We start from the raw sequence: 57,671 nt of genomic DNA, 5'->3' as shown, positions 1-57,671 counted from the left end.
TCTGCCATTTCAATATAGGTAACCAGTTCTTATCGTTGGCGTCACGGACAGAAGGACCAACTGAAAATGCCCGCACCTTTGCCTGCGCTGCATTAGGCCCGTCATCATCCGTTGTTTGAATGAAGTTATAGCCACCAAGACCAATCACCCAACCATTGTCAAAAGCCCATTCCAGGGCATAATCGGCATGAAACGCCTGACCTGAACGCGTACGGGTCTTACCATTGCGGAAATTAAAGTCGTACATCATTTTGATATCAGCATTGACGCCTTTTTGAGGGATATAGCTGATCGCCCATACCGGTTGTACCACCCAGTAATTTCGCCCCAGGCTGGAAAGATCAAACTGGTTATAGTCGCCTGTTGGCACATACATATCAAAGCTCAAAACATAGTGAAGATCCCGGGTGGGATGAAAGCCCAATGCAGTACCCAGCGTGATATCCCCTAACCCCATTGATTCTATTTATCTGTAGGAAATTTGAAGCAATGATTGTGTGTAATAGTAAAATCAGGACAGGTTTCATAAAAACCTGTCCGTCACGAACTCAAATTACACCAGTTTTGGTAAAATATTCAGTACGTTACCAAACCAGCAAAAGATAACGACAATGCCAAAGATAATCACTACGGCTGGAATAATGCGCCCACCCCATACTGTAAACATCTGATTGGGAAATTTTTTACGTGACTTCAATGCGAGTACCGCAGGAATAATAACAGCCCATATCGTTGCACATAACCCTGCGCCACCTATCCCATAGATAAAACCGTTAGGAAATAGCAGATAAAGCAGTGTTGGTGGCAGGAAGGTAAGAAGGATTGTTTTAAAACGACCAGTATGTGAGTTGTCAAATTTGAATAAATCAGCAAGAAAATCGAATAATCCCAGCGTCACACCAAAGAAAGAACTCGCCACTGCTAAATTAGAGAAAACGAGTAAGCAGAACTCAATCATGCCACTCTGATTTGTCCCAAGAAATGATCCTACCAGAGCATCAACATTTCCACCGGAAGCAATGATACCTTTGAAACTCTCGCGCGGAATATTCCCCATTGTGCAATACAGCCAAAACAAATAGATAACCAACGCCAGAAAAGACCCCAATACAACACTTTTTATTAATTTATCTTTTCTCTTCCCATAACAAATGATAAGACTGGGAATATTACCATGAAAACCAAAGGATGCCAGACATACTGGAACCGCCATAAATATATAGAGGAAGTAGGAATGACTAGTTTCATTTACGCCACTGATACCACTTAAAATTGAGTAATCGACCTGAAAGAAAAGTGAACCAAAAACAATAACGAAGGCAATGATTTTTATACCGAGAAAAAGCGAAGTAATCCGACTCGCAGCTAGCGAACTAAACCATAACACCCCGGCCACGAACAGAGCGGTACAAACACCTATAATTCTGGGGTTAACATGTTCTCCTGAATGCATAGATATCGTTTCACTAATAATAGCTCCGTTTGCTGAAATATATGCATACGTTAATATGTATAAAACAAAGGCAACCGTAGCGCCACTAATGATATTCCATTTGTTACCAATTAGATCTTTAGTAATAGTATTAAAACTGGAACCCACTGGATAGTTTAAGTTTGCTTCCAGTAGTAACAATCCTGAGTGTAACATTGAAAACCAGGAGATTATTAATATAAACGCGCCCCAAAAAAACCAGGCACCTGCAAGATCAACGGGTAAAGCAAACATCCCTCCACCAATTACGGTTCCGGCAATAACCATAACTCCCCAAAAGGATGAATGCTTTGAACTGGAATTTTCTTCCATGCGAGCCTCTTATCTTGAGTTATATATCTTCATTGTCATGTCATTTTTATAGAGCGAGATAGAACATGAATGGCCATTAAATATGGCCATTCATATTCGGTTGCTAATTATCAGATTTCTTTCAGTCGGGCAGTAAAGTGACGCAGAACTTTAGGTTCATAGGTGAATGTTAATCCTTTAATATTATTGGCATTTTCTTTCACATGACCAAACGCCTCAATAATAAAGTCCATATGTGATTGCGTATATGTAGCGCGTGGAATGGTTAAACGGAGCAATTCTGCCGGACAAGGTAATTGAATCCCTGTTTTAGGATCTCTTCCCAATAAGAACGATCCAATTTCAACAGCCCGAATCCCAGCAACTTTGTAAAGCTCACACGCCAGGGCCTGTGCAGGAAACTGTTCGGCAGGGATATGAGGTAACAACTTTCCTGCATCCACGAAAGCGGCATGTCCGCCTGCCTGCTGACAGATGACACCAATGGCTTCAAGGCCATCAACCAGGTACTGGATCTGTGCGATGCGATATGCCAGCCAGTCCTGATTCATACCATCATAAAGACCAACGGCCAGACGCTCCATTGCCCCGCCTTCCAGACCACCATAGGTTGGAAAACCCTCCTGGACCACGCAAAGTGTTCTGCATTCGGTGTAGACATCAAAATAACTGTCATCTTTAATGCATAACAATCCGCCCATTGGCACCATTGCATCTTTCTTCGCCGACATAGCTAACATATCAGCATATTTATATGTTTCGCGGGTTATGTCTTCAATGCTCCAGTCTTTATAAGCGGCTTCTCTTTGTTGGATAAAATATGCGTTTTCAGCGAATCGCGCTGAGTCCATTACTACCGGAATGTCGTACTTTTTCGCTAACTGGTACGTTGCTTTCAAATTTGCCAAAGATACCGGCTGACCGCCTGCGGAGTTGCATGTAATAGTGGCAACAATATAGGGGACATTATTTGGACCTACTTCCTGGATTCCTTTCTCCAGTTTATCAAGGTCAAAGTCTCCTTTAAAATCACAACGAACTGAAGTATCAAATGCTTCTTTGATATAAACATTACGAACGGTACAGCCATTTATTTGACTATGCCCTTGGGTGGTATCGAAGAAATAATTTGAAAAAACAACCATTTTGCTTCTGTCGAGTCCTTTTTCCTGCTCACGTTTACGAATTAATACAGGAATATAAATCTGCTCGGCCCCCCTTCCCTGGTGCGTTGGAATAGTATAATGATATCCAAAAATATTCTTCACTGCCTCAGCAAGTGCATAGTAACTTCGACTTCCGCTGTATGCCTCGTCTCCCCGTAGCATTGCGGCTTGCATATTTTGGGTAACTGCGCCTGTACCACTATCTGTCAGCAAATCGATAAATACATCTTCACTGTCAAGCAGGAACGGGTTCATCCCTGATTTGAGAATGGCATTTTCACGATGATCCCGTATTGTACGTTTTACGGGTTCAATAACACGAATACGGAATGGCTCTGGCAAATGTTTGAAGTTATTCATGGAATAGTCCTATATTAGATAAAAGACATGTCAGCCTGCAGCAACTCATTAAACATGAATTACCGATATAATTTATTTAAAACCCGCAAAATTAGTCCATGGAGATATTATTAGCACACCAAGCATTCCCTTATCGCAGGCCTTTTTCAGGCATACAGACAGAGAAACGTGATTGTGCAGACAATAATTTATGGATTATTCAGGGCATGCAAAACAGACAGATTTTTTAATCTGCTTCTGTCCTTCATTGCATTTATAAAGAGGAAGGGAACTTATGGGCGATGATTGACAATGATGGTATCAATGTTGAACCATTTGGAAGTCGTGTATGTATTAATTAAGCTAATCATTATATGTCAACCCTTATTAAACATGCTGACATCATTATAGTGTGGAGAAAATTTGTCTATTAGCAGATAAACTTAATGTGATAAAAGTCACTATAAATTTATTATACACAATAAGGAATTAATTAACAGATACAGGTTTACAGCTGATTGACATTACCTCAGTAAGACCTGGTCAACATACAGGAATTTGTACATTCGACCCGAAAATTGTCCAGGTTTTAGTTTTGCGTTAACGAGCATTTCACCCAACGGATGCTATTGCAACACTTGTACTGTTATTGCTGAGTTAAGCAACGGGTGAAAGCCACAGTCACCGACCAGTTAGCAGGAAGAAAAATAGAGCTCAACTGACGAACAGAATGCAATAACTGCTTATTTATCAAGGGTAAATTGAGTTCGGTAGATTTCAGGAGAAATGAATTTGGAGCGGGCGAAGGGATTAGAACAAACAACCTATTAAATTGAATTAAAACATTTTTTTAAGTTATAAGTGAATTTATACCCCCACACATACCCCCAAAGCAAGGATGCTTGAAATACAACCTCTTACCCCGTATTGATAAATCAGCAGATAGCGTGATGATAGCAAAATGCTTTCATACTCAAAGGTAGAAATGCAATTGCTCTAGACTAGCTACGGTTAATGATACCAAGATAGCGGCGAGCCTTCATGATATCAACAATCGTAAGGTAAGGCGCTTGCTCCTGCCAGCTAAACCCCCTGCGGTCGATACGGGCCAATTCGCACTTCTCCACCAGAAAATTAACAGCATCGACAAGCGTGATGCCAGCTTCGATATGACCTTTAATAACAGCTTCATCGCTGAACGGCGTATCGTTTAACGTCAGGCCATAGTGTTGCTCAAGTAGTCGAGCAATCAGAATTTGCCAGACAACCACGGGCGATGGGCATGACTGAAGAGCCCGCTGGTTTATTGCAGGTAAAGTATTCATGAGTTGTTCTCGTAAAAGTGAGTTCTAAAGTCAATTAGCGTTGAGTGGGGTAAATGGCGATATAGACGTGGCCACAGGAACCCAGCGTATCAGCTTCGCAGGTCAGCCCCTTTGCATTAAGCGTGACGCAATGCGGGTGTCGGGGATTCAGTTCGCCGCTGGTAAGCATGAACTCTGCCTGCTTCAACAGGACCGGGAATGCCTGGTCAAGATGGAGTAAATCAGCTTCATTGAACTGACCTGTTATGCTGGCACGGTCAGCCAGATAATGCAGGCGGTTACCTTCCTGGACCAGACGTGCACCAAAACAAGGGATGACGTTACGACTCAAGCCCCACCAGGGCTCAGCAGTATCGTCATTCACTGTCAGTGTCTTATTCGACATCTTAAGCTCCTTTTATAAGGTTAATTCAGAGTGACGCTGCGCAGACAAACATAAGGTCCGTTCCGATCCTGGCGTCGCTCGGCAAAGACAGCCAGAACACCATTGATATCCTGAACTTCACGACCGTAGTAATGGCAGACGCTCCCAGACCAGCGATATTTTCCGGTACAGAAGCGAAACAATCGGGATTCAGGATGCAGACGATAAATTGCCATCGCCTGACGCTTACTGATGATTTTCATTAGCTCTTCCTCTTCTTATAACCATCCATGCTCAGCAAACGACAACACTTCACCATCACCAATGATGAAATGATCCAGTAGCCGGACATCGACCAGACCCAGCGCCTCTGTAATCCTGGACGTAATGGCTCTGTCAGCTTTACTGGCATCGGTAATGCCAGATGGGTGGTTATGAGAGATGATCACCGCAGCGGCATTATGACGCAGTGCAGATTTCACAATTTCACGAGGATGGATTTGGGTATGGTTAATCGTGCCGAGGAAGAGCGTTTCATGCTCCAACAGACGATGTTGATTATCGAGATAGATAACAACAAAGACTTCGCGCTCCTGCTTTGCCAAATAGAGCTGTAACCAATTCCTCGCGAAGCTAGCGGCAAGGAACGACTCACCGGGCTGCCGCTGATATTTCTCCAGTAATCTCAGGGCACGACGGATGGTACGTTGCTCATTCATCGGGAAGACCGAAGGCAAATTCAGTTCGGACATGGTAGCTCCTTAAAAGAAAAAACCCCGTAACAACCAGCTACAGGGCTATAAACAAACACGGAGATATCGCTCATGAGGCAAGTTGCAGCATATTTTCAGCCATTACCCACAGCGCACGATTCAGTTTCACATCACCATCGATACCTTTAATTGCACGGGTATGTGTGCGTCCTCCTTTTGCATTGCGACCGTTCAAACCACCTTTGATTAGGTTCTCCTGAATACGCTGATAAGTTGTCCACAGATCCCCGGACTCATCCTGCCAGCGACGAGGGGCTAGCAGCTGTGATTCCGTCACAGGCTGATGCTCCTCGCCAAAGCGATATGTCAGTGCAGCTTTTGCCAGTGCCTCTTGTGCTGGTGGCGGAAGCATAAGTGATTGCATGGCATCCCGCTTTTCTTCCACACGGTCAAAAATCCCCAGAACCTCGTAAGCCCCCTCGATAACCCTCTCCACCACGTTGCCTTTATGCGGTACCCGCACTTCGCCAAACGATTCACCGCAGACCAGACCATTGCTACAGACAGCCCGAAACAATCCCGGCAACATCTGATAAGAACTGGAACCATCATGGCTGTTTAGCAGGATAATTTCCGGCACCTGTTTGCCGGTGATTTGTCCCTCCCGGCGCAGGCGGAGCATGTGTTTTGTATGCTCACGTTTGCTTTCATCGCGAACGCGGGTCTGACAGGCAAAGAATGGGCGAAATCCCTCACGCTGGAGGTTATCCAGCAGAGTAATCGTGGGAATATAGGTGTAACGTTCGCTTCTGGACTCGTGCTTGTCTTCACTAAAGACGCTAGGTACGAATTGCATCAGTTCTTCATGGGTTAACGGGCGATCACGACGGACCTGATTTATGCGGCCAAAGCGGCTGGCTAGTTTCATGGGCAATTCCTTCTAAGCGGTATAAAAACAAAAAGCCATGCGTCCCGAAGGAGGCATGGCCCAAATAAAAGTGGTTGGTTGACTATGTGAAGACGTTAGAGAGAGCTAGCGACCAGCATAGATAATTTCAGCGCCAGCCACACCACCATCGACATTAACCAAAACATGAATACGCTGATAAGCCCCGTTAGCAGGGTCCATCACCGTGTATTCAAGTACATGGAGTTTATTACCGGGTATAACCGGGTCACTGATATCTTTTAACTGTTTCGGTGTCTCCCAGCGGGCATCCGCTGCTGCACCGCTACCCAGCATGGCATCATAGATCTTCTCAGCAATTTCCAGCGCTGACAGCTGATCCTGCTGGTTAAGCGCAGCATGCACTGTTGGTGATATAAAGAGCATCATTGCCAGCGCCATACCTGTAACCATTTTATATTTCATTTATATTCCCCTGTATCCCTACTGTGTTGCCGTCAGGCTGCGTTTATGCCATTGACCATCAGGCCCCTGCTCATAGCCCATCCGTTTCATATCCCGCTTTAATGTCTCCTGCGGATCATTTTCTGCAACCTGTTGTTCGATAATGGAAGCACATGCTTTAGAAAAATCCGCCGTATTTACTGAAAAAGCACCGCCAAAGGTGTTCACAGAAACCGAGTCAGATTTACTGAATGATTTAATGATCGACCGGATGTCTTTGGTCGCCATCGTCGTTTGCACTGTGTAGAACTGCGTCTGGGCATTACACATCACGCTGGAGGGATACACTGTGTCGTTAACACCAAAATTACTGCCGGTCAGTCCAAAAGCACCGCGCCCATTACATTGAGGCTTCATTTCAATCAAACCGACGGTCGAGGGTTTAACCCGGACAATCACACGCCCGTCATCACTGTTCGTCTGACAGAACGTACCGTTTACCGTCCAGGTAGCAGAGGCATTGAAAGCTGCAAGACTGAGTACGCCTGCAAGCAGTATTCTCTTTTTTGAAAAGCATTTACTCATTCGTGTTTCTCCTTAACGTAAGTATTGAACGGAAAGCAGATATGCTTTCCTGGCAGATTTACTGCCGAAAGGTATTGATGACATCGTTAATAAACGGGAAATGCGGTAGTGCGGTGATAAAGCCCTCACCGGAAATCAGGCTGCTGATATCATCCCTTTGAATGAACTTTTCTGAAGCCACTGTGACTGCACCGATAGTAGTCAGCGCAAACACACGGATTTCACTGAACTGGCATGCAACCAGATACCACTCTTCTCCGTAGTAAATGAGTCGATAAGGCTCCAGCGAGAGATACCGATGTCCATCAGCAAGCACTGAGATTTGCTGGCTTTGACAAATTGCCTGAACAAGACGGATGAAAAACTCTGGAAACGTGACATGAGGTTTCAAGGGGGCGTGCCAGATAAGGCAAGGGGACACCCTGCTCTCATCAATCAGCATATTCACCAACTGCTTATCCTGGATGGGGAGTATCCGGGCGATACCTGACGCCCGGATAAATGAAAGCGCACCGGGAGAACGATCGCGCAGCCTGCTCTCACTTAGCCGGTAAATACCATCATCATTGCGTATATCAAGATGTATCAGGCGCTGATGCAGATCCCTGCGAAGAGTGCGCTCAGAGACACCAAACTCCTCTGACAAAGATTTCAGTACCAGCGCCTCACCACTCAACAACCGACTGATAATGACTGAAAGTCTGACTGCCATCCGATCATGACGCGAGTCTGATGTTGGCGATTCCATACAGTCTCCGCTGGTGATAAATAGATTGATATTTCATGAGGTTATTATGCCGGAGGGGTTGGACAGGTTATGTCCAGAAGAAACCGGTGAAGTGAAATAATCTTCCAGGCTTAATTTATTGTTTATAAATGAGTAAGCCTGTTATAGACCAAATGTTCCCCCTGTCGATGACACACCCTGTCCAGGTGAACGCATTCAACCAAAGATCTTGCCCCAAAGCCGCTCAGCGAGACGGACTAATTTCCGACGAAGCCGCCTGAGTAAAACAGCCCAGCCAGAAGAATACGCATCGGGGTTAAATACCGTATCGAATGCAGTCCCGGCAACATCACCAAAAGCCTGACGGACAGCGGCTTCAGCCTCTTCTGTCTTATGTTCTGACTTTAACTGACGATAAACAGCACTACTGGCCTGTCCCGGCAAGGCATGCACCATCAGCTCAACAAGTGCTGGCAGGTTGTAGCCGGTGTGCGATGAAACAGCCATTATCGGAAATGAAGAAGGGAATTGTCCTGCCGTCTGCGAGCTAAGTATCGCCAGTGATAGCACCTGCTCTGGTGAAGGCAATGGCATGCTGGTGGCAGGTGACGGAGGGACACGATCGGCTTGCGTCAAAACAAACAGAAAACGAGATGGCTCAGCGCCATATTCAATCAATGCACGATATGTATCGATATCTGTAGTTCTGGCACGATCGTCGGCACGCAGCACCCAGATAATCAAATCAAGTTCGTTCAGTAAGCTTCGATAGAGGGACTGGTATTCTTCATCATATTCAGGTGTTTCACCTACACCAGGTAAATCAACCAGTGTCATACCACATTCACCCACTTTCAGTATAAGGCGCTGCGGTTCACGAGTGCAGGCGGTTAAGTCATGAGTCAGGCAAACAGGCTGCTGAAACAGCGCATTGCAGAGAGAGCTCTTGCCTGAGCCGGTCTTACCCATAATGCCTATCACGGGCTGGTAGTGAATAGATTTACTAAGGTGAGAGAGGATTCGTTTTGTTGCTTGCGGCGGAAGCTGGCTAAGGCAGGCATACAGGGTATCGTGAGTATCCTGCCAGGACTCGTAATTTTCAGACATCATGTACTCCAGTGAAAATACCCGCCGGGAAACGATTCCCCAGCGATTCACATGAGTAATATAGATGCAAAATTTTCTGGAATATTAATAAGGTGGCTTACAATGATTGTTAATCAGAGTCTCTATGACTTCAGTGATAGTACTGTTTGTTTTCACACAATAGCTTTCCAGCTTCTTCTTCGTCGCACTGTCTACATAACAGTTAATGGGTTTTTTGTCCTTACGAGAGCGTCTGAGACTATACTGACTCCATGAACGGCTCATTTTATTGACAAATAATTCGCGAGCGTCGTCTCCACCCTCCCATAATTCAAACGCGGCTTGAACGGCCAGAACATACTCACCCAAGTCAGATTCATCAGGGCGATAATTACTTGTGAAACTCCCGCCAGTAACGCTTGTCGAAGAATTATCCTCATTTCTTTTTATTGAATATTTCCTTTGATAATCAGAAATATAATTCCATGCCCATTTACATGCGCCTTCATCTTTTGCAACTAACCATGCTGGGGATAACCTGATCCGTCTCTCATTAATAAACTCATTTTTTAGCCTGCCCAGTAGTTCCCCTTTTGTGTACACGTGATCTGAATGAACGATAATCAGACTGTCCAGATAGTCAATGACCCACTTAAGACGCTCAGACTGGCTGGTACATGCCATATCTAATAATTTGTGTTCTTCCTCCTCAGTTAGACTGTTGAGGATACTACCCTCATCTCCCCATCGAAGTTTTGGATCACGGAAAAATATCGCATGTTTTTGCACCTTGAGCCGCCACCATAGATAAAGGGTCGCAACAGGATTTCTGCTAAGCCATGCTATGTCAGCGTCGGTAAGAATATTTTCTTTCACAGCAACCTCCAACTCCTGGAGTTTGTCCTCCAACCTTATGCCCTGAGTCCCTGCAGCAGGTAACGAACTCAGAATCTGATTAATCTGCCGATTCAGAGTTTCGAGGTTGTTTCCGGTTTTACCTGGAAGAGAAAATTTTTCAATTTTACTCAACCAGCTCAATGCAAACTGACACTCTCTTTCGCTCTCAAAACTAACCAGTCTCCGCACTGCAGAATCCATATCCCCCTTCCTTTGTGTTTAAAATTTCACCAGTTCGAGTTCGTTATTGAATAGCCAGTATGATTAATAAATGAAAATTTAAACATAAAATATCGTCTTAAACGTGATGATAAACACATTAAATATTGCATTAAAAAGGTTGATTTAAAGAGTATTTATTGACAGAAAACTGAATGAATGTTGAAGCTAAACAACAAAACAGCATCAATGCAACCATATGAAATAATGAAACATTAAATCAAATAAATGCTTGATAAGCACTAAATAACCAAATTATAAAATCCAACAAACTACATCCCCACAAACTTGCAGACGATTAGAGTTCTATTCAACGTTATTGTTTACGAATTGGGTCCAATCCTCTGGGGACTGTGCTTCATGTAACTGTGCAGTGCTCATACCAAAATTAACAATTCAGGGTCACTTCCGGCTAGATGGTAGTGGATGTGTAAATGCATTACGGCTTCGCAGGGGGAGTTGAGAGCGGCAATCCTGTTTCATTCTCTATGGGTAGGCATGGCCTCAGAACAGAATCTACTTGTTAGCGAATATCTATCACCTTTCTTACGTGGAGCTCTAACCATGCAATATGTAACGACTATAAGTAATGCCGTCAGTAGCAACGGCGAACTGGTAAATACCCGAACGCCAGGCCTGCAGGATGGTGAGTTTTTTCTATGCGCTGCCTGTAGCAGCACCCTAAAGCTCATCACCAACCACAATGGGATCAAGCAATTTGTGCATACCCTTCATGATAACGTAGCCATTATTAAGGCTATCAACTGCCCCTTAAGGCCCCGAGAGCACAAACGACAGATGAAGCAAGCCACTGTGGCTGGAATATGGTTCTGCGTTTTATGCAACCGTCGCTATAAGGGCGACAAACAATGCCCTTTCTGTGAAGACTGGACTTGTTCTCGGTTGATTGAACAGTTACCAGAACATACAAGCAAAAGCGGGTATGAATCTTTCTCCGATACCAGTAAGGAACCTGTCTGGAGTCTTTTTTAACATCGTTCCCTATCCTGTGAAGGAGATGACCGTTCCTCTATACAGAGCAACAGAACTCAACTCCTGACTAATCAACATAACAGGAGAAATGACATGCTAGATAACAAATCTGTACTCCCGGATCTGATGAGTGACATGCTTGTGGACATGGTTTTCCTTACTACTTTGCTTAAAGTGTCAGACAAATGGATTTATCAGCTAGTCAAAAATAAACGCTTCCCTGCTCCCATTAAACTGGGCAGATGCTCCCGATGGCGTAAGAGCGAAGTTGAGGCATGGTTACAAGAGAAAATTGATGCCTCAGGAAGAGGATAATTCCAGAATCATTTTCCGCCACAGATAACGTGAAAGTGGCTTCATTTCGCCCATTGTAGCAAGTAGGTTTAAAGGATTTGATGTCGGTATAGATTTATTAGTATTCAATAAGTTAATTCAATCACTACATTCATATCTCATTCAATCAGTAGTAACTCACACTACTAATCCCCTGATCGTATACGCCTGCTACATTAACCATGGCGGGTACTCTTACGTCTGGCATCGGGGGATTCACTTTACCTGGAGAAGGATTAAAACATGTCTTCCCGATACACATATAACTCTCACTACGAAGAACGTATTCAACAGACCATTGAATCAGCATTACTCAGACACCCCAGATTATCCTGTATTTTCACCATGCTGCATTTTCCCGTCCGAGGAGATTCACGACAGGATTCCGCAGTGATATCCCGATTTTTTGAGGCGCTGAAATATCAAATCAGGTCCTGGATGGTGGGAAAGTCTGCTCTAGGGAAACGAGTCCACCCTACTACGCTCCAATATGTCTGGGTACGCGAATTCGGAGGTATCACGGGTAACAAACACTACCATGTCCTTTTGCTGCTCAATAAAGATACGTTCTACACTTTGGGGGAATACTCCGCTCCACAGGAAGGAGATCTGTCACTAGCGAACCTCATCCAAAGAGCATGGTGTAGTGCCCTAAACCTTCCATGGTATCCACAAAATGCTTCCCTTGTTGCCTTTCCCCCTCGGCTGCCCTGTATGCATATCGACAAGCACACAAACGAACAGGATCAGCATCAGATATTTCAACGAGCTCGCTACATGGCCAAAGAGTCAACTAAGTACTCCGGTGATGGCGAACGCTCCTTCGGATGCAGCCGTCCAGACCCTGTAATGATTACCCCTGACGCCTAACTACACGCTCTTATAAAGTAAAAACTAACCTGATGTTTATGGAGAATTAAATGCAACAATTTCTTAGTCTCAACTCAAAGTATCAGCCATCCTACCCTCCGTATCTGGACAAAATGAGCTCAGTCATCAGACAGGCATTGAAATCTCATTCACGATTGCTGGTGGTCAGAATGGAGTTGTGGTCTGACATTGATACTCTGGTTAACCGACGCCGAGAACTGTCCCGCTGTTTCATCGAATCATTGGGAACATCATTATCGGAAAAGGCATGGGGTGCGAATACACCACCGATAAAACCAGACTTTCTGTGGACAAGCGATGAACTCAGGCCTTTTTATCATGCGGTCGTCTTTCTGGACCAAGACCTAGTCTGGAATAGCCTTCCTATGCATGCAAGGATTCCTGTACTGGACTCCTTACTTCGCGGGGCATGGAGTAAAACGCTTGGATTATCAGACATACCAATAACCGCCCCTGTTTATGAAAGAACACATGACGGAATCTTTCTTCTGGACGAGTCCGATACGTTCATTCAGGAGGAGATCAACAGGCTGACTTGGCATTTGAGTGACATGGTCCGTGACCGGCGTGGCGTAGCGTCCCCTGAAGCGCGAGCGCTGGAAAGTAGCGCCTGGTAGGCCCATTCAGAAAATCAGCAGTATCCTGTGAACGCGAAGCACAAGTTCTCCCCGAACTTTCTCTGCGCTAAAGCGTTATCACTTTAACACCTTGTAATATCAGGCTGATATGCATCAACGGGACTCTCCCGTGTCGGCCTCTGTCCGCCATTATTGCTCTTTTCAGGACAACATCATGGATTTCACCACTGCACAACGAACTCTTCAGGCTGCTATTGACCAGTATCCCAGACTTATTGCACTGAACTTCAGTCTTAGTTCAGATGCCAATGAATTAGAAGCATCCCATTCAAGGTTTCAGGCCGTATTCAGACCACTATTGGAAGCATTCATAAACGAAAGAATTGATGCCGGAAAGACTGCGCCTCCTACACAGCTGCGCTATATATGGCTTACGACCCAATCAACACTTCACGGCGTATTGCTATTGAACCAAAACAGCATCTGGCAAACCGGCAAAGATGGTGAACTCTCAGACACGATTAGCTCAATAGTTTATCTTCTTTCCCAAGTGTGGAAGCTCATAACAGTAAATCAATCTGTGAAGTGGCCAGTATCCTCTTACCTACAGCTGGATCGTACCGACACAGAATCCTTTCAACACAGCTATCGCTTGCTCCAACAACTCATCTCACAAGTGATTAATTAAATAAATCCAGCATTTATGTACTGTGAACCGACCACAAACACCTTCCGGTAAGGCGGGAAAACGTAAACAGGATCGCGCGATAACCATTAACAAACCAACTCTTTAAAATCAATAAAATAGTGTATTTTATATGTCAGCATGATCTGATGAGGAACGTTTTCGGAAGGCAGGTGAATTGACCTGAAGTGAGTAAAAGATGAGTAGTGCAGCAAAAAAGTCTCTAGTGATTAAAGCGACTTAATCTCAGCTTGCGGTAAGAAAACATGAATAGAGTATTCAGAACGGAATCGAGATAAGCAGCTTGTTTAATTGTGATTCCATTGGCAAGTAGAACAACGGGGGCTGAACTGCTGGCCAGTTGTTCCCATATCCAGCGATTGAACGGATAATGAAGTTCAATCGCTGGAATAAAGTTCGCTCGTGATAGCGGAGATTGTTATGGAGGTGTTATTTCAGTAAAGGGTAGTCCGTAAATCCGTGAGCATCCCCCCCCCCAAAAAAATGTCGCTTTATCGGCTTCATTCATCTCGGCTTTCACAGTAACACGATGTACAAAATCCGGATTTGCCAGAACCATAGCGCCATACGACTCCATATCGGCAAGTCCTGTTTCAACATCAGTGCCTATATCGTTGCGAGAACGCCCTGGACGATTAAGAATGAGAGTCTGGTCCCACAGCATTCGTAACTCTTTCAGCAACTCTTCGTTACCCCAGTGCATGACATCAATGAACGCCAGGCCAAGTTTGTTCAATTCAGTGGCGAGAAAACGATACAATGCTGTCGATTCTGCACCTTCATCTAGGTCTCCCAGCGATGCGCCTGGGGAGACTCTGAACCCCGTTCTTGCCGCGCCAATCTCTTCAGCGACAGCTTTTGCCACTTCGAGAGCAAAACGCGTCCGGTTCTCAATCGATCCCCCGTATTAGTCATCACGGGTGTTGGCATTAGGCGCAAAAAATTGCTGGATGAGGTAACCATTAGCGCCGTGAATCTCAACCCCATCAGCACCGGCTTCAATCGCGCAGCGTGCAGCATGACGGAACTCCTGTACTGTCCGCTGAATGTCATCCGTTGTCATTTCCCGTGGCACAGGGACATCCTTCATTCCTGATGCAGTATGAAGTTTTATCTCGGGCGCAATGGCTGACGGCGCGATAGCCTGAAGATGGCCGATGTCGTTATCGATTTGGTTATCAGTCAGGCAGGCCATGACATGATGCTTGCCCAGCTAAGTGAAGGGGTTATCGATCTCTCGATGGGAATTTTTCCGGACGAACAAATAGGGGTTAAAAAATCAGAGTTGTTCCCTGAGCAATTTATTTGTCTGGCGGACCGACAATTTCGGCCTGAAGACAGAGAGTTGACCCTAGAAGAGTGGCTCGATCGACCGCATGTGATGCTCGGACAATTACCGGATGCGATGGACGAAGCTGAAAAAATGCTAATGAGGAAGGGGCTTAAACGGCATATTTGCCTGTCATTACCGCACTGGAGCGCAGCTGTTAGCCTTCTTCCTGGAACGGTTCTCATTTTAACGGTTGCCAGTCGCGCCATCAGTCCGGAGCTGTATCATGAATCATTATGTAGATTCACCCCGCCAATTCCCCTAGCAGATTTTGCCTATGAGATGGCATGTACGGAAATATAATGACCCCGTACTCCAGTGGTTGCGCGGGGGCCATAATAGATGGTTGTGAAACATTCAGAGAGAAAGACACTTTTGCCAGAGCCTCTCTGTAAACCACGAAGCCGCCTGTCTAGCGCAGTGTGGTTTCTTACGCCGGGGTGTAGCGTCCACCTTTCCATATCACGACAGTCATGACGTCTTACTCTCCACGGATATCATCGATTGCAGAATCCTGAAACATTACAGATGCTAAAACTGCTTGCGCTCTTCACCCTAACCTTATCATTCACATCTTATTCAGCCTGATCGCATTTTCAATTTCAGCGACCATACCTTTAAGAGCATCCTCACCTGCGAATTTGATATTTTCTAGCCTTGACTCAATTCCGGCAATACCAAATACAGCCTGAAGAGCGTCCAAGTCGAGGCGCTGGTAGGTACCTAGATTGCTACTACTGACCGGGGAGCGCAAGTTCAGCAGTATCTGCAGAAATGCCCTGTCGCTCAGATGCTCTCCCACGATCCACGTGCAGATTTCTTCCTTACTGACCATATCCTTACAGGCATATAGGAAGCTTGTCAAAAAAGGAATTTCAGCCATGGCTTGTTGGATGCTCTTATCAGCGAATCGGATTTTCATTATCAGACGAAGATTAGACACTTCTTCGCGGCTAACCGGTTCACCGTCCCCTTGTTGAGCCAGAAAGCGTAAATAGGTGGTAGCCCAGGAAAAACTTCTGGCATCGAAAAAAAGTCGGCTAAGGTAAGATGTCGCCAGCACAGGTTGCTTTTGCTGCAGTTGTTTGATGAGTTGTGAAACCAGGGCATTGATATCCAATTCTTCCGGCCGGAAAAATAAATTCCGTTCACGATAGATGGGAAAGATTGCATCACTGCAGTGGAAGAAAAACCGCAGAAGATTTTTTTGAGCGCGATAGCCCGCACTCAGCGTCATGGCTGGCGTCAGCCTGGCCAGTATATGTTCAAACCAAGTTCTGGAGGACACACCGTTAGCTGTCACGCTGTTAAGTAGCCGTTTCTCGAGAGCTGCGTAGTCGAAACTTGCGAGAGAAAGTATTTCCCGAATTTCCGCATCAGACATAACGTTCTGCGGAGCTGAAAAGGAAAAATAGTATCGCCAGTACACCGGGCTGGACAACCGGCGCAGTGAGTCAGACTGCTCCTGGCTGTTTTCCGGTGCAGGAACAAAAAGTCTGAGTGTTTTCTCATCGATACCGTCAATGCCTGGTAGCCAGTCATGCAATTCCCAGACGGAGCGCGCCGGGATAGCACCAAACTGGTTGATAGCCTGTATCAGTTTTTCCGTCAGGAGCAATCGTTCTCCGTCACTGACATGCCCATCATGCATAACCACAATCGACCAGTCCGTCAGGTAATGCTCGACCCAACTGGCAAGTGCCGGATTGACGGTGACAAGAAGCTGAATGAGGCACAAATCCGGGAAATATACGTAATCCCGCAGGCCGGGATATCGAAAACGGACGGCATTCAGAACCTGGTTTACTTCGCGGGGGCTGGACAAGGCTTCGCCGTAGATACCTGTATACTGAGCTAGCACGCGGATAAGTTTATCATCCGGCTCACTTCCATTGATTTCCCGCCATAGAGCCAGTGCCCCCTGACGGAATTCGCGGCGTAGATCAAAACTTTCAGGTCTTGGCAGGCTGAATGACAGCGGGATAACTTTCTGAAGATAGAGTGCGCCTTCCTGTACTCCGAGGCCTCTCTCCACGGCGTGGGCCAAGACATCCCGGTCGTAGCACATGACGTAGCGAAAGCGTGAGAAATCTGCGACAGACCGCACCATTCGTAGTATTTCCACCGCTTGGTCCGGCTCAAGTCTGTCCAGATCGTCAATGATCACAATGAAGCTGACACCGAGCGCTGAAATTTTACTCTCAATAATTTCACGTAGTTCTGACGTCGTCTTCTCCCGCCGCTGCAGGTCGATGCTTGCAATGGCATCCATACCATCAGCAATAAGCCCCACTCCCGGCATAAAGTTACCGGCAAAACGTGTTAATGGTGATAGTCTGCGGGATGTCTGTTGCGCGTAAGTGAGAATGTTTTCTGCCAGTGGTGAGAGACGCGTTGGGCAAACTTTTGCGGTGTTGTCCCATTTATCGAGTCTGGCAGCAATTGTCATCAATAAAGACGATACGGGACTTTCATCAGGTGAATTCAGCCATGGTGAAAAAGGAATAAGCTGTGTTGTTTTTGGTACACGGGCTCTTAGCTGAGTCGACAGGAGGTGCATCAGACTGGATTTTCCTGATCCCCACCGGCCCTCAATTCCTATCACCGTACTGATATTCTCGTCCAAGGCACAGATGCTACGGGCCAGTCCGTCAGCAATTGCCGTGAATCCGTAACGGTCATCTTCTGTTTTCAATACCGGGCCTTCAAATCCAGCCCGGGAAAGTTCATTACTTACAGTCACTTATAATTCTCCACACAGGCCGTTCAGGGCGTCGGCCAGTACGCCGTCATTGGAGCGCGTAACCAGCGCGCGAACCAGCGTCTCAAAGTCGTCTACCGGCAGGAAGATGCACAGGCCATCGAGGCCAAAAAAGCCGTCTTTTGAGGAGTTCCCAGGCGGGGAGAACATCACGTGCTCACCGTGGTGACCGTGCGCCAGTGCGTCCGGGTGTCTCACGTACAGAGTGAACAGGCCCAGCAGCTCCGAGAAATGGGACCAGCCATCCGTGATGACACATTGCGCAAAATGATACCTTAACTTAAATGCAAGCCAGATCCAGAGCGTTCGGGTGAATCGCCACGGCTAATCTATACACTTTCTAGCCGTTGATAATACTGTTTTCATATAAGCCGAGGATAGCTCTTACACTAGGCCATCAACTTCCGCTTCTGGCACGAAGCGGACAAGTTACCTGAGCTGAAGGTCCGCTGTGAGCGAGAAGCTGAAACTTTTATATGACTTTTAGGAAACTTGATTCAACCAGTACTAATTCCGACATTTATTGTAATAATACAGTTAACAACTAACTATATGATTTTTTTACAGCCGATCCCCATTGGTTTTACTTCATTACATCGCTAAGTTTAGTGATGTAATGCCATTGGTCTGAAACTTGATGCATCAAACCAAAACTCTTAAATTATTGAGCACGTTGTCTGCGTAATTTTTTTTCAACCTCTCTAATTTTACCAGCCATCTGTTGTACTGGGTAAAATCCTTTACCAAATAAAATTTCGTTTTTTCTATTAATCACGTTGCTGTAATCTTTAATTCTATAGTAAAGCGTTTCAAACTTGTTATAAAATGACACGCGGCCAGTATTTTCGTTTAAAATAACCAACCTTAAATTATCACAATCGGTAACCTTTAAACGTCCATCTTTAACCGCTCTTACAATGGATTTTATTATAGCCGAATCCAGAGTTAGTTTACCTTTCACATTAAATTGAGAGTTCATATCAGGTTTATAACTAATGACATAGCATTTAAGATAATGACCAGAGAAAAACTCATTAAAAATATCGTTGTAGTCTCTTTTATCAATTCTATCTATAAATATATTTACCAACGTTCTTGGAGTGTTGTTGAACCAATTTATCACGAGGTTTTGAAGCGGGTTTTTATAGATGTATGCAACAATGACAGGTACGCACACCTCAGGTTTGTATTCTATAATGGAATTATAATTCCCGTCACTTAAATATTCATGAAAGCATAATCTGAAAGAATCTTCCAAACCTCGAAATGGTTCTTTTAATTCGTTTTTTTTATTAATATCATTTTGGTGATAAATGGTAAAAAAATCCGCGTGTTCAAAAAAATCAAACCGTTGAAGAAGATATTGAAACTTGTAATATTGATTGCATGCACCTTTATTGCGAATGTAAATAGAATTTACTGCAATCAAAAACAACACATCATTACTTATAAGTGATCTGATAAGCGATGTATACTTTTTTCTCCCTACTATATCATCTTTTGAGCCAAAGAAATCTTCCTCTATAAATTTAAGAGTGTGGTACAAAATCCGCATATAAGGGCTGAGAGTAATGTGCCCACTCATCGCATCAAACGCTTCGTAATGTTTTTTAGAGTCAAATAACTTTTTTATAAAACTCCATCCTGAATCAGTACGAACATAGGTATTTACTTTTTCAAGATAAGTGTTGTGTTGCGTTAGAAGCAAGGAAAAACGCTGATTGAAGGCATCCATGCGATAGTTAGCTCGGGTTTCCTCTAATGCATTTTCTGATGTTTTAACAGCACGAAGGGCTGCCTTAGCACTTTTCCTACCTTCATGAGCAGACCACGCTGTTGCAAAAAAAGCAAGCGCTGTAGCAAGCCCTCCTATTATTGCCACATTAGTTTGGAACCAACTCCAAAAAACACCGATTAATATAAAAATGACAACGAATAGTAAAATCATATAAACCCTATGGAAAATTGCCCCATGATTAATGAATTTATAATCTAAAAAGAGCACAGATCATACTAAAAATAAGGCATAAAAGCCATAAAAATTGGATAGTTAGCGTTTTTATGAATTGAAAAAACATCTCACCAATTAATACTTCAATCCTACATTTTGAGCTGACCTGCTCCCTATAAATTTACATATCTCAATGTTTTCAATGTCCGCTTGTGGCACTCAGCAGACCTTCTGACTGAACTGAAGGTCTGCTTTGAGCTGTGAGTTCAATGGGTCGATGCAACGCTATCCTTAATCAAGGGGGGTGGTTGCCGACCAACCTTACGCCTCCAGGAACAAAAGAAGAACTCCATTTTTCTATATCAGCTTGAACTAAACTAATGCCTTCACATCTACATAAAGACTCCTAAGGTGAGCCGAACCCATATCAAGTATGGGTTCATACATAAACGAGTTGAGATGGATATTCTCTGGTGTGATGAGGTTCACTTGCTCTAACTTCGCAATCTCCTCTGCACTGCCTAGCGCAGCACGTTTGTACTCTTTAAGAAGCTCTACCGTCTGATTCCTGGTTATCGCATCCACAAAAGCCTGGTTATTTATTCGCTTGATCATGTGACGTTCTGCAAGCAAGCGAATCGCAATGGAAATAACGATTTTCTTTTCTAACTCTATGTGATCATCGATTCCCGCAGCAATTGCCTCTGCCTCCTGAGTAAGGACATCTATCACTGTGCGATGGGTAGGCGTAAGTGCTAGCGCCGCCTTATCAACCAAGATGCGCTTGTAGATCACACATAGATCATCTAGCGTAATTGTGTCCGTGTTTGCTTTAACATGAAGAAGCGCAGTTAGTGTCGAGTAGTCAGCTTTATGACCACAGTACTCAGCAAGGTTTCTGACAAAAGGAATCGCTGAAATGCAATAAGCGGGCCCTGTAAGGTTGTCTCTCCAATACAAAAATGGATTATTCTGATATAGCTCTTTACTGAGAGTAAGCTTGCGCCCACTTTTTGAAGCCATTAGTTTAAAATCACGTTTTAAATTAAGTCTTCCGCTTATGCTTCGATAAAAGTCAAAGTTATGCGAAAGGAAGATGCAATAGAAACTTCCTGAATGGCTTATGTCATTTAAGTACTCAATGATGGCATACTTATTTTTGTAGTCAAACGAGTCTGCGATGTCGTCCACAACAAGAATGGTCACACCACCTTGCTTTTGCCTGGATTGAATTTCAAAAAGAATATTTAGTATGTAAAGCGCCCTTTTCTCGCCTTGACTGAGGACCTTAAGCAATGAGTCACGCGGTACTTCGCCCTCACGCTCGCCGTCTGAGAATTTGAAGGCAATAGAGGGTTTCATTCCTTTCAAAATCACATCATCTTGATTGGCGACAGACATCTTGAATGGAACAAAGAATCGCTTGTTAAACGTCTCTACGACTTTCTCCCAATCTGTTCTTTCTTCTTTGGCTTGTCTTACTGCATCTTCAATCGTTACCTTTCCCGCCTTGAATTCAGCTAGAAAATCGTCATAAAGAGTCTTTTGACTAACTAGATACGAGATCCAAATATCTTTCTGAAGCTGCTTATAATTTTTTAGTTCTGGCAGAATTTCTTGATTGTCAAATAGATAATCCCTAAACTTCCTAAGCTCAGTGTTCTGAATTTTCTTGTCAATCGCATCGAACTTTGTAGCAAGTTCTTTATCCGCGAAAATTTTTTTCCGTTCGTCTTCAATTTTCTGCGTCAGCTCCTCAGCGGAAGTGATCTCTGTCTTTCCATCTTTGGTATGAAGATTAATGGTGTGTTTTGCAGCAAAGAATCCGTTGGCGGAAAGTTCTTTATTAACAGCTCCTGCACTGTAATGATTGAACTGCTTACTCAATACATCCGACTTGGATACCAAGTCGTTATACCGTTTGATATATTCCTCAATTTGATCTTTGATCGTCCCTGACTCAAGTAGGGCAATGGTCTTGTCATTAAAAATTTCACCATAGACAAGATTAGCAAGTTTGCGCGGTTGAGTTTGTCCAACAGTTTCCTCCAATGAATCAAGGAGATCAGCTAAACCTTTAGAGCCAAACACCTTCAAAATTTCAGTCTCTGGCGTGATCGTTCTGCCCGTGAGTCCAGATAGTTGCTTTAACTTACTAAGCAAAATGCCAAGTTTCTCGGAAATCTGTTTTAGAGCATTGTCATACTGCTGTTTGATAGTCGCGTTTACTAGTAGGAGTGAAGTGCGCTCTGAAGAAAACTCTTGGTTGTATGGCTCTATGACGAAGATCGAATCTGCCGAAATCGCAGTTCCAGCACCATCGGTGAATATCCTTGTCGTCACCCGATCTGGAAAAATCAAATCTCCAGACTCTTTACCTTTTGCATAGTCATCAAAGGTTTTTGACATGGAGGTTTTCATGAAGCCGTTGGGTGCGTATATCGCATACCCGCTACTATTCGTGAAGTCAAAACAGTGATTCAGCTCACTTATGCCATAGCAGTTCTTCAAATCTACGTTAAGCTTCATTTCCCCTCCTGGAAACGTTTTAATGATTTATGTTGTCAATTTTTTTCCGCTAGGTTGCGTACCCAGAAATCCAGCTACACATTCATTGTCCGTCATAAAAGATTCCACCTGACATGACCGACTTTTAGTCATAAAAGCCGTATTTTGAGTATATTACCGTGTCTTCGTATCTGTATAGTTCTGGCTCTCTATAGCTTTTCTGGTTGGACGGCAAGTCATTCGCAATGATTGGTGTGCTTATTGTTCGATAGACAAACTTATACAACCGTTAAGGAAAGCATGCCCTTAGCCATGGCCTGACATAGACATCAATCAAGCGAACTTCCTCTACTGGCACACAAGCGACATCCAAGCCTCTCCGGCTAGGGCATGAAGGGGCGCCAGTTCATAGACGGTGCAGTGATTCTGTCCAGTGCTGGCATCCCGCAAGCTGCAGCTGCGCGGCAAGCCTGAAATCTGCTGGCATACTTTACGCTCGATGCGCCGGTGAACACGGCCCGCAGCTGGCATCTTTACACATAACCAGTACTGTAAAAGTCCCGTAATACCGTGTCGCCCGGACATTTTATGTACCGTTTGGCCGCTACCATTCAGTACTTTCACTGTTTTTATTCATTTTTTTCCCAAGAATCGCAGAAAAAATTCCGCCACGCCTGTCTTATTTCGTCGATACCAGAGCAAAACACCCGAATATCGGCCATCTTCGCCAAACCTCGCACCCGGCATTTCAGAGTGCGGACCATGCTAAATAATGCATTATTATCAATTACTTACAAGATTATTGCTCTAAGCATAAATCCATATGGCGGCGAGATAATTGCCCTGAAACAAAATCCGGTATTCGGATGGATTTTGGGCCATCTGCCCGCCATATAGTTTTATAAGCTGATACATATACATTTCCTCATTATCAGTACTGTAAAAGTCCCGTAATACCGTGTCGCCCGGTCATTTTCAAACCACCGTTTGGCCGCTACCATTCAGTACTTTTCGTCCTACTGACATATGTGCCATCGCAGCTGCGCGGCCAGTCGGAAATCTGCTGGCATACTCTGCGCCCGGTGCGCCGGTGCGGTCGCAGAACTGCTGGCAGACCGTCCTTTCTTCATTTTCCCGCTACCTGGACACAAAGCGCTGTACGTCCAGTTCAGGGGCGAATTATGATTAGGCAGGCTCCGGCAGTGCTCCCGGCTCTGTCAAAACTGTCAAATGCGAAGAAGGATGCGTATGGAACCAGATAGTGAATTTTGTTACCCCAATATTATAGATTTTTTTGGCACAACACTCTGCCATATTTGTCATTTCACTAAGTCAGATCTTTTTGATTACTCAGCATATAATCAATATACAGAAAGCAATATAAAACAAAGTGACAGAATGATTTCTGATGAAGTTTCTCAACATTTGAAAAATAATGATGAAATTCATCATGAGGATATTATCAGTAGTTACAATCGGGAATTCCAGGAGTTCGGTGACATTTACCCAGCGATGCATCGAAAGTCTATGGTTATCGCGCTTTATAATTTTTTTGAACACCAGATAAAGACTTTGTGCACGGAGATAAACAAACTCCTTCCGCTGGATGTGAGCGATAAATACTTAAAGGAAATAAGCATAAAGCGTTACCGCCAGTTTCTTCGGCGTGAAGCTGGTTTTAATATCAATCAGGGAAGCACCTTGTGGGAACTGTGGGAAGATATGCTTAAAGTGGAGCAAATACGGCACGTTTTAGTTCACTCCGAAGGTGAAATAGAGAATCACCGCGCTGACCGGCTTTCACATATTGACGGATACTGCAAATTTAAAAAAATCAGGTTGATCCGAAACAGAATCATAATTGATGATGGGTTCGTGGCGGCCCTGATCACTGACCTAATCACGCTGTTTGAACAACTCGACAGGCAGGTTTCCGCATTCATCCGGCGATATGAAATCGCGCATGGCAGCTACGAAGTTCCGCTTCCTCCGGGAGCCTCACGAACACCGTTTTGACTTATTGAGGGCAGAATGGACAGAGTAAGTTATATGAAATGGCTAGCCGCTGAATCCCCTTCCACGGAGCAGCAGCTTCTTGCCTGGCTCAACAGAGCAAAGCATTACAACTGCGATATGAAGGAGCACCGCGCTGGGGTACAGATTGAAGAGCATGGCATTATCGTCGTGCTACGGCAGAGTTCAAACCTGTACGACGGCGACTGCCTGACCATTCACAATGTTCAGCTTCCTGAAGAGATACAGCATAGGGGCTGGTTTAAATCATTTCTGAAACTATGCTGTGAATCTAATCCGTGGAGTGATGTGGTTATTGAGGATGTAAAAAATCCACATCTTCTGGCATTCTGTAAACAATATGATTTCACAGTGCTGGCTGATTTTTATCCGGACACTTATATTGTTAATCGTGGAAGAATATTGTCTTTAGATATACCTCCGTTAAAACGTTATGATGACTATTTAAATTGAGCTTGCAGGTGAAAATGGAACGAGAAATTAAAAAATATTCAGGCCTTCCGGAATACTCTGGTAATGGCTTCGGATACACATTCCCATGCGTGTTTCTTTATGCCGAGATGGCATAAAGAACTGAATGGCTTCCCTAGCGGGGGTTGCGACCTGGCAAGTAACTTCCTAGCGAGATACCTAACTGAACATGGATACCCAGCGTGGATTATACGATTTTCATGTTCACCTGAAATTAATAAATATATAAAGACTCACGTAGTGGTTAAATATCATGATTATTATATCGACCTGACGAGGAACAAGTTTGCCGATTACAATAACAGGGTGTTAATTGAAGATAAATATGGTTCGATATCTACCCTGCTGAGAGATGTAAAAAAAGACGAGTTTCTTACCTTTAAAGAAGAATATTTTTTCATCGATAACGCGACTGATAGTGGGGATCAACTTTACTGTTATGTAAAGCAGTTAGCCGACGGACTCGTTAAGAGGTGAGCTGGACAGAGTAAATTTTGTATCCAGATAGTGCGTAAATGTTAGCGAGGTGTTTGTCAGCAGTTCAGCGACCGCATCGGCGCACTGATTCCGGATTATGCCAGCAGTTATTCAGATGACCGCTCAGCTGCAGTTAGCGAAACGCCAGCAATGGACAGAAAAACCTACAAGTTCTAAGAGCGCGCAAACATGCCAAAAAATCAGCAACTGAACGTCTGCTCCTGCCTGTGAGTTCAACGGGGCGAAGGTCCGCTGTGAGCGAGAAGCAGACATCACAACTCACAAGGATTAAACGCAGTTTGTTTTCCAAACATACGGTTGATAGGTGTTATAATCTGGCACTAACAGCATGATGCCTGGAAGTACATTTAAATGTAAAATGATAGTGCACTCTCAGTGAAACCACTGACTAACGTTGGGAACACAGTACTGAAGCCTAGTAAAAAGGAACTAGTATGTACAACAACCTCTATGCTCTCACAGAAAGCCTTTTTTGGGTTGATCGACTTTTAGATCAGGAATATGAAAATATCGGATTGAATGAATTGCTAATTGAGTTAGCTGAATATAATAAAAGAATAGATTCACTGATTATCGAACAAACAAATTCTGTACAAGAGTCTCGGCTAAATGTTTACATGGCGGGGAATCGTAATATTGAAAGATATAAGAGTGGATTATTTTCAATGGACAGAGTCATTCTTGATGACGTTCTGTATTCATTGAGCCTACGATACAGGGTGAATCTAGCAGAAAATGCACTTGAAAAATTTATTGTAAGCGATAGAAAAGATAAGGTTGAACATCTCAGGAAGGAAATTGCTAGATTTATCAGGTTTGCTAAAGATAACTTTGACCTTATCCGTGGAGAGTTTATCGTTTTTGTACGAAGCGAATCATATAGTAATGATTCGGAGAGAGCCGATGGGATTTTTAGCGACAACTCTGATGCTAATTTTATATTTCGATATCTCCCCCCTAATGTTGCCCGTCTTTATGAAAATAGACTATCCGTAAAGAATATAGAACGCTTGGGCAATACAAATAAAATTCGGTTCTTAAACAAGAATGCTTTACCGAATGAAATCATGTTGGAAATTAAAGGCTGCGAAAGTTCGTATACAAATGGATATATGTATCAACATATAAAAAATGCCATTGATAATGATGACGGCACCATGTCTATGGAGCTTGTCATGGGAAATCATAGCGGAAAAAAAAGTTATGAACGGTGGGTGCAGGGAGCAAAAAACCGTACAGTTCTCTTTCATTATAAAAACCTTATTACTGACCTTAACCAAGCGCATTCATGTAGAGCATCCCTTGGTGCATATTGCCCATTTCATGGAGAGATTCTTCGTAAACTTGATCAAAAGAATGAAGTTCAGAGGGTTAAACTCTCTATTGACGTTCCATTCTTAGAGGGGCTGACTCCAAGCGAACTCTACAAAATTAGAACTGACTACGAGCCGAGTTTTAATGCCTTCCGCTCTGTACTACGTGAAGCTGCGTATGACATAGAAGCAGAAAGTGATCCATATAAGAGACAACTGATAAATCAACATTTTGTCGAGCGCGTGTGGGATGAAGGATTGACAGATATTGAGCAAAAAATACAAGCCTATAAGCGGAAAAGTAATAAAGAACTTTTTCTTAACAGTGTGCCATCATTGATAGGTTTTATTGGTGCACCAAATCCAGTGTCGTTGGCTACAGGAGCTTTTACGATTCTAAAAGATGTTTTTAATATCACAAGCCATTCTTCAGAAATAAAGAGCCACCCTTCATATTTCCTTCTCATGATGTCAAAAGCCCAAAAATAAACCCTATGGTTGAGGTAGTAGAAAATATATACACTTGAGAAAAAAGGTTCTAAAGGGACATAATTAGATTAACCCAGTGACCTGTTCTCCGTGAATCAACACAGGCTGTTGTTAGCTACTTCCGCTTCTGACACAGGGCTGCTGTTGCAGCCCTGACAACCTTAGACTTCAATCGATCCAGAAATCTCTAACACATCATTGTAGTGTCGATAAAGGTTGGCCACTTTATAAGGTGTCATTTAAAACTACTATAGGTCCGCTGCGAGCGAGGAGCGGGCATTAACTCCTTGCTTTTTTGCACCGAAATAGAGCGAAGCAGCGTGTAAACTGTTTCAGATGCGCAGCGGTGACAACAGCAACTTCAATTAAGGAAATACTCTAGTTTTCGGAGAGATTTTTCGAGTGATATATGATAATGAATACACCAAAAAACTGGACAGAAACGTCTAGCTCAGTATGACTTCTGTTCAGGTATATATGGTCTATTTATGTATTCCCTCATCAAATCCTTACTGAATACTCTCGAAGATGGCTAACGTAACCACCCTTTCTTAACCTTCATAGTTCATGCCGCCAAGATACGACGGTATCATCATTAATGATTTAACCCTTTCTTTTTCTTTTTCGGTGAGATGACGACATGCAAATGGGTAAATATTGATCAAAAATGTCTTGAGTTCGTCAAATGCCTCATCTGAATATAGAGTCCCAGATCTTAATTCATTCATTATTGTCATGACCCATTTTATAAATACAGTTGGCATCATTACATCAGATATATCTTCCCAGCTATCAATAAGGCTATTATTTGTATGTTTTTTAATATACTGCCGGAGTGCTCGGTCGCAGTTACCTCGACACGTCCAAAAAGTATGTTCATTATACTCTGGTTCATTTTCGTAGTCGGTGCGGATTCTTTGCCATAGAGTGATAACTCCCTTGTCGTCTTGAGACAGAAGCTCTTTCTTACAAACTTTGCATTTTAAGCTAGGTTCATCGGCAAATATTCTTGCGGGTTTTGGGTTTTCTGTTTTCCACTCAGATAACGACTTTGGGAAGTACCTTTCGGCAATCTCCAATCCTCTGGAAGAGTGTAAAAGTTCCCTCTCTATTTTTTCTTTATCGAAAACCTGAAATTCAATTCGTCCCTTCAACCCGTCAAGTATTCCAGACAGACCTGTACTAGCAAGAGTTGAATAGAACCCGATAAATCCTTGGCAGTTATTCGCGATTACTCGATCAAAAATATTTGCATCATCTACTGGATTAACTGAATTTCCACTATGGGCTTTATGCTTACAGCTTACCAACCAACGGATAATTGTTTCCCCGCCGACACCAGTCCTTTTTTCTTCCGCTATAATATCAACCCCACCGTCAGCACCTCTATCTGGGTCAGATATAATTTTATATCCCAGAAAAGCCAAGAAGTCGCGAGAAAAAAGTTCAAATGTATCTTGCAGCCCTGTTGCTTTATGAGCCTCTGGTATTTCTTTGAAGTCTAATATTGGCATTTTTATGGAGTCCTTAAGTTGTTAACACTTATTGGGTGGAAAGAACCGTATTTAAACACAGACTTTCTGTCTCTGTAAATTTAATATGTAGAACACTCATCGCTTTTTATAACTGACAATAGGATATTTAGACGTCTGCTTTTGGCACTAAGCGGACAGGGCAGCCTCAGAAGTATTATGTCCGCTGTGAGCGAATTGCGGACGTACACTAGCAATTGCTGCTGGTTTGGAGCGTAGCAGAAAACTAGTCCGACAAAATTCGGTTGTTAGGCCTTTTTTAAGTACTCTCGCTGAATATTATTTGTAAGTTCAATTCTGTTAATCTCGTTTTGGGTAAAAACCAAATTAACAAAACCTGCTTGTGCAGCGTGTAACCCACCAGTATTTTCTATTTTCCCCTGCGACTTTAACTCACATTCTAATTTATGGATGAGCCGTACCAATTTTTTACCCCTAGAGGTGAGTGGTGCCATAAAAGATGGCTGTCTATAACGATCATACCATTCAATCATGCATTCAGAAAAATCAACATCGGCTATATGTTGGTGCACGATGAATTTTATATACTCAAACAAAAAATTTTGTTCTGAATCACCGACTCCGATTCCAAAAGGTAAATTTTGATTATCCATTTCAATTTCTGCTATTCCTAATGCCATATCCATACCAAAATATAAAGAACGTCCGGCATTAGTTAGGCCAGTACAGAAAAGATTGAAATATGAGACAGGAAATGAAGCATTGTTACTCTCAGCCTTAATCAAATAGTCGAGGATATCTTCGACTGACATGATGTCTTGATCTAAAATCGCAAATCCTTCAAAGAGGTTTTTAGCACTGGTCGATTGCAAGACATTTGATTTGGGTATGGTAATACCCTTTGCATCAGTTGTCTTGGAAACTCTTAATGCATGGCGAACATCTTGCCAATAACTTAAATTTGTTTCTGGGTTGTGAATAATAATAAGGACAGGCAATGGAAATCTTTCCCAGTAAAATCGATGCTTCTCTTCCGGGTGGAAAATCCAACACCCATTACTTTCCTTAAAAAAGGACAGCCCTGACTTTATTTGAACGGCTATTATCCTTCCCGTAGCAAAACCCTCGGGACTGATATACTCAATCTGGCCATCAATTCCAACGTCAGCCATCGGAGTTTCACGCCAAATCTGGCCAATTTTGGCCATTACTTCCGCGACAGCATTTACACCCAATCTTTCTTGAGAATTAGTCTTGATATATTTTGGGAAATTCATATTTTTTCTCAATTGCATGACACTGGCAATATTTTCTTCAGAATCTGGCACAAAATTTCGCAAGAAATTTAGGTTTAGGTTTGTGGTCCATTGCTGACTTTCAATAGGTTTCTACTCAAACAAAGAAAACAATCCAAACAACCCGGGACTGTCTATTTTCGAGTGTTCGAAAATCAACTCATAGTTATTGAGTATTTATTTCCCCAGTGATTTTGTAACTTTTTTGGGGCACTGTAAAGTCACATCAGACGAAGATTGTCCGTTTTTGGCACCAAACAGACCTTCAGATGCAAATGTAACGTTTATAAAGTAAGCGTAAATGTAACTCACGAAAAAATATCTGATATTGAACTCCTCCAAAACGGAGGAGTTATGGTTGAGTTTTAACACTATCTACTAATATAACAACATCCAGATAAGGTTATGATTTATTTATGTTTTTCAATGTGATCCGCATACCACTGTATCATCCCCCTTCTCCCTTCTAGATACTGGGCATGGTTGTAGGTCCCGCGGATTGAGTTTTTGTCAACGTGAGCCAGCTGTAGCTCGATCCAAGCTGAATTAAATCCCTGCTCATGCAAAATGGTACTCATCGTGTGGCGGAATCCATGCCCTGTAACGCGACCAGCATAGCCAATGCGTCTTACTAACACAGTTAAAGCCATATCACTCATTGGCTTCTTAGGGTCATTACGTCCAGGGAACAACAACGATCCTGCCCCCGTCATGGGTTTAAGCTGATTAAGCAGGTCAATTGCCTGGCTTGATAATGGAACCAGATGAGGGCGGCGCATTTTCATGCGTTCCGCTGGCACATTCCAAACCTTTTTCTCAAAATCAAACTCCTGCCACTCTGCTTGCCTCAACTCCCCAGGCCTTACTCCTGTTAAAATAAGCAATTGCATCGAAATCTTAACAAGCACACTACCGGCATAGGTGTTCAAAGTCCGAAGAAACTCAGGCAATTCATCCTGAGTTAAAAAAGCATAGTGTTCTTTCTCATGAGGAGTTACAGCACTGGCTAAATCAGGCGCGGGATTGTATTCAGCCCTGCCAGTAACAACAGCGTACTTCCAGACCTCTCCACAGCGCTGGCGAACCTTACGGACCTTCTCAGTTGCCCCGCGTGCTTCTATCTTGGAAAGAACTGCAAGCAACTCCATCGGTTTGATATCTTTGATTGGCCGGTGACCGATATAAGGAAACACATCCTTTTCAAAGGTTCTCAGCATCTCTTCACGGTAAGAGACAGACCAACGGTCATAGCGACGCTGATACCACTCCCGCGTGATAGCCTCAAACGAGTTTTCTGCGTCCTGTTGACGGCTAAGTTTCTCAATTTTTCGTTCAAGAGAAGGATCATTGCCAGCAGCTAATGTTCTTTTAGCACCCTCACGCTTACTTCTGGCTTCAGCTAAAGAAACATCAGGGTAAACGCCAATAGCGAGCAGCTTCTCTTTGCCTAGTGAACGGTATTTGAGACGCCAGTATCTTTTGCCATTGGGATTAACCAGCAGGTAAAGACCACCACCATCAGCGAGTTTGTAGGGCTTATCTTTAGGTTTTACAGTTTCAACCTGACGAACAGTCAGCTTCATTGGGGGTACCTCTCAGCAGGGGGTACAATTATACCCCCACCCATACCCCCACATTGAGCTTGACCCTGAGGGAGTACTATTGAGTTCAATAGACTAATAGAATGCTATAATTGCTGATTTATCAAGGGAAAGTTGAGTTTGGTAGACTTCAGGGGAGTTGAGTTTGGAGCGGGCGAAGGGAATCGAACCCTCGTATAGAGCTTGGGAAGCTCTCGTTCTACCATTGAACTACGCCCGCATTGAAGTGCGTAAGGGATTATAAACCTTACACTCTTCTTGGCAAGGTGCTAACCGACTGACTGGCGATTAATTCACCGTCAACATTTAGGTTTACTCCCCTGTGGCGGTAAATAACGCAGCGGATCGATAGCGGTTGCACGATAGCGGATCTGAAAATGCAAACGCACAGACGCCGCATCTGAGCTGCCCATGGTGGCAATTTTCTGCCCGGCCTTCACGCTTTGTCCGTTGTTCACCAGCAGCGTGTCGTTATGGGCATAGGCGGTGATGTAATCCTCACTGTGCTTAATCATGATGAGGTTACCATAGCCCCGTAGCTGATTACCGACGTAGACCACCTTCCCTGCTCCGGCCGCATAAATCGGTGTACCACGCGCAGCAGAGATATCAATCCCTTTGTTGCCGCCGTCCGCTGTTGAATAAGGCAATATCACCTTACCACTGGCTGGCCACTGCCAGCAGCGTTGCCCTACCGGCGGCCAGGATGACTGAGGCACGGATGAAGACGGTCTGACCGCTGCGGTTTTCGTGGAGGATTTGTTTTTTGTTTTACCAGACGTCGTAGTGGATTTCGCGCCACCGCTGACCTTCAACCTTTGCCCCACTTCAATGGTATAAGGAGGAGAAATGTTGTTCAGGCGGGCAATTTCTTTTACGCTTGTCCCGGTAGCGCGCGAAATACGATATAGCGTATCTCCCCGTTTCACGGTGTAAACGGAGCCGGAATACGTTCCTGTTTCTGATGATTTGCTACCTGAACAGCCCGCCAAAAGCAGCCCTATCGATAACAACATCACGATACCCAGAGTGTGTTTATTCGGGCGTCCTGCGCTCAAAATCTTTCCTCGCTCAAAAAACAAGACGCTATATCATAGCAGTCCCCCGCCGGATCCCCAATCCATTGCTCTGGAAAACGCCTGTACAATACAAGTTTTGTTAATGAATCTCTTTCCGATTAACCTCCGACCAACAAAAACGATAAATACAATTTTCAGATAATCCCAAAGGCTTATTTATCACAATGATTTTTTATCACACTCATATTGATACACTGCCCCTCTTTCATTACTGATAAAATCGCATCACCTCTGTCATTTTTTAAACGACATCACACTTCCCTCCCCCCCTCACGCTTATAGTCGTTTCTGGCGTAATTCTTGCCTGCATTGACTTAACCATTGCCATAAGAACTAAATGTTCAAATCAAGGGGATTTAAATGGAAGCGCGGGAAGCAACTGCTACAGGTGAATCATGCATGCGCGTAGATGCCATTGCCAAGGTCACCGGGCGGGCACGATATACTGATGATTATGTTATGGCAGGCATGTGCTACGCGAAATATATACGTAGCCCAATTGCACATGGTTATGCCGTGAGTATTAATGATGAAGAAGCCCGAAGCTTGCCTGGCGTGCTGGCCATTTTCACCTGGGAAGATGTGCCCGACATTCCCTTTGCTACAGCTGGACACGCCTGGACACTGGATGAGAATAAACGTGATACCGCCGATCGCGGTCTGTTAACACGCCACGTTCGCCATCACGGTGATGCGGTTGCCATCGTTGTTGCCCGGGATGAACTTACGGCAGAAAACGCGGCGCAGCTAGTCAATATTGAATGGCAAGAATTACCGGTTATCACCTCACCGGAAGCGGCACTGGCAGAAGACGCTACACAAATTCATAACGGCGGCAATTTGCTTAAACAAAGTGCTATGTCGACAGGCAATGTCCAGCAAGCGATCGATGCGGCGGATTACCAAATCCAGGGACACTACCAGACACCAGTCATCCAACATTGCCATATGGAAAGCGTGACATCGCTGGCGTGGATGGAAGATGACACCCGGATTACGATCGTCTCCAGCACCCAGATCCCGCATATTGTCCGCCGGGTTGTCGGTCAGGCGCTGGATATTCCCTGGTCATGCGTGCGGGTAATTAAACCCTTCGTCGGCGGCGGTTTTGGTAACAAACAAGATGTGCTGGAAGAACCTATGGCGGCATTCCTGACCAGCAAACTTGGCGGTATCCCGGTGAAAGTTTCCCTAAGTCGTGAGGAGTGTTTCCTGGCGACACGTACCCGCCACGCCTTCACCATTGACGGACAAATGGGTATAAACCGTGACGGTACGTTGAAAGGCTATAGCCTGGATGTTCTTTCCAACACCGGTGCTTATGCCTCTCACGGCCATTCCATTGCTTCTGCGGGCGGTAACAAAGTCGCTTATCTTTATCCTCGCAGCGCCTACGCTTACAGTTCAAAAACCTGCTATACCAATTTCCCCTCGGCTGGCGCGATGCGTGGCTATGGTGCGCCGCAAGTGGTTTTCGCCGTAGAATCACTGCTTGATGACGCAGCCGAAGCATTAGGTATTGATCCGGTAGAAATTCGTTTACGCAATGCTGCCCGTGAAGGTGATGCAAATCCGCTCACTGGCAAACGTATCTACAGCGCAGGATTACCTGAGTGCCTGGAAAAAGGGCGTGAAATCTTTGAATGGGATAAACGTCGCGCGGAGTGCCAGAACCAGCAAGGTAATTTGCGGCACGGCATCGGCGTTGCCTGCTTTAGTTACACCTCAAACACATGGCCCGTCGGTGTTGAAATTGCTGGCGCGCGCCTGTTGATGAACCAGGATGGAACGATCAACGTACAAAGCGGCGCAACGGAAATCGGCCAGGGTGCCGACACCGTATTCTCGCAAATGGTAGCTGAAACAGTGGGGGTTCCGGTTAGTGATGTACGCGTAATTTCGACACAAGATACCGATGTTACTCCTTTCGATCCCGGTGCATTTGCCTCACGTCAAAGCTACGTTGCCGCGCCGGCGCTGCGCAGTGCGGCACTGCTATTAAAAGAGAAAATCATTGCTCACGCAGCGGTGATGTTGCATCAGTCAGCGATGAATCTGACTCTGATGAAAGGCAATATCGTGCTGGTTGAAAGACCAGAAGAACCGTTGCTGTCGTTAAAAGATCTGGCGATGGATGCTTTTTACCATCCCGAGCGCGGCGGGCAGCTTTCTGCCGAAAGCTCGATCAAAACCACCACCAACCCGCCCGCATTTGGCTGTACTTTTGTTGATCTGACCGTCGATATCGCGCTGTGTAAGGTCACCATTAATCGAATCCTCAACGTCCACGACTCGGGTCACATCCTTAATCCACTGCTGGCAGAAGGCCAGGTTCACGGCGGAATGGGAATGGGTATCGGCTGGGCATTATTTGAAGAGATGATCATCGATGCAAAAAGCGGCGTGGTACGTAACCCAAATCTACTGGATTACAAAATGCCGACCATGCCAGATTTACCACAGCTGGAAAGCGCGTTTGTCGAAATCAATGAGCCGCAATCCGCATATGGACATAAGTCACTGGGTGAGCCGCCAATTATTCCTGTTGCCGCAGCAATTCGTAATGCGGTGAAAATGGCCACCGGTGTTGCAATCAATACTCTGCCGCTAACACCAAAACGTTTGTACGAAGAGTTCCATCTGGCAGGATTGATTTGAGGAAAACATCATGTTTGATTTTGCTTCTTACCATCGCGCGACCACGATTGCCGATGCTATCAACCTGCTGACCAACAATCCGCAGACAAAACTGCTCGCGGGTGGCACAGATGTGCTTATTCAGCTCCACCACCACAATAGCCGTTATCGCCATATTGTTGATATCCACAATATGGAAGAACTGCGGGGAATTACGCTGACTGAAGATGGCGGACTGCGAATTGGCTCTGCGACAACATTCACACAGTTAATTGAAGATCCGTTAACCCAACGCCATCTCCCTGCCCTGTGTGCCGCAGCTTCATCCATCGCTGGTCCGCAAATCCGTAATGTCGCCACCTATGGTGGTAATATTTGCAACGGCGCAACCAGCGCAGACTCTGCCACACCGACGCTCATTTATGATGCCAAACTGGAGATCCATTCATCGCGCGGGGTACGTTTCGTCCCCATAAATGGCTTTCATACCGGGCCAGGTAAGGTTTCCCTTGAGCATGATGAAATCCTGGTCGCTTTTCATTTTCCTCCACAGCCGAGAGCATATGCTGGTAGCGCGCATTTTAAGTATGCCATGCGTGATGCGATGGATATTTCAACGATCGGTTGTGCCGCCCATTGTCGGCTGGATAACGGCAACTTCAGTGAGTTGCGTCTGGCGTTTGGGGTTGCAGCCCCTACGCCGATCCGCTGCCAGCATGCCGAACAGACTGCGCAAAATGCGCCATTAAACCCGCAAACGCTTGAAGCTATCAGCGAATCCGTCCTGCAAGATGTTGCCCCACGTTCTTCCTGGCGTGCGAGTAAAGAGTTTCGTCTACATCTCATTCAGACGATGACCAAAAAAGTGATTAGCGAAGCCGTCGCCGCGGCGGGGGGAAAATTGTAATGAATTACAGCGAAACGATTACCATTGAATGCATTATTAACGGCATGCCTTTTCAGCTTCACGCAGCGCCGGGCATGCCGCTTTCTGAACTGCTCCGCGAACAAGGGCTGCTTAGTGTCAAACAAGGGTGCTGCGTTGGTGAATGCGGTGCTTGTACAGTAATAGTTGACGGAACGGCAGTCGACAGTTGTTTATTTCTGGCCGCATGGGCTGAAGGTAAAGAGATCCGCACGCTGGAAGGCGAAGCAAAAGGCGGCAAACTTTCGCGAGTTCAACAAGCTTATGCGAAATCAGGCGCGGTGCAATGCGGGTTTTGTACGCCGGGGCTTATTATGGCCACTACAGCAATGCTGGCTAAACCACGCGAAAAACCGTTAACCATTACGGAAATTCGTCGCGGTCTGGCGGGTAACCTCTGTCGCTGTACCGGATATCAGATGATTGTAAATACAGTACTGGATTGCGAGGAAACGAAATAAAACAATCTCCGGCCTGAATTCAGGTCGGATTTTTTACAATTACGTATCCAACAACTCATATTTTTTAATTTTGCGATAGAGCGTGGCAATTCCAATACCCAGCTCATCAGCGACTTGCTTCTTGCTGTTATGACGTGAAAGCGCATCGCGGATCATCTGTTTTTCCATCTCCTCCAGCGCCGTACCGCCAGCATCATCCAGAGCCAGATGCCCCTCGCTGGCTTCAGTCACTACACTTTGTTCCATCGTGGCATTATTTAGCAGATTTGGCGGCAGAAGCGTGTTGTCGATAACTTCACCAGAAGGAACAACGTTAACCAGATACTCCATCAAATTGCTTAACTCACGTAGATTTCCCGGCCAACGATGCTTACGCAATAATTCAACAACATCAGGAGCAATGCCAGGATAAACCGATCCCAGGCGACGCGTATGCAGATGTAAAAAGTAATGGACCAGCAGTTCAATATCTTCCTGACGTTCGCGCAGCGGCGGTAAAGTTAACGGAATGACATTCAAGCGATAGAACAGGTCTTCGCGGAATTTACCTTCGGTAATAAACTGGGCCAAATTCTGATTAGTTGCAGAAATGATACGAATATCGACTTGTATTGGACTACTGGCACCAATAGGTAGGATCTCGCGTGCCTCAATAGCCCGCAGTAATTTTGCTTGCAGCATTAACGGCATATCGCCAATTTCATCAAGAAATAGCGTGCCCGTGTTTGCCGCCTGAATCAACCCTGTTTTGCCATTGGCTGAAGCGCCAGTAAATGCGCCTTTGACATAACCAAATAATTCACTTTCCAGCAATTGCTCCGGAATCGCCGCACAGTTAATCGCGATAAACGGTTTGTTACGCCGTCCACTCAATTTATGGATAGCACGAGCCACCACTTCTTTCCCGGTCCCACTTTCACCAACGACCATAATGCTGGATGGGCTGGGTGCGATGCGGCTAATGAGTCGTTTTAATTGCCGCATAACCCGACACTCACCCACCAGTTGCTCAATATGCGGCTCGTCTGTGGTGTTTGCTACGGAAAAACTGGTATGGGACTGGTGAAATGCCATTAAAAATAGCTGTCGCCCCTGAATGTTATGTAACTGACCAATAATCAATTCACTTTTATCATCCCACGAGACAATATGTTGCATATGACCATGGGTAAAATTGCTCTCATATGTTAATGGCCTAAAACGAATAGATTTCCCTATTATATTATTTTGAACAACACCGAGAGTTTTTAACACCGTCTGGTTAGCAAACTGAACATGGTTTTCTTCATCTATAACTAATACACCCTGATCCATATTATCAATCATGGTAGCGAATATTTTACTGATGCTATCTCCCGGCCCTTGATCCTCCAGAAGTTTCGAGACAAAAATAGTCGAGATATGGCGAACATAATCGGAAAACTCGCGTAAATTATCACTGATATGTTCTTGTTGCTCATGGGTCACAGCAATCAAACTTATCACACCGACACAACGATCTTGCAGAATGACGGGCGTGCCGAGAAATGCTTTTTCGCGACAACTTTCTTTGCTGTCACAGCCTTCACACAGAGGATCGAAACGGGACTGTGTCACGACCTTTTCAGTTTTGGTTTCGAGGACATAACGGAGCAACCGGGAGTTGCTGCTCAACTGGCGGCCAAGAAATTTCCCATACGCGCCAGTTCCCGCGACGCGACACAAGTTTTCATCAACGATCTCAACCTCAAGTTGCAAAACGCTGGCAAGCATTCTGGCAAAACGCTGAATTGTTGGTTGAATTTGCATCAATACTGACTGCGTAGTAGCAAGCTCCATAACCTTACCTTCCAGAATCGCTTATAGGTTGATCGTTGAAGACGTTGATGATTCACGGATCATGATGATATTAACTCAGGCAAATTTTGCTTTGATAAGAACATAAGATTTTTATCACTTTCTAATGAAATTATGGAAGAGATATCACATTTCTATATCAATATGAGAATTACATGGGTGAATTTATCAAACTGACGAGGGATAAACTGTTCCGTTATCTTATTCCTGATAATTAGCAGTAAATAAATAACGCCACAAAAAAGCCAAACGTTTTCGTATATTCTGAACATTCAGCAACAGTCCCCAATTCGTGATCCAATCCACATATTACCCGTCAAATTAGCATTTCACTCCCTGTTAGATAATTCTGGCATGTTTATTGTTAGTCCCAGGTATAGCTGTGAAAACACCAACCATTTGGCACGTCACAGTGAAATAAACCACTTTGCCTGTCATTCCACTACCGGGATTTTATGATGAAAACTGTTATTGAGCTGATAAAGGATATCAATTCGCTGACCTCTCACCTGCACGAGAAAGATTTTTTGTTGACGTGGGAACAGACACCCGACGAATTGAAACAAGTACTGGACGTTGCTGCAGCGTTAAAAGCATTACGTGCTGAAAACATCTCGACCAAAGTCTTTAATAGTGGATTAGGTATTTCCGTATTCCGCGATAACTCCACCCGTACTCGCTTCTCTTATGCTTCCGCGCTTAACCTGCTCGGCCTTGCGCAGCAAGATCTCGACGAAGGTAAATCACAAATTGCCCACGGCAAAACCGTTCGCGAAACCGCCAATATGATCTCTTTCTGCGCCGATGCTATCGGTATTCGTGACGATATGTATCTGGGTGCGGGTAACGCCTATATGCGTGAAGTTGGCGCTGCGCTCGACGATGGCTATAAGCAGGGCGTACTGCCGCAACGTCCGGCATTAGTTAACCTGCAATGTGATATCGACCACCCAACCCAGTCTATGGCTGACCTGGCATGGTTGCGTGAACACTTTGGTTCACTGGAAAACCTGAAAGGTAAAAAAATTGCCATGACCTGGGCGTATTCCCCAAGCTACGGCAAACCACTCTCTGTACCACAGGGCATCATAGGTCTGATGACCCGTTTCGGTATGGATGTCACCCTGGCACATCCAGAAGGTTACGACCTGATCCCAGATGTGGTTGAAGTGGCTAAAAACAATGCTAAAGCGTCTGGCGGTAGCTTCCGTCAGGTGACCAGCATGGAAGAGGCATTCAAAGACGCGGATATCGTATATCCGAAGTCATGGGCGCCTTACAAAGTGATGGAACAGCGAACTGAACTGCTGCGCGCTAACGATCATGAAGGCCTGAAAGCCCTGGAAAAACAGTGTCTGGCACAGAACGCACACCACAAAGACTGGCATTGCACCGAAGAGATGATGGAACTCACTCGCGACGGTGAAGCCCTGTATATGCACTGTCTGCCGGCCGATATCAGCGGCGTATCCTGCAAAGAAGGTGAAGTGACTGAAGGCGTATTCGAAAAATACCGTATCGCGACCTACAAAGAAGCCAGTTGGAAGCCTTATATCATCGCCGCGATGATCCTTTCACGTAAATATTCAAAACCTGGCGCACTGCTCGAACAACTGCTGAAAGAAGCGCAAGAACGCGTGAAATAACCCCTCGAGCCGATCGACAGGTCGGCACTCTATTTCCAGAGGCCAAAGGATAGGATATGTCCGTTTTCTCATTGAAGATTGATATCGCCGATAACAAATTTTTCAACGGCGAAACATCATCGCTCTTTTCGCAAAGCCAGGCAAAACTGGCGCGCCAGTTCCACCAAAAAATCGCTGGCTATCGCCCAACACCACTTTGTGCACTGGACGATCTGGCAAACCTTTTTGGCGTGAAGAAAATTCTCGTTAAGGATGAATCAAAACGATTCGGTCTGAATGCATTCAAAATGCTCGGCGGCGCCTATGCCATCGCTCAGTTACTGTGCGAAAAATATCATCTTGATATCGAAACACTGTCATTTGAGCATCTGAAAAATGCCATTGGCGAAAAAATGACGTTCGCTACGACTACCGACGGCAACCACGGGCGCGGTGTGGCATGGGCTGCCCAGCAACTCGGCCAACATGCGGTGATTTATATGCCGAAAGGTTCTGCTCAGGAGCGTGTGGATGCCATTCTGAACCTCGGCGCCGAATGCATCGTCACCGACATGAACTATGACGACACCGTTCGGCTGACCATGCAGCACGCTCAGCAACGTGGCTGGGAAGTGGTACAGGATACCGCCTGGGAAGGCTACACAAAAATCCCAACCTGGATCATGCAGGGCTACGCCACGCTGGCGGATGAAGCCGTTGAGCAAATGCGCGACATGGGCGTAACACCGACGCACGTTCTGTTGCAAGCTGGCGTTGGCGCGATGGCTGGCGGCGTGCTGGGTTATCTGGTGGATGTCTATAGCCCACAAAATCTGCACAGCATCATTGTTGAGCCTGATAAAGCTGACTGTATTTATCGCTCTGGCGTCAAAGGCAACATCGTCAACGTTGGCGGCGATATGGCCACTATCATGGCTGGCCTGGCCTGCGGCGAACCTAACCCACTGGGTTGGGAAATCTTACGTAATTGCGCGACCCAATTCATCTCCTGCCAGGACAGCGTTGCCGCATTAGGTATGCGCGTGCTGGGTAACCCATACGGCAACGATCCGCGCATCATCTCCGGTGAATCTGGTGCTGTCGGTTTGGGTGTTCTCGCGGCTGTTCATTATCACCCGCAACGTCAAAGCCTGATGGAAAAACTGGCGCTAAACAAAGATGCCATCGTGCTGGTGATCAGCACTGAAGGCGACACCGACGTGAAGCACTACCGCGAAGTTGTCTGGGAAGGCAAACACGCTGTAGCACCTTGATCCCCCTATTGGAACAACTCCCTGCCAAACAGGGAGTAAAAAATCTGGAGAAAATAATGGCTAAGAATATTCCATTCAAACTGATTCTTGAAAAAGCAAAAGATTATCAGGCAGACATGACTCGCTTCCTGCGCGATATGGTTGCGATTCCCAGCGAAAGCTGCGACGAAAAACGCGTTGTGCATCGTATTAAAGAAGAGATGGAAAAAGTCGGTTTCGATAAGGTTGAAATCGACCCGATGGGTAATATTCTCGGTTATATCGGCCATGGTCCGCGCCTGGTTGCTATGGATGCTCATATCGATACCGTGGGTATTGGTAATATCAAAAACTGGGAATTCGACCCATACAAAGGCATGGAAACCGATGAACTGATTGGCGGTCGTGGTACTTCCGACCAGGAAGGCGGCATGGCATCAATGGTTTATGCCGGTAAGATCATCAAAGACCTGGGTCTGGAAGATGAATACACTCTGCTGGTAACCGGTACTGTACAGGAAGAAGACTGCGACGGGCTGTGCTGGCAGTACATTATTGAACAATCCGGCATTCGCCCGGAATTTGTGGTCAGTACTGAACCGACCGACTGCCAGGTATACCGTGGTCAGCGCGGTCGTATGGAAATTCGCATTGATGTACAGGGTGTTAGCTGCCATGGTTCTGCGCCAGAACGCGGTGATAACGCCATCTTCAAAATGGGCCCGATTCTTAGCGAATTACAAGATCTGTCTCAACGTCTGGGCTATGACGAATTCCTCGGCAAAGGCACCTTGACCGTTTCTGAAATTTTCTTCACCTCCCCAAGCCGTTGCGCTGTTGCAGACAGCTGTGCCGTTTCCATTGACCGTCGCCTGACCTGGGGAGAAACCTGGGAAGGCGCACTGGACGAAATCCGCGCCCTGCCAGCTGTACAGAAAGCGAATGCTGTCGTTTCTATGTACAACTACGACCGTCCGTCCTGGACTGGCCTGGTTTACCCAACTGAATGCTACTTCCCGACCTGGAAAGTGGAAGAAGATCACTTCACCGTTAAAACGCTGGTTAATGCCTACGAAGGCCTGTTTGGTAAAGTGCCGGTCGTTGATAAGTGGACCTTCTCTACTAACGGCGTATCCATCATGGGTCGCCACGGCATTCCGGTCATCGGCTTTGGCCCGGGTAAAGAACCTGAAGCCCATGCGCCAAACGAAAAAACCTGGAAAGCTCACCTGGTGACCTGCGCCGCCATGTACGCCGCAATCCCGTTAAGCTGGCTGGCAACAGAATAATTACTCTTCACTTAATTCCCTCCGGTTCGCCGGAGGGTTTCTGGAGTTTGCTATGCGCGTATTGATTAAAAACGGCACTGTCGTTAACGCAGATGGACAAGCAAAACAGGATTTGCTGATTGAAAACGGTATTGTTCGCCAGTTGGGTCGCGATATTTCGCCGCAGCTCCCATGTGAAGTAATTGATGCCACTGGATGTTACATCCTCCCTGGCGGCGTGGATGTTCACACGCATTTCAATATTGATGTCGGCATCGCGCGCAGTTGTGATGATTTTTTTACCGGTACCCGCGCAGCCGCGTGTGGCGGTACAACAACCATTATTGACCATATGGGATTTGGCCCGAGTGGCTGCCGGTTACGTCATCAACTGGAAGTGTATCGCGGTTATGCCGCCCATAAAGCAGTCATCGACTACAGCTTTCATGGTGTTATCCAGCATATCAATCATGCCATCCTCGACGAAATCCCGATGATGGTTGAGGAAGGGCTCAGTAGTTTTAAACTCTATCTAACCTATCAATACAAACTCAACGATGATGAAGTTTTGCAAGCGTTACGCCGTCTGCATCAGTCTGGCGCACTGACTACTGTACACCCAGAAAATGACGCCGCTATTGCCAGTAAGCGTGCCGAGTTTATCGCCGCTGGGTTAACTGCGCCGCGCTATCACGCGATGAGTCGCCCTCTGGAATGCGAAGCGGAGGCCATAGCCCGCATGATTAACCTGGCGCAGCTTGCCGGTAACGCCCCGTTATATATCGTCCACTTGTCTAACGGCTTAGGCCTGGATTATTTACGTCTTGCCCGCGCAAATCACCAGCCAGTCTGGGTGGAAACCTGCCCGCAATATCTTCTGCTGGACGAGCGCAGTTATGATGCAGAAGACGGCATGAAATTTATTCTTAGTCCGCCGCTGCGCAACGTTCGTGAGCAGGACAAACTGTGGTGTGGCATCAACGATGGCGCGATTGACGTGGTCGCTACCGATCACTGCACCTTCTCAATGGCTCAGCGCCAGCAGATTTCAAAAGGCGATTTCAGCCGTTGCCCAAATGGCTTACCCGGCGTGGAAAATCGCATGCAGTTACTGTTCTCCAGCGGCGTAATGAGCGGTCGTATTTCACCGGAGCGTTTTGTCGAATTAACCAGCGCGATGCCTTCACGACTGTTTGGTCTGTGGCCACAAAAAGGGTTACTGGCACCCGGTTCAGATGGCGATGTGGTGATTATCGACCCCAATAAACGCCAGCAAATTCACCATCGTCATCTTCATGACAACGCCGACTACTCTCCCTGGGAAGGATTTACCTGCCAGGGCGCAATTGTCAGAACCCTATCCCGTGGTGAAACGATTTTCTGTGACGGCACCTTTACAGGCAAAGCCGGACGAGGCCGTTTCCTGCGACGCAAACCGTTTGTCCCTCCCGTGATCTAACCACTGCCAGGGATCTATACACAATCAAGAATGATGAGTGAGGAAAAATGAGTAAGAAAATTGTTCTCGCCCTGGGCGGGAATGCGCTGGGCGACGATCTGGCCGGGCAAATGAAAGCGGTCAAAATTACGTCTCAGGCAATTGTTGATTTAATTGCCCAGGGGCATGAAGTTATAGTCACTCATGGTAACGGGCCGCAGGTGGGCATGATTAACCAGGCCTTCGAAGCCGCAGCTAAAACTGAAGTGCATTCACCAATGCTGCCGATGTCTGTCTGTGTCGCCTTAAGTCAGGGATATATTGGTTACGACCTGCAAAACGCCCTGCGCGAAGAACTGCTCTCCCGAGGCATTCATAAACCCGTTGCGACTCTGGTCACGCAGGTCGAAGTCGACGCCAACGATCCGGCTTTTCTTAACCCGACTAAACCGATCGGTTCGTTCTTTACCGAGCAGGAAGCAGAACGACTGACAAAACAAGGCTACACTCTGAAAGAAGACGCAGGTCGCGGCTATCGTCGTGTAGTTGCCTCACCTAAACCGATTGATATTATTGAAAAAGAGACGGTGAAAGCACTGGTAGACGCCGGCCAGGTAGTGATTACCGTTGGTGGTGGCGGTATTCCTGTCATTCGTGAAGGTAACCATCTGCGCGGCGCCAGCGCCGTTATCGACAAAGACTGGGCAAGTGCACGTCTGGCAGAAATGATTGATGCAGATATGTTGATAATCCTTACCGCAGTCGAAAAAGTGGCGATTAACTTTGGTAAAGAAAATGAACGGTGGCTGGACCGTCTGTCATTGAGCGATGCTGAACGCTTTATTGAAGAAGGACATTTCGCGAAAGGTTCCATGCTACCTAAAGTGGAGGCCGCCGCGTCATTTGCTCGCTCACGTGCGGGTCGCGAAGCACTGATTACCGTGTTGAGTAAAGCGAAAGAAGGAATTGAAGGTAAAACCGGAACGGTGATTTGTCAGTAATTCAAAGGCCGGATGCGATGTCATCCGGCCAACTTGATTTAAGCAACTTCAAGCACTTCTTTCGTCGCTTTTACGCCCTGATGCATCAGCATCATCAACGCTTCCAACACTCCACCACCAATTGCTCTGGCTTTATCAGAAACACTGGTGAAATCAGCCGTTTTGCCACGAGGGTCGATATCACCGATTTTAAAACCACCGACCACAGCCAGTCCATCGTTCAGCAAGCCACGCACCATGCCCGTCAACGGCGCTTTAACTTCATGCTCGCCAATCCAGGCTATGACATCCCCCTCCTCCACCAAATCGCCTAATTTAACGTTCGAACGCATCATGCCCGCACCCGGAGCGCGAATAACCCGCCGGGTGGTATGTCCCATAATATTGCCAGGAACGCCGGTATTCTCCTGCGCACAACCAGAATAAATGACTTGCCCGAGCCAGTGTCCGCGATTTGTTTCAATCACCGCATGACAATCTACTCCTGCGGTAAAACCAGGCCCAAGTGCAATTGTCACTGGTGCCATATCAGCACGCATACCCAAATTCTGTTTCGCCAGAATGGCGTCCACCACGCAGAGCGGTTTAAGTTCATCGAGCTGCGCACAGGTTGGATCGACCATCACCGGAATAAACCCACGCTCAGTTAGCTTCGTTGCCTCCGCAGAGCTGGAGACCAGCCGAGCAGTGACACCTTCAACCGTCATTTCGCCATCAAATACGGCCTGGGCAAACGCCACGCTGCAGCGAATCACCGTCGGTTTTTCCACTTCCAGCATGATCACTTTGAAGCCCGCATGATACAGCCGCAGCGCCACCCCAGTGGCGATGTCTCCCGCCCCGCGAATCACCACTAATTGATGTCCGGAAGGATGTGAAGGTTTCATCATCAGCCCACCAGGCGCGTTATTTTTAACTTGTAAGATCTCTGCCAGCACGCTGATGGCGATCTCCTGCGGTGTTTCGGCACCGATGTTGTAGCCCACCGGCGCATGCAAACGGGCAATATGGTCTTCTGACACACCTTTCTCACGCAACTGGCGCAGGAATAGTTGAACCTTACGGCGGCTTGCCAGTAATCCCAGCCATGCGACTGGCTGTTCAATGAATTTATCGAGAACTTCACGATCCTGATTATTGGTGGCAATAAGAACAAAATTATCAGGTCGAATTTCCAGCGCCTCCACCGCTGCGCCAAACGAATCTGCATGCAGTAATGTTGTTGATGGCGGGAAAAGTTCAGGATTCAGACTTTCACGATAAATATCGGCAACGGCGATATCAAACCCCAACAGAGCCGCACTCTGGGCAATGGCCCGGTTGACATGCCCCGCGCCGATTAATACCAGCCGTGGACGCATACCATGTACGCTAATAAATACTGACATTGCACCTCCGCAATCTGACCCGACAGCATCCGCTCCGTTACGGGCCATGCGTCCATGGAATAAACGCGGCTTACGTTCCTGCAATGCCTCCAGCGACTCTTCAATCACCTTACGCTCAACCATTCCTCCACCAATCGTACCGACGATGGAACCGTCGGCCCGCACTAGCATTTGTGCAGAATGGCGAGGTGTAGAGCCTCGGCTATCAACAATTTGCGCTATCACAAACGGACAATTTTGCTCTTCTAGTTTTGCAGCCTCTGTGAAAATATTCATACCAACCTCAATGGATATCCTTTCAGTTACCCGGAATGCCCGGGCTGCTATTTCACAAATCTGCGCGCGATTGCAGGATTTTCTTGTATATCGCCCAGCCAGATTGCCTCTACGTCATGTTGTTGCAGTGGCTTGAGTAGCTCACTTTGTACGATCACATTCTCACATTGAGAAAAACGGTTAATAAACCAGACTCTCCGACAACCTGAAGGCACGTTTTTAAACGCGCCCAGAGGATGACGAACCAGCGAAACGAGATCGCTAAATTGCAAGGTCGACCCCGACGTCAGCCCGGTGATGTCGGCAAACTGCGGCCAGCGATGGATATTTTCTGCGTCAATTATCGTGCCCAGTAAATGCCCACTCATCACAGCGATCACGCAACAACTGCTTTGTGGTATGCAAGGTTCGTGCTCATCCGGCGCTTTTAACGGCAATCCACGCGAGCCATCTGCCTCAACGAGAATCACGTCACATTCCGGACGTTGCGCCAGCGCATCAATGACGTCTGGTGCAAACCCCTGGGCTTTCCCTGACTGCGCTTTCCAGCGGTTAAAACAAAATGAAACAGGCGACGTGAGAGACACATGAGGAAGCATTACGGGATCGCGGCAGAAAATCACAGGCCAGCAGGAATCGGGCAAAAACATATGAGTGGTCGTAGTGATTAAAACGCGCCTGCCGCTGGACTGAAATAACTGCGCCAGCCAAAAAAGCAGGCTGGTTTTTCCCCCTGCACCAACAACAGAAATGACTGCGGGGTGTTTCTTTGCGCCTAAATCAATGAATAACATTGCCGGGTCAATTATACTTTTCACGAGCCTTCTGGGACCTCTCTGAGGTAAATTAGCCCCATCACTTTATTTGTAGGAAAGTGACACAATTTTCAGGTATGACTTGCCAATAAATAATGGAAACTCTATGTCAGCCATCGACTGTATAATTACCGCTGCCGGATTATCATCAAGAATGGGGCAATGGAAAATGATGTTACCCTGGCAACAGGGAACAATTCTTGATGCAAGTATCAAAAATGCGTTGCAGTTTTGTAGTCGAATTATTTTAGTAACCGGTTATCGTGCTGATGAACTGCATAATCGCTACGTAAACAATGCCAATATCACTATTATTTATAACCCTGATTATGCGCTGGGCTTGCTGACCTCGGTGAAAGCCGCAGTCCCCTCGGTTGAAACAGCGCATTGTTTTATCACCCATGGCGACATGCCCAATCTGAACACCGATATTTTCCGAAAAATCTGGGCATTACGTAACAATGGCGCAATACTCCCTCAGCACAACGGCATACCTGGACATCCGATTTTAATGTCGAAATCGTGCCTGATGCAGGCGGTCCAGCGACCTAATGTTAGCAATATGCGTCAAGCATTGCTGATGGGTGAACACTATTTCGTCGAAATGGAAAATGAAGAAATAATTTTAGATATTGATACTCCCGAAGATTTTATTAATGCACAAAAAAGCATGCTTAAATTTAGAAAACCCAGTTAAACGATTGCGTTCAAATATTTAACCCACTCACTACGTCTTTATCATAATGATAAGGAATCACTGTTTTTGAGAAACGAGAAAAGGTGATAAAAACCCTGGTAATAATAAACCTCAGGAGTGATTTTAATTCTCATTTGGCTACTGTGAGATAATTCACAAAAAGCGTTTAACTTTCGAATCGCCTCACATTTTTTTATATTACCAGGCAAAGTTGGCAAGAGTGGTGCGATTGTTGCTCTATCCCTCTAAACCACCGGATTTCTCAATACCGGTCACTCAATGATATCTGTGTAAGCTAAGGAGAGGGTTATGGGGGATATTATGCGTCCCATTCCGTTTGAGGAACTTTTGACGCGCATATTTGATGAATACCAACAACAACGCTCTATCTTTGGTATTCCTGAGCAGCAGTTTTACTCACCCGTAGAAGGTAAATCTGTCAACGTATTCGGTGAAACCTGTGCTACCCCCGTCGGCCCTGCCGCTGGCCCGCACACGCAACTCGCACAAAATATCGTCACCTCATGGCTGACCGGCGGACGATTCATCGAACTAAAAACGGTACAAATTCTTGACCGTCTGGAGCTAGAAAAACCCTGTATCGACGCAGAAGACGAGTGTTTTAACACCGAATGGTCTACCGAATTCACTCTGCTTAAAGCGTGGGATGAATACCTTAAAGCCTGGTTTGCCTTGCATCTGCTTGAAGCCATGTTCCAACCTTCCAACTCCGGTAAATCGTTCATCTTTAATATGAGCGTCGGTTACAACCTCGACGGTATTAAACAGCCACCAATGCAGCAATTCATCGACAATATGATGGACGCATCTGCGCATCCGAAATTCACCCAATACCGCGATACGCTTAATAAGCTGCTCCTGGATGATGCGTTTTTAGCCCGCCACGGTTTGCAGGGTAAACGCGCGCATTTACAGGCACTACCGGCACGTATCCCTACCAGCATGGTGCAAGGCGTAACCCTCTCCACTATGCACGGCTGCCCTCCACATGAAATCGAAGCCATTTGCCGCTACATGTTGGAAGAAAAAGAGCTGAACACTTTCGTGAAACTTAACCCGACTTTGTTGGGCTACACACGAGTACGTGAAATTCTTGATGGCTGCGGGTTCGATTACATCGGCTTAAAAGAAGAGTCTTTTGATCATGATCTGAAGCTGACACAGGCGCTGGAGATGCTGCAGCGCCTGATGGCGCTGGCTAAAGAGAAATCGCTCAGCTTTGGCGTCAAACTGACTAACACTCTCGGCACTATCAACAACAAAGGCGCCTTGCCTGGTGAAGAGATGTATATGTCCGGGCGTGCGCTGTTCCCGCTCTCTATCAATGTTGCAGCAGTTCTGTCCCGCGCCTTTGATGGCAGACTGCCTATCTCTTATTCCGGTGGCGCCAGCCAACTGACTATCCGCGATATTTTCGATACTGGTATTCGCCCGATCACCATGGCAACTGACCTGTTGAAACCCGGCGGCTATCTGCGTTTAAGCGCCTGCATGCGTGAACTGGAAGCGTCAGATGCCTGGGGTCTCGACCATGTTGATGTTGAACGGCTGAACAAGCTGGCGGCAGACGCGTTAACCATGGAGTACACCCAGAAACACTGGAAGCCCGAAGAGCGTATTGAAGTGGCGGAAGATCTGCCGCTGACCGACTGCTACGTTGCACCATGTGTCACCGCTTGCGCCATCCAACAGGATATCCCTGAATATATTCGCCTGCTGGGCGAGCACCGCTATGCCGACGCGCTGGAACTTATCTATCAGCGCAACGCCCTGCCCGCAATTACCGGTCACATTTGCGATCATCAATGCCAGTACAACTGTACCCGCCTGGACTACGACAGTGCGCTGAATATCCGCGAACTGAAAAAAGTCGCGCTGGAAAAAGGCTGGGATGAGTATAAACAGCGCTGGCACAAACCAGCGGGTTCCGGTTCACGCCACCCAGTCGCCGTGATTGGCGCGGGCCCGGCGGGTCTGGCGGCAGGTTACTTCCTTGCCAGAGCCGGTCATCCGGTCACGCTATTTGAACGCGAAGCCAATGCGGGCGGCGTGGTGAAAAATATCATTCCCCAGTTCCGTATCCCGGCGGAGTTAATTCAGCACGATATCGATTTTGTCGCTGACCATGGGGTGAAATTTGAGTATGGCTGTTCATCGACTTTAACCGTCGAACAATTAAAAAATCAGGGCTTCCATTACATTCTGATCGCTACCGGCACCGATAAAAACAGCGGTGTAAAACTGGCGGGCGACAATCAACATGTCTGGAAATCTCTCCCCTTCCTGCGCGAATACAACAAAGGTGCAGCGCTCCACCTGGGCAAGCATGTGGTGATTGTCGGAGCCGGTAACACCGCGATGGACTGCGCGCGCGCCGCATTACGCGTACCTGGCGTCGAAAAAGCGACCGTCATTTACCGTCGTTCACTGCAAGAGATGCCAGCGTGGCGTGAAGAGTATGAAGAAGCACTGCACGATGGTGTAGAGTTCCGTTTCCTGAACAACCCGGAACGTTTTGATGCCGACGGTACCTTAACACTGCGCGTCATGTCGCTTGGTGAACCTGATGAGAAAGGTCGTCGCCGTCCGGTTGAAACCAGCGAAACAGTGACGCTGCATGTAGACAGCCTGATTACCGCCATTGGCGAACAGCAGGACACTGAAGCCTTGAATGCTATGGGCGTACCACTGGACAAAAACGGCTGGCCAGATGTCGATCACAACGGTGAAACTCGCCTCGCTGACGTCTTTATGATTGGTGACGTTCAACGCGGGCCGTCCTCTATTGTCGCAGCGGTTGGAACCGCACGTCGGGCAACGGATGCCATCCTTAGCCGGGAAAACATCCGTTCACACCAGAGCGATAAATACTGGAACAACACCAACCCTGCGGAAATCTATCTACGCAAAGGCGATATCTCTATCTCCATGGTAAATAGCGACGACCGTGACGCATTTGTCGCTCAGGAAGCCGCACGCTGCCTTGAATGTAACTATGTTTGCAGCAAGTGCGTCGATGTCTGCCCGAACCGCGCCAACGTCTCTATTCCGGTTCCAGGATTCCAGAACCGTTTCCAGACGCTCCACCTCGATGCCTACTGCAACGAATGTGGTAACTGTGCCCAGTTCTGCCCATGGAATGGCAGACCATACAAAGACAAAATCACCGTCTTTAGCCTGTCGCAGGATTTTGATAACAGCAGCAACCCTGGCTTCCTGGTGGAAAATGACCGGGTGCGCGTACGTCTGAATAACCAAAGCTGGAATCTGAACATCGACAGCGAAGGGCTGTTTAACAACGTGCCACCGGAGCTAAACAATATGTGCCGCATTATCAGCCATATCCACCAGCATCATCATTATCTGCTGGGCCACGTGGAGGTGTAATCATGTTGATTCTGAAGAATGTCACCGCAGTTCAGCTACACCCGGCAAAAGTACAGGAAGGCGTCGATATCGCCATCGAAAATGATGTCATCATCGCTATCGGCGACACCCTGACGCAACGCTATCCTGACGCCCGCTACAAAGAGATGCATGGTCGAATTGTGATGCCAGGCATTGTCTGCTCGCATAACCATTTTTACTCGGGTTTGTCCCGAGGAATTATGGCGAATATCGCCCCCTGCCCGGATTTCATCTCGACGCTGAAAAATCTCTGGTGGCGGCTCGATCGCGCTCTTGATGAAGAGTCGCTCTATTACAGCGGGCTAATTTGTTCACTGGAGGCTATCAAGAGCGGATGTACCACGGTTATCGATCATCATGCTTCCCCTGCCTATATCGGAGGGTCGCTCTCTACACTGCGCAACGCATTTTTAAAAGTTGGTTTGCGTGCGATGACCTGTTTTGAAACCACCGATCGTAACAACGGCATCAAAGAGTTACAGGAAGGGGTAGAAGAAAACATCCGTTTCGCCCATCAGATTGACGACGCGAAGAAATCCGCAATGGAGCCGTATCTGGTGGAAGCACATATCGGCGCTCACGCACCATTTACTGTTCCAGATGCAGGTCTGGAAATGCTTCGCGAGGCGGTAAAAGCAACGGGACGTGGTTTACACATTCACGCAGCGGAAGATTTGTATGACGTCTCTCACAGCCACCACTGGCACGGCAAAGACCTGCTGGTACGCCTGGCGGACTACGATCTCATCAACAGTAAAACGCTGGTCGCTCATGGGTTGTATCTGTCGAAAGAGGATATCGATCGGCTTAATCAGCACGATGCGTTCCTGGTGCATAACGCCCGTTCTAACATGAACAACCATGTCGGCTATAACCATCACCTTAGCGATATCCGCAATCTTGCGTTGGGAACTGACGGCATCGGTTCAGACATGTTTGAAGAGATGAAATTCGCCTTCTTTAAACATCGTGACGCTGGTGGTTCGCTGTGGCCTGACAGTTTTGCCAAAGCCCTGGCTAACGGCAACGAACTGATTAGCCGCAACTTCAGCGCAAAATTTGGCCTTCTGGAGGTCGGTTATAAAGCCGATTTAACCATTTGCGATTACAACTCACCGACACCACTGCTGGCAGACAATATCGCCGGACATATCGCCTTCGGTATGGGTTCAGGCAGCGTTCACAGTGTGATGGTCAACGGCGTGATGGTTTATGAAGACCATCAGTTTAACTTCGACTGCGATTCCATTTATGCGCAAGCCAGAAAAGCTGCCGCCAGTATGTGGCGTCGGATGGATGCGCTGGCATAAATGACAGATCCCCTCTTCTTTCAGAGAAGAAGGGAAATTAAGGAAAGAAGATGATTGAACAATTTTTCAGACCCGACTCGGTAGAACAGGCGCTGGAACTAAAGCGCCGCTACCAGGATGAAGCTGTCTGGTTTGCCGGGGGCAGCAAACTTAACGCTACACCAACCCGGACGGATAAAAAAATTGCCATTTCTTTGCAGGATCTGGAACTGGGCTGGGTTGACTGGGATAACGGGGCACTGCGCATTGGCGCAATGTCGCGCTTACAGCCTCTGCGCGATGCACGCTACATTCCAGCGGCGCTGCGGGAAGCGCTCGGTTTTGTCTACTCCCGTCATGTCCGTAACCAGTCCACTATCGGTGGTGAAATCGCCGCCAGGCAGGAAGAGTCCGTGTTACTTCCGGTACTGCTGGCGCTGGATGCTGAGTTGGTTTTTGGCAACGGCGAAACACTGTCGATTGAAAACTATCTTGCCGATCCACGCGACCGACTGCTGACTGAAATTATCATAAAAGATCCGTATCGCACTTGTGCTACTCGCAAAATTAGCCGTTCCCAGGCGGGGTTAACCGTGGTTACCGCAGCAGTTGCATTAACAGATCACGACGGTCTGCGGATCGCGCTGGATGGTGTCGCCAGTAAAACATTGCGCCTGCACGACGTAGAAAAACAAAATCTGGAAGGTCGCGCACTGGAGCAAGCCGTCGCCAGGGCCATTTTCCCCGTGGGGGATATTCGGGGTAGCGTCGCGTATAAACGCTATATCACGGGAGTTGTAGTAGCCGACCTGTATACCGACTGCCAACAGGCTGGGGAGGAAGCCGTATGATCATCCACTTGACTTTAAATGGCGCTTCCAGGGAACTAAAGGTTAATCCTGCTGAAAACGCACAAAAGCTGTTGTTTAACATGGGTATGCACTCTGTACGCAACAGTGATGATGGTTTCGGTTTCGCCGGTTCTGATGCGATTATTTATAACGGCAACATCGTCAACGCCTCCCTGTTTATCGCTGCTCAGTTAGATCAGGCAGAAATCCGCACCGCTGAATCCTTAGGTAAATGGAACGAATTAAGTCTGGTTCAGCAGGCAATGGTTGATGTCGGCGTAGTCCAGTCCGGTTATAACGATCCGGCAGCATCTCTGATTATCAGCGATCTACTCGATCGCGTTGCAGCACCAACCCGCGAAGAGATCGACGACGCGCTTTCTGGCCTGTTCAGCCGCGACGCTGGCTGGCAGCAATATTATCAGGTCATTGAACTGGCGGTTGCGCGAAAAAATAACCCACAGGCGACGATTGATATCGCCCCGACTTTCCGCGACGACCTTGAGGTCATTGGTAAGCACTATCCGAAAACCGATGCCGCTAAAATGGTGCAGGCAAAACCCTGCTATGTTGAAGACCGCGTGACTGCTGACGCCTGCATCATCAAAATGTTACGCAGCCCTCACGCCCACGCGCTGATTACACATCTGGATGTCAGCAAAGCCGAAGCTTTGCCAGGCGTCGTTCACGTTATTACTCACCTGAATTGCCCGGACATCTACTACACCCCGGGCGGTCAAAGCGCACCAGAACCTTCACCGCTCGACCGTCGCATGTTCGGCAAAAAAATGCGTCACGTTGGCGATCGCGTTGCCGCTGTTGTAGCCGAAAGCGAAGAGATTGCGCTGGCAGCACTGAAACTCATCGACGTTGAATATGACGTTCTCAAGCCGGTGATATCAATTGACGATGCGATGGCGGAAGATGCCCCAGTAGTACACGACGAACCGGTGGTTTATGTCGCTGGCGCACCAGATACGCTGGAAGAAGACAATAGCCATGCAGCCCAGCGTGGCGAGCATATGATCATTAACTTCCCAATCGGTTCACGCCCACGCAAAAATATCGCGGCCAGCATTCATGGCCATATCGGCGATATGGACAAAGGTTTCGCCGATGCCGATGTGATCATTGAGCGAACCTATAACTCAACTCAGGCTCAGCAGTGCCCTACTGAAACTCATATCTGCTTTACCCGTATGGATGGCGATCGTCTGGTGATCCACGCCTCTACTCAGGTACCGTGGCATTTGCGCCGTCAGGTAGCGCGCCTCGTCGGTATGAAACAGCATAAGGTTCATGTCATTAAAGAACGCGTTGGCGGCGGCTTTGGTTCCAAACAGGACATTCTGCTGGAAGAAGTATGCGCATGGGCAACTTGCGTGACCGGACGTCCGGTTCTGTTCCGCTACACCCGCGAAGAAGAGTTTATTGCCAACACCTCGCGGCACGTAGCGAAAGTCACCGTTAAACTGGGGGCGAAAAAAGATGGTCGCCTGACGGCAGTGAAAATGGATTTCCGCGCCAATACAGGACCTTACGGAAACCATTCACTCACCGTACCGTGTAACGGACCGGCCCTGTCGTTGCCGTTATATCCGTGCGATAACGTCGATTTCCAGGTCACCACCTACTACAGCAACATTTGCCCAAACGGTGCTTATCAAGGTTACGGCGCGCCAAAAGGTAACTTCGCCATCACCATGGCGTTAGCAGAACTGGCGGAACAGTTGCAGATTGACCAACTGGAAATTATTGAGCGTAACCGGGTACACGAAGGGCAAGAACTGAAGATCCTCGGCGCTATCGGCGAAGGCAAAGCGCCAACCTCCGTCCCTTCTGCCGCCAGTTGCGCGTTGGAAGAGATCCTGCGACAGGGACGTGAGATGATCCAGTGGTCTTCGCCGAAAGCGCAGGAAGGTGACTGGCGTGTGGGGCGAGGCGTCGCCATTATCATGCAGAAATCGGGGATACCAGATATCGATCAGGCTAACTGCATGATCAAACTGGAATCTGATGGCACGATTATTGTCCATTCAGGCGGTGCAGATATTGGCACCGGCCTGGATACCGTGGTGACAAAACTGGCGGCAGAAGTGCTACATTGCGCGCCACAGGACGTACATGTTATTTCTGGCGACACCGACCATGCGTTATTTGACAAAGGCGCATATGCCTCGTCCGGCACCTGTTTCTCCGGGAATGCAGCACGTATGGCGGCGGAAAATCTGCGCGAGAAAATCCTCCTCCACGGAGCCAACATGCTGGGTGAACCACTGGAAGATGTCCAACTGACCACTCCGGGCATCGTCCGCGGGAAGAAAGGAGAAGTCAGTTTCGGAGAAATCGCTCATCAAGGAGAAACCGGTACTGGTTTTGGTTCACTGGTGGGAACCGCCTGCTATATCACACCTGATTTTGCCTTTCCGTATGGGGCAAACTTTGCCGAAGTTGCCGTAAACACCCGTACGGGTGAAATCCGTCTGGATAAATTCTACGCTTTGCTGGACTGTGGCACACCGGTCAACCCAGAGTTAGCGCTGGGTCAGATCTACGGCGCCACCATGCGTGCTATCGGTCATAGCTTGAGTGAAGAAATCATTTACGACGCCGAGGGTCACCCATTGACACGCGATTTGCGAAGTTATGGTGCGCCAAAGATTGGCGACATTCCGCGTGATTTCCGCGCCGTTCTGGTACCAAGTGACGATAAAGTCGGCCCATTCGGTGCTAAATCGATCTCAGAAATTGGCGTAAATGGCGCAGCTCCGGCGATTGCAACTGCTATTCACGATGCCTGCGGCGTCTGGTTACGCGAATGGCATTTCACTCCGGAGAAAATACTCACCGCACTGGAAAAAATATAAACCATAAATGGCCGCTCCGGCGGCCAGTTTCCCTGTTTTATAGATAACTAAATAGTGACTGCGAAAATGAGATAAGCCGTTCTCAAGGCGTCCTGCGCCCCAAATTCGTGGGAATTTATTTTACTGATTCAGATGATCAAATTTACTTTAAAAGGAGTGAAGGGATGTCTGATATAAACCGTGCAGGCTCCGACCTTATATTTGAACTGGAGGACCGCCCTCCCTTTCATCAGGCAATCATTGGCGCAATTACTCATCTACTGGCAATTTTCGTTCCGATGGTGACACCCGCGCTAATTGTGGGTGCGGCATTACAGCTTTCCGTAGAAACCACTGCCTATCTGGTTTCCATGGCGATGATCGCTTCCGGCATTGGCACCTGGTTACAGGTAAACCGTTATGGCATCGTGGGTTCCGGTTTACTCTCCATTCAGTCAGTCAATTTTTCATTTGTTACGGTCATGATTGCTCTGGGCAGCAGCATGAAAAGCGACGGTTTCCACGAAGAATTAATCATGTCGTCGCTACTTGGCGTCTCCTTCGTGGGCGCATTTCTCGTGGTCGGTGCTTCATTTATTCTCCCTTATTTACGCAGAGTGATTACTCCCACCGTCAGCGGTGTCGTCGTGTTGATGATTGGCTTAAGTCTGATTAAAGTCGGCATCATTGATTTTGGTGGCGGCTTTGCCGCCAAAAGTAGCGGCACGTTCGGCAG

At 46.6% G+C, this 57,671-nt stretch carries 47 protein-coding genes, 1 tRNA gene and 2 pseudogenes (2 of these 50 cut by a window edge); 23 read left to right on the top strand and 27 right to left on the bottom strand.

Annotation, left to right across the window (positions count from 1 at the left end; translation table 11 throughout):
* The 14 genes from LG384_RS21765 to LG384_RS21700 form a co-directional block, all read right to left on the bottom strand.
* Positions 1–457: the 5' portion of a transporter gene (locus LG384_RS21765; protein WP_225761516.1), read on the bottom strand. It extends 68 nt beyond the left edge of the window; only the first 457 of its 525 coding nucleotides appear in the window; the start codon lies at positions 455–457; its stop codon lies off the left edge, out of view.
* 96 nt (positions 458–553) lie between these two features.
* A complete protein-coding gene (gene tnaB, locus LG384_RS21760) occupies positions 554–1,804 on the bottom strand; it encodes a low affinity tryptophan permease TnaB (RefSeq protein ID WP_048220614.1) in 1,251 nt (416 codons plus the stop codon).
* 110 nt (positions 1,805–1,914) lie between these two features.
* Complete coding sequence (gene tnaA / locus LG384_RS21755; protein ID WP_225761515.1) at positions 1,915–3,330, bottom strand: tryptophanase; 1,416 nt, start codon at positions 3,328–3,330, stop codon at positions 1,915–1,917.
* 272 nt (positions 3,331–3,602) lie between these two features.
* Positions 3,603–3,680 carry a tryptophanase leader peptide gene (gene tnaC, locus LG384_RS23425; RefSeq protein WP_197086135.1) on the bottom strand — a complete coding sequence of 26 codons (78 nt, stop codon included), beginning with the start codon at positions 3,678–3,680 and terminating at the stop codon, positions 3,603–3,605.
* A gap of 630 nt (positions 3,681–4,310) precedes the next feature.
* Positions 4,311–4,634 carry a TA system toxin CbtA family protein gene (locus LG384_RS21745; RefSeq protein ID WP_225761514.1) on the bottom strand — a complete coding sequence of 108 codons (324 nt, stop codon included), beginning with the start codon at positions 4,632–4,634 and terminating at the stop codon, positions 4,311–4,313.
* Between the two features lie 34 nt (positions 4,635–4,668).
* A complete protein-coding gene (locus LG384_RS21740) occupies positions 4,669–5,019 on the bottom strand; it encodes a type IV toxin-antitoxin system YeeU family antitoxin (RefSeq protein WP_225761513.1) in 351 nt (116 codons plus the stop codon).
* Between the two features lie 20 nt (positions 5,020–5,039).
* Positions 5,040–5,261, bottom strand: a complete 222-nt coding sequence (locus tag LG384_RS21735; protein WP_225761512.1) for a DUF987 domain-containing protein — start codon at positions 5,259–5,261, stop codon at positions 5,040–5,042.
* Between the two features lie 15 nt (positions 5,262–5,276).
* Positions 5,277–5,750 carry a DNA repair protein RadC gene (gene radC, locus LG384_RS21730; protein ID WP_225761511.1) on the bottom strand — a complete coding sequence of 158 codons (474 nt, stop codon included), beginning with the start codon at positions 5,748–5,750 and terminating at the stop codon, positions 5,277–5,279.
* 70 nt (positions 5,751–5,820) lie between these two features.
* Complete coding sequence (locus tag LG384_RS21725) at positions 5,821–6,639, bottom strand: DUF932 domain-containing protein (protein WP_225761510.1); 819 nt, start codon at positions 6,637–6,639, stop codon at positions 5,821–5,823.
* 105 nt (positions 6,640–6,744) lie between these two features.
* Positions 6,745–7,083, bottom strand: coding sequence for a hypothetical protein (locus tag LG384_RS21720; RefSeq protein WP_225761509.1), 339 nt, complete (start codon positions 7,081–7,083; stop codon positions 6,745–6,747).
* 18 nt (positions 7,084–7,101) lie between these two features.
* Positions 7,102–7,647, bottom strand: a complete 546-nt coding sequence (locus tag LG384_RS21715; RefSeq protein WP_225761508.1) for a hypothetical protein — start codon at positions 7,645–7,647, stop codon at positions 7,102–7,104.
* 58 nt (positions 7,648–7,705) lie between these two features.
* Positions 7,706–8,395, bottom strand: coding sequence for a YafY family protein (locus LG384_RS21710; RefSeq protein ID WP_225761507.1), 690 nt, complete (start codon positions 8,393–8,395; stop codon positions 7,706–7,708).
* Positions 8,396–8,590: 195 nt separating this feature from the next.
* Positions 8,591–9,481, bottom strand: a complete 891-nt coding sequence (locus tag LG384_RS21705; RefSeq protein WP_225761610.1) for a GTPase family protein — start codon at positions 9,479–9,481, stop codon at positions 8,591–8,593.
* A gap of 84 nt (positions 9,482–9,565) precedes the next feature.
* Positions 9,566–10,558 carry a hypothetical protein gene (locus LG384_RS21700; protein WP_225761506.1) on the bottom strand — a complete coding sequence of 331 codons (993 nt, stop codon included), beginning with the start codon at positions 10,556–10,558 and terminating at the stop codon, positions 9,566–9,568.
* Positions 10,559–11,002: 444 nt separating this feature from the next.
* On the opposite strand from LG384_RS21700, the gene LG384_RS23420 reads away from it, so the two are divergent.
* From LG384_RS23420 to LG384_RS21675, 5 genes are all read left to right on the top strand, one after another.
* Positions 11,003–11,569, top strand: coding sequence for a putative zinc ribbon protein (locus LG384_RS23420; protein WP_370637219.1), 567 nt, complete (start codon positions 11,003–11,005; stop codon positions 11,567–11,569).
* Positions 11,570–11,662: 93 nt separating this feature from the next.
* Positions 11,663–11,884 carry an AlpA family transcriptional regulator gene (locus tag LG384_RS21690; RefSeq protein WP_225761504.1) on the top strand — a complete coding sequence of 74 codons (222 nt, stop codon included), beginning with the start codon at positions 11,663–11,665 and terminating at the stop codon, positions 11,882–11,884.
* Positions 11,885–12,145: 261 nt separating this feature from the next.
* The gene (locus LG384_RS23415) at positions 12,146–12,772 is read left to right on the top strand and encodes an inovirus Gp2 family protein (RefSeq protein WP_225761503.1); all 627 of its coding nucleotides are present in this window, start codon (positions 12,146–12,148) and stop codon (positions 12,770–12,772) included.
* Between the two features lie 50 nt (positions 12,773–12,822).
* Positions 12,823–13,410 (top strand): inovirus-type Gp2 protein, encoded by a 588-nt coding sequence (locus LG384_RS21680; RefSeq protein ID WP_225761502.1) that lies wholly within the window; start codon positions 12,823–12,825, stop codon positions 13,408–13,410.
* A 175-nt stretch (positions 13,411–13,585) separates the two neighbouring features.
* Positions 13,586–14,059 (top strand): inovirus-type Gp2 protein, encoded by a 474-nt coding sequence (locus tag LG384_RS21675; protein ID WP_225761501.1) that lies wholly within the window; start codon positions 13,586–13,588, stop codon positions 14,057–14,059.
* A 436-nt stretch (positions 14,060–14,495) separates the two neighbouring features.
* Here the strand turns inward: LG384_RS21675 and LG384_RS21670 are convergent.
* A pseudogene (locus LG384_RS21670) lies at positions 14,496–15,167 on the bottom strand (hypothetical protein).
* A 108-nt stretch (positions 15,168–15,275) separates the two neighbouring features.
* Between LG384_RS21670 and LG384_RS21665 the strand changes: the two are divergent.
* Positions 15,276–15,710 carry a LysR substrate-binding domain-containing protein gene (locus tag LG384_RS21665; protein ID WP_255642573.1) on the top strand — a complete coding sequence of 145 codons (435 nt, stop codon included), beginning with the start codon at positions 15,276–15,278 and terminating at the stop codon, positions 15,708–15,710.
* Positions 15,711–15,975: 265 nt separating this feature from the next.
* On the opposite strand, the gene LG384_RS21660 is transcribed toward LG384_RS21665, so the two are convergent.
* The 4 genes and pseudogenes from LG384_RS21660 to LG384_RS21645 all read right to left on the bottom strand — a co-directional run bounded on the left by LG384_RS21660 (position 15,976) and on the right by LG384_RS21645 (position 22,648).
* Positions 15,976–18,150: a P-loop NTPase fold protein gene (locus LG384_RS21660; RefSeq protein WP_225761499.1), complete on the bottom strand. Its 2,175-nt coding sequence runs from the start codon at positions 18,148–18,150 to the stop codon at positions 15,976–15,978.
* A pseudogene (locus LG384_RS21655) lies at positions 18,151–18,423 on the bottom strand (hypothetical protein); the annotation flags it as partial.
* A gap of 406 nt (positions 18,424–18,829) precedes the next feature.
* Positions 18,830–20,116 carry a putative phage abortive infection protein gene (locus LG384_RS21650; RefSeq protein ID WP_225761498.1) on the bottom strand — a complete coding sequence of 429 codons (1,287 nt, stop codon included), beginning with the start codon at positions 20,114–20,116 and terminating at the stop codon, positions 18,830–18,832.
* A gap of 375 nt (positions 20,117–20,491) precedes the next feature.
* Entirely contained in the window at positions 20,492–22,648 is a 2,157-nt protein-coding gene (locus LG384_RS21645) for a hypothetical protein (RefSeq protein WP_225761497.1), read from the bottom strand.
* 1,227 nt (positions 22,649–23,875) lie between these two features.
* On the opposite strand from LG384_RS21645, the gene LG384_RS21640 reads away from it, so the two are divergent.
* The 3 genes from LG384_RS21640 (at position 23,876) to LG384_RS21630 (ending at position 27,432) form a co-directional block, all read left to right on the top strand.
* Positions 23,876–24,643, top strand: a complete 768-nt coding sequence (locus LG384_RS21640) for a hypothetical protein (protein WP_225761496.1) — start codon at positions 23,876–23,878, stop codon at positions 24,641–24,643.
* A 15-nt stretch (positions 24,644–24,658) separates the two neighbouring features.
* Positions 24,659–25,114, top strand: a complete 456-nt coding sequence (locus LG384_RS21635; RefSeq protein WP_225761495.1) for a hypothetical protein — start codon at positions 24,659–24,661, stop codon at positions 25,112–25,114.
* 950 nt (positions 25,115–26,064) lie between these two features.
* Entirely contained in the window at positions 26,065–27,432 is a 1,368-nt protein-coding gene (locus LG384_RS21630) for a hypothetical protein (RefSeq protein WP_225761494.1), read from the top strand.
* Positions 27,433–27,983: 551 nt separating this feature from the next.
* On the opposite strand, the gene LG384_RS21625 is transcribed toward LG384_RS21630, so the two are convergent.
* The 5 genes from LG384_RS21625 to actS form a co-directional block, all read right to left on the bottom strand.
* Positions 27,984–28,946, bottom strand: a complete 963-nt coding sequence (locus tag LG384_RS21625) for a restriction endonuclease (RefSeq protein ID WP_225761493.1) — start codon at positions 28,944–28,946, stop codon at positions 27,984–27,986.
* A gap of 266 nt (positions 28,947–29,212) precedes the next feature.
* Positions 29,213–30,253 (bottom strand): DUF4365 domain-containing protein, encoded by a 1,041-nt coding sequence (locus tag LG384_RS21620; RefSeq protein ID WP_225761492.1) that lies wholly within the window; start codon positions 30,251–30,253, stop codon positions 29,213–29,215.
* Positions 30,254–30,630: 377 nt separating this feature from the next.
* Entirely contained in the window at positions 30,631–31,803 is a 1,173-nt protein-coding gene (locus LG384_RS21615) for a tyrosine-type recombinase/integrase (RefSeq protein WP_225761491.1), read from the bottom strand.
* Between the two features lie 164 nt (positions 31,804–31,967).
* Positions 31,968–32,041: transfer RNA gene (locus tag LG384_RS21610), tRNA-Gly, on the bottom strand.
* Positions 32,042–32,120: 79 nt separating this feature from the next.
* Entirely contained in the window at positions 32,121–32,879 is a 759-nt protein-coding gene (gene actS, locus LG384_RS21605) for an amidase activator ActS (protein WP_045447133.1), read from the bottom strand.
* A gap of 381 nt (positions 32,880–33,260) precedes the next feature.
* On the opposite strand from actS, the gene xdhA reads away from it, so the two are divergent.
* Genes xdhA through xdhC form a run of 3 tightly spaced genes read left to right on the top strand, consistent with a single transcriptional unit; the run spans position 33,261 to position 36,923 of the window.
* Positions 33,261–35,558, top strand: a complete 2,298-nt coding sequence (gene xdhA, locus LG384_RS21600; RefSeq protein ID WP_225761490.1) for a xanthine dehydrogenase molybdenum-binding subunit XdhA — start codon at positions 33,261–33,263, stop codon at positions 35,556–35,558.
* A 10-nt stretch (positions 35,559–35,568) separates the two neighbouring features.
* Positions 35,569–36,444 carry a xanthine dehydrogenase FAD-binding subunit XdhB gene (gene xdhB, locus LG384_RS21595; protein ID WP_045447138.1) on the top strand — a complete coding sequence of 292 codons (876 nt, stop codon included), beginning with the start codon at positions 35,569–35,571 and terminating at the stop codon, positions 36,442–36,444.
* On the top strand, positions 36,444–36,923 hold the full coding sequence (gene xdhC, locus LG384_RS21590; protein ID WP_045447167.1) for a xanthine dehydrogenase iron sulfur-binding subunit XdhC: 480 nt from the start codon (positions 36,444–36,446) through the stop codon (positions 36,921–36,923). Before xdhB ends, xdhC begins: the two co-directional genes overlap by 1 nt.
* Before the next feature lie 39 nt (positions 36,924–36,962).
* Here xdhC and LG384_RS21585 read toward each other — a convergent pair whose 3' ends face one another.
* Positions 36,963–38,741, bottom strand: coding sequence for a sigma-54-dependent Fis family transcriptional regulator (locus LG384_RS21585; protein WP_048220611.1), 1,779 nt, complete (start codon positions 38,739–38,741; stop codon positions 36,963–36,965).
* 476 nt (positions 38,742–39,217) lie between these two features.
* On the opposite strand from LG384_RS21585, the gene ygeW reads away from it, so the two are divergent.
* Genes ygeW through arcC form a run of 5 tightly spaced genes read left to right on the top strand, consistent with a single transcriptional unit; the run spans position 39,218 to position 45,344 of the window.
* On the top strand, positions 39,218–40,405 hold the full coding sequence (gene ygeW, locus LG384_RS21580; RefSeq protein ID WP_225761609.1) for a knotted carbamoyltransferase YgeW: 1,188 nt from the start codon (positions 39,218–39,220) through the stop codon (positions 40,403–40,405).
* Between the two features lie 56 nt (positions 40,406–40,461).
* Positions 40,462–41,658: a diaminopropionate ammonia-lyase gene (dpaL, locus tag LG384_RS21575; RefSeq protein WP_225761489.1), complete on the top strand. Its 1,197-nt coding sequence runs from the start codon at positions 40,462–40,464 to the stop codon at positions 41,656–41,658.
* Between the two features lie 56 nt (positions 41,659–41,714).
* Positions 41,715–42,926: a YgeY family selenium metabolism-linked hydrolase gene (locus LG384_RS21570; protein WP_225761488.1), complete on the top strand. Its 1,212-nt coding sequence runs from the start codon at positions 41,715–41,717 to the stop codon at positions 42,924–42,926.
* 52 nt (positions 42,927–42,978) lie between these two features.
* On the top strand, positions 42,979–44,364 hold the full coding sequence (gene hyuA, locus LG384_RS21565; RefSeq protein ID WP_225761487.1) for a D-phenylhydantoinase: 1,386 nt from the start codon (positions 42,979–42,981) through the stop codon (positions 44,362–44,364).
* A 47-nt stretch (positions 44,365–44,411) separates the two neighbouring features.
* The gene (gene arcC / locus LG384_RS21560; RefSeq protein WP_200041851.1) at positions 44,412–45,344 is read left to right on the top strand and encodes a carbamate kinase; all 933 of its coding nucleotides are present in this window, start codon (positions 44,412–44,414) and stop codon (positions 45,342–45,344) included.
* A 38-nt stretch (positions 45,345–45,382) separates the two neighbouring features.
* On the opposite strand, the gene yqeB is transcribed toward arcC, so the two are convergent.
* Both yqeB and yqeC read right to left on the bottom strand, forming a co-directional pair.
* The gene (yqeB, locus tag LG384_RS21555) at positions 45,383–47,008 is read right to left on the bottom strand and encodes a selenium-dependent molybdenum cofactor biosynthesis protein YqeB (RefSeq protein WP_200041850.1); all 1,626 of its coding nucleotides are present in this window, start codon (positions 47,006–47,008) and stop codon (positions 45,383–45,385) included.
* Between the two features lie 47 nt (positions 47,009–47,055).
* The gene (yqeC, locus tag LG384_RS21550; protein WP_225761486.1) at positions 47,056–47,826 is read right to left on the bottom strand and encodes a selenium cofactor biosynthesis protein YqeC; all 771 of its coding nucleotides are present in this window, start codon (positions 47,824–47,826) and stop codon (positions 47,056–47,058) included.
* Positions 47,827–47,929: 103 nt separating this feature from the next.
* Here yqeC and mocA point away from each other — a divergent pair, with 103 nt between their 5' ends.
* The 6 genes from mocA to xanQ all read left to right on the top strand — a co-directional run.
* Positions 47,930–48,520: a molybdenum cofactor cytidylyltransferase gene (mocA, locus tag LG384_RS21545; protein ID WP_225761485.1), complete on the top strand. Its 591-nt coding sequence runs from the start codon at positions 47,930–47,932 to the stop codon at positions 48,518–48,520.
* A gap of 309 nt (positions 48,521–48,829) precedes the next feature.
* Positions 48,830–51,928: a putative selenate reductase subunit YgfK gene (gene ygfK / locus LG384_RS21540; protein ID WP_225761484.1), complete on the top strand. Its 3,099-nt coding sequence runs from the start codon at positions 48,830–48,832 to the stop codon at positions 51,926–51,928.
* A 2-nt stretch (positions 51,929–51,930) separates the two neighbouring features.
* Positions 51,931–53,259, top strand: coding sequence for a putative aminohydrolase SsnA (gene ssnA, locus LG384_RS21535; protein ID WP_048220603.1), 1,329 nt, complete (start codon positions 51,931–51,933; stop codon positions 53,257–53,259).
* 50 nt (positions 53,260–53,309) lie between these two features.
* Entirely contained in the window at positions 53,310–54,089 is a 780-nt protein-coding gene (gene ygfM / locus LG384_RS21530; protein WP_045447207.1) for a molybdopterin-dependent oxidoreductase FAD-binding subunit, read from the top strand.
* A complete protein-coding gene (locus LG384_RS21525) occupies positions 54,086–56,956 on the top strand; it encodes a molybdopterin-dependent oxidoreductase Mo/Fe-S-binding subunit (protein ID WP_225761483.1) in 2,871 nt (956 codons plus the stop codon). The genes ygfM and LG384_RS21525 overlap by 4 nt, the downstream gene beginning before the upstream one ends.
* Positions 56,957–57,120: 164 nt before the next feature.
* Positions 57,121–57,671, top strand: the beginning of a protein-coding gene (gene xanQ, locus LG384_RS21520; RefSeq protein WP_225761482.1) for a xanthine/proton symporter XanQ. Its footprint extends 850 nt past the window's final position; the window shows 551 of its 1,401 coding nt (coding positions 1–551); the start codon lies at positions 57,121–57,123; the stop codon falls past the right edge of the window.

This window comes from Citrobacter sp. Marseille-Q3906, from assembly GCF_916618775.1.
In the GTDB taxonomy this organism is placed as follows: domain Bacteria; phylum Pseudomonadota; class Gammaproteobacteria; order Enterobacterales; family Enterobacteriaceae; genus Citrobacter; species Citrobacter murliniae.
The sequence above is the reverse complement of the archived record's forward strand: the minus strand, read 5'-3'. Positions and strand labels throughout refer to the sequence as shown.

Bases quoted from the DNA above. Each gene is read 5' to 3' on its own strand.
- tnaB (WP_048220614.1), bottom strand. From the start codon at position 1,804: ATGGAAGAAAATTCCAGTTCAAAGCATTCATCCTTTTGGGGAGTTATG.
- tnaA (WP_225761515.1), bottom strand. From the start codon at position 3,330: ATGAATAACTTCAAACATTTGCCAGAGCCATTCCGTATTCGTGTTATT.
- tnaC (WP_197086135.1), bottom strand. From the start codon at position 3,680: ATGATTAGCTTAATTAATACATACACGACTTCCAAATGGTTCAACATT.
- LG384_RS21745 (WP_225761514.1), bottom strand. From the start codon at position 4,634: ATGAATACTTTACCTGCAATAAACCAGCGGGCTCTTCAGTCATGCCCA.
- LG384_RS21740 (WP_225761513.1), bottom strand. From the start codon at position 5,019: ATGTCGAATAAGACACTGACAGTGAATGACGATACTGCTGAGCCCTGG.
- LG384_RS21735 (WP_225761512.1), bottom strand. From the start codon at position 5,261: ATGAAAATCATCAGTAAGCGTCAGGCGATGGCAATTTATCGTCTGCAT.
- radC (WP_225761511.1), bottom strand. From the start codon at position 5,750: ATGTCCGAACTGAATTTGCCTTCGGTCTTCCCGATGAATGAGCAACGT.
- LG384_RS21725 (WP_225761510.1), bottom strand. From the start codon at position 6,639: ATGAAACTAGCCAGCCGCTTTGGCCGCATAAATCAGGTCCGTCGTGAT.
- LG384_RS21720 (WP_225761509.1), bottom strand. From the start codon at position 7,083: ATGAAATATAAAATGGTTACAGGTATGGCGCTGGCAATGATGCTCTTT.
- LG384_RS21715 (WP_225761508.1), bottom strand. From the start codon at position 7,647: ATGAGTAAATGCTTTTCAAAAAAGAGAATACTGCTTGCAGGCGTACTC.
- LG384_RS21710 (WP_225761507.1), bottom strand. From the start codon at position 8,395: ATGGAATCGCCAACATCAGACTCGCGTCATGATCGGATGGCAGTCAGA.
- LG384_RS21705 (WP_225761610.1), bottom strand. From the start codon at position 9,481: ATGTCTGAAAATTACGAGTCCTGGCAGGATACTCACGATACCCTGTAT.
- LG384_RS21700 (WP_225761506.1), bottom strand. From the start codon at position 10,558: ATGGATTCTGCAGTGCGGAGACTGGTTAGTTTTGAGAGCGAAAGAGAG.
- LG384_RS23420 (WP_370637219.1), top strand. From the start codon at position 11,003: ATGTGTAAATGCATTACGGCTTCGCAGGGGGAGTTGAGAGCGGCAATC.
- LG384_RS21690 (WP_225761504.1), top strand. From the start codon at position 11,663: ATGCTAGATAACAAATCTGTACTCCCGGATCTGATGAGTGACATGCTT.
- LG384_RS23415 (WP_225761503.1), top strand. From the start codon at position 12,146: ATGTCTTCCCGATACACATATAACTCTCACTACGAAGAACGTATTCAA.
- LG384_RS21680 (WP_225761502.1), top strand. From the start codon at position 12,823: ATGCAACAATTTCTTAGTCTCAACTCAAAGTATCAGCCATCCTACCCT.
- LG384_RS21675 (WP_225761501.1), top strand. From the start codon at position 13,586: ATGGATTTCACCACTGCACAACGAACTCTTCAGGCTGCTATTGACCAG.
- LG384_RS21665 (WP_255642573.1), top strand. From the start codon at position 15,276: ATGATGCTTGCCCAGCTAAGTGAAGGGGTTATCGATCTCTCGATGGGA.
- LG384_RS21650 (WP_225761498.1), bottom strand. From the start codon at position 20,116: ATGATTTTACTATTCGTTGTCATTTTTATATTAATCGGTGTTTTTTGG.
- LG384_RS21645 (WP_225761497.1), bottom strand. From the start codon at position 22,648: ATGAAGCTTAACGTAGATTTGAAGAACTGCTATGGCATAAGTGAGCTG.
- LG384_RS21640 (WP_225761496.1), top strand. From the start codon at position 23,876: ATGGAACCAGATAGTGAATTTTGTTACCCCAATATTATAGATTTTTTT.
- LG384_RS21635 (WP_225761495.1), top strand. From the start codon at position 24,659: ATGGACAGAGTAAGTTATATGAAATGGCTAGCCGCTGAATCCCCTTCC.
- LG384_RS21630 (WP_225761494.1), top strand. From the start codon at position 26,065: ATGTACAACAACCTCTATGCTCTCACAGAAAGCCTTTTTTGGGTTGAT.
- LG384_RS21625 (WP_225761493.1), bottom strand. From the start codon at position 28,946: ATGCCAATATTAGACTTCAAAGAAATACCAGAGGCTCATAAAGCAACA.
- LG384_RS21615 (WP_225761491.1), bottom strand. From the start codon at position 31,803: ATGAAGCTGACTGTTCGTCAGGTTGAAACTGTAAAACCTAAAGATAAG.
- xdhA (WP_225761490.1), top strand. From the start codon at position 33,261: ATGGAAGCGCGGGAAGCAACTGCTACAGGTGAATCATGCATGCGCGTA.
- xdhB (WP_045447138.1), top strand. From the start codon at position 35,569: ATGTTTGATTTTGCTTCTTACCATCGCGCGACCACGATTGCCGATGCT.
- xdhC (WP_045447167.1), top strand. From the start codon at position 36,444: ATGAATTACAGCGAAACGATTACCATTGAATGCATTATTAACGGCATG.
- LG384_RS21585 (WP_048220611.1), bottom strand. From the start codon at position 38,741: ATGGAGCTTGCTACTACGCAGTCAGTATTGATGCAAATTCAACCAACA.
- ygeW (WP_225761609.1), top strand. From the start codon at position 39,218: ATGAAAACTGTTATTGAGCTGATAAAGGATATCAATTCGCTGACCTCT.
- dpaL (WP_225761489.1), top strand. From the start codon at position 40,462: ATGTCCGTTTTCTCATTGAAGATTGATATCGCCGATAACAAATTTTTC.
- LG384_RS21570 (WP_225761488.1), top strand. From the start codon at position 41,715: ATGGCTAAGAATATTCCATTCAAACTGATTCTTGAAAAAGCAAAAGAT.
- hyuA (WP_225761487.1), top strand. From the start codon at position 42,979: ATGCGCGTATTGATTAAAAACGGCACTGTCGTTAACGCAGATGGACAA.
- arcC (WP_200041851.1), top strand. From the start codon at position 44,412: ATGAGTAAGAAAATTGTTCTCGCCCTGGGCGGGAATGCGCTGGGCGAC.
- yqeB (WP_200041850.1), bottom strand. From the start codon at position 47,008: ATGAATATTTTCACAGAGGCTGCAAAACTAGAAGAGCAAAATTGTCCG.
- mocA (WP_225761485.1), top strand. From the start codon at position 47,930: ATGTCAGCCATCGACTGTATAATTACCGCTGCCGGATTATCATCAAGA.
- ygfK (WP_225761484.1), top strand. From the start codon at position 48,830: ATGGGGGATATTATGCGTCCCATTCCGTTTGAGGAACTTTTGACGCGC.
- ssnA (WP_048220603.1), top strand. From the start codon at position 51,931: ATGTTGATTCTGAAGAATGTCACCGCAGTTCAGCTACACCCGGCAAAA.
- ygfM (WP_045447207.1), top strand. From the start codon at position 53,310: ATGATTGAACAATTTTTCAGACCCGACTCGGTAGAACAGGCGCTGGAA.
- LG384_RS21525 (WP_225761483.1), top strand. From the start codon at position 54,086: ATGATCATCCACTTGACTTTAAATGGCGCTTCCAGGGAACTAAAGGTT.